This window comes from Roseiflexus sp. (genome assembly GCF_057785375.1).
Genome location: NZ_JBYNRX010000082.1, coordinates 1 through 57,671, shown reverse-complemented (window position 1 = coordinate 57,671; position 57,671 = coordinate 1). Strand labels below are relative to the sequence as shown.

The window sequence follows — 57,671 nt, the reverse complement described above, 5'->3', positions numbered from 1 at the left end:
TGGCAGGAGTCGAGTCGTCTGGAGTGGAATGGGTTCAGCCGCGAAGGAACGAAGCGGTATCGTGGTTTCGAGGCAGGCAATTCGGTCACGGCAGTCGGTCGGGTCGTCGATAGCGGCGAAGGGCGCGCGATCGAAGCGGAATTCATCTTTGGCGGCACGCGCAACCAGTATATCGCTTACCAGCGAGCGACAATGTCGATCGCGCCGGTTGTGGGGCTTATCGCCGGTGGAATAGGGATTGTGATCATTTTGGGCGGCATCTGGACGATCTTCCGAAACAGGTAAGAGCCTGTCCGAAACATTGCCACGTGACGTGCGGATGGGTGGGCGAAGGCAATGCCTTCGCCCACCCATCCGATGATTTTTTCTGAACAGGCTCTCATCCAGACGGCAGGGAGCGGACGGTGGCTGAGCCTGTCGAAGCCGGCTGAGCCTGTCGAAGCCACCGTCTGCCACGCCACATCCTTGATTGTCCAGGTTTTGGTTGATCGCCCCATAAAAAACCCGTAGAACGACAGTCGCTTGTTTCAGCGCCTGCCATACCAGCGATGCGCCACAAACCCTATCCCCATCGCCAGCACCGCCAGCCAGCCGAACCAGTCGCCAAAGCGGGTGGAGAGCGTTCGTTCGGAAACCACGAATGTCTCACCTGTCACCACGCCGCGCTGATTGATGCCGCTCTCGGCGGTGATTCGCCCATACGGATCGATCACCATCGCAACGCCGCTGGTGGCGCCCAGACCAAAGGCGACACGGTTCTCCACCGCCCGGAAGACCGTATCGGAAGCGTGCAACGGCGGAAACCAGCGGTTACCGGAGAAGTCGTCGTCCACCGGCATCAGCGCGATCTGCGCTCCGGCGCGCGCCAGTTCGCGTGTAATCCAGGGGAGATGGCGGTCCCAGCAGACGCCCAATCCGACTCTGCCGTAGGGCGTCTCGAATACCGGAAAGTCGCGTGGCCCCGGCACAAATCCGAACTCCTGCTCCTCACCCGTCACATTGATCTTGGCGCGCCGTCCTGCCTCCGCGCCGTCCGGTCCGAACATTACCGCGGCGTCGTACATGCCGTCTGCGGTGCGCCAGACCATATCGACGACCAGGTAGGCGTTCATTTCGCGTGCCAGATTGCCGACCTGCGCGGCGAAGGCGGGATCGTCGGCATCGGCGAACTCATTTTCGGGCCAGACGACGAAGGCGGGACGCCATTCGGCAACGCTGCGCGTCAGTGCGGCGTTCACATCGAAGATCGCCTGCGACATCTCCGGCGTATCGGCGTAGTACCCTTCCTGCTCGACGGGCAGACGGCTGAGCGCCTGAATCGCACGGTCCTGGTTCGCCAGATCGACCGTCGCTGCGATCCGAAAGTGGTGCGCTGAGCTTGCCGAAGTGCGGTTATCCGGCGCAGGCGGGATGATCAGCGCTCCCCAGATGATGATCGCCGCCACTGCTGCAAGCGCCGCAACTGCGGGCATATGCGCCTGGCGCCGTTTCCAGGCGGCGACAATCAGCAACGCGATGGCGCTGTTCACCAGCATGACCAGGAAACTGAGACCGGGAAAGCCGGTGACGGTGAGAACTTGCAGGGCTGGCAGAAAGCGCCACTGGCTCTTCGCCAGCAGTTCAATCCACCAGTCACCGGTTACGGGCGCAATGAATCGCAGGAACTCCAGCGCCGTCCAGACCACCGGCGCCCCCAGCGCCTTGAGCGACTCCGGCAATTGTTCCTGGAGCGCCGTTCCTGCATGAATCAGTCCGGCATAGAAGCATCCGACCGCGATGATCAGGACGATGCCCAACACCGGACCGAACATCGCCGGGTACCAGAGGTGCGCTATGGCGGACCAGATGATGCCAAAGGGAAGCGCTATCACAAAGTGGCGCGGGAGCGGTTGGGTATGGAGCGCGATCAGGAGCGGCGCCACGCCTATCTAGCCGAGCAGTCCCCAATCCAGGATCGTCGGCATCGAGGTGCCGATCAGTGCGCCAGACAGGAGCGACAGCGCAAGCGGGAACAGGGGGTTGACGTTGGCAACCGGAGCAACTGCCGTGGGAGCAGAGACCCTGTGTGTCATTAGAGCACCTCTTCGAGGAATAGTGCCGGCATCACACAGCCTGCTGCTCTTTCGACGCCGCCTTGCGCGACGAGGTTGCAGGAAGGTCTGCCCGGATCAGGCTTCGTTCGACGATCCGCTCGAAGGCGCGGCGGTCGGCGGCGCGAATGACCGCCTGCTCGTGAGCGCGCGCCAGCGCCACCGGGTATCCCTGCCCCTTGAGGCACTGATCGTACACCAGCGCATGCACCCGGTCGAGGAGTTCAGCATCTTCGGCGACCCAGCGCGGCATTTCGACCCGCGCGATTTCTCGCCCGACGCGCATGTAGAAGAAGTGAATCAGGTGCGCGCCGTAGGATTCGACATTGACCCGCGACATCGAGGCGAACAGTGGTCCACGTTGCCCTTCGTCCAGCATATCCGCCAGAATGTTGGCATCGCTCAACCCGTGGCAGACAAAGCACGATGGCGTGCGCCCGGCGGCGGCATCGCTACAGGCGTTGCACTTTGCGCCGCGCTGCTGTTCCAGGTTCACATCAGGGCAGAGCATCAGGCGGATCATCCCGGCCACTTCAGGCGACCGCGGACGGCTGATGTAGGAGGCGACCGGAATCTTGCGTGCGCGCATCTCGTCGAGGCAGGTCAGGTAGGGGCGCAGAAAATGCTCCAGCACCGCTTTCTCTGCGCCTGCAAGCGTCCAGCGCACGAGCGTGCCGTCCTGGAGCGCCAGCGCCGGGATGTCATTGGCGGTGAGAAACTCCTCTGCCAGGGAGACCAGTTCAGTTCCTTCGGCGACGTCGCGCCGCGCGCTGAGATAGTTGCCCTCGATGGGAATACGCCGCATGCCGTCGGTCAGATAGAGATCCTCTTCACGAAAGCAGAGCGTCGGGTGCGCCGCCAGTTTCGCCGCCGGACTCGCGCCATACCGCAGGTAGACGCGCCCAATGTTGAGCACATAACAGAGCGCCGCGCCGTGTCGGTCGATGTCGATGTGCGACCCATCCGTCGCAATCACCGCATAATCCGGCGGTCGCGGCGGAGCGTCGCGCACCGTATTGAGCGGCTCGACCGGGCGCGCCAGCAGCCAGACGCACCCGTCGCGGCTCAGGTCTACCGCCTGCGCCCACATCGCGTGGGCGGACGACTCGCGCGGTTCGGCAGGCTCACCGCTTCGCAGATAATGTTCGAGCGCCTGCGCACAGCGCTGCACATAATCCGGCGCTTCGCGGTTCAGGGCGCTGCTCATTTCGCGTGCCTGGCGGCTCAGTTCGGTCAGATCGAGCGACATAGACGTTCCCCTTTCCCAGAGACATGCCACGAGTATAGGACAGATGAGCGAAAATGTCGAATATCCAGGCAAGAGGGAAGAGGCAAGAGGCGAGAGGATTGCAGGAAGGCAGGTGGGCAGGCGGGGAGTGGAGAGCGGGCAGGTGAGGAGTGGGCAGCAGGCAGGCGGGGAGGGGGGAGTGGGCAGGTGTTTCTAACCTCTAACCTCTAACCCCTAACCTCTAACCCCTAACCCCTATGATATTATAATAAGAGAGGAATACGTGAGGATACCAATGAACCTCCCGCTCTCCCCATCCCATCCCGGTCGATTGCGCGCGTGGGTGCTCGCTGCGCGCCCGCAGACGCTCCCTGCCGCCGTCGCGCCGGTGATCGTCGGGTCGGCGGCGGCATTCGCCGCCGGGAGTTTCCGCTGGCTGCCGTTTCTTGCGGCGCTCGCCGGGGCGTTGCTCATCCAGATCGGGACGAACCTGGCGAACGATTACTTCGACTTTCGGAAAGGCGCCGACACCGCCGAACGCCTGGGTCCGGTGCGCGTCACGCAGGCGGGACTGCTGGCGCCGGAGACCGTGCGTACCGGCATGATCATCACGTTTGGCGCAGCGGCGCTGATCGGCGTCTATCTGATCATCGTCGGCGGCTGGCCCATCCTGGTGATCGGCATCCTCTCGATTGCCGCTGGCGTGCTCTACACCGGCGGACCATGGCCCCTGGGTTATAACGGATTGGGCGATCTGTTCACCTTTATCTTCTTCGGGATCGTGGCCGTAACGGCGACGGCGTATCTGCACGTCGGCGCAGTGCCGCTGCTGGCATGGGCGGCGTCCGTGCCGGTGGCGATGCTGGTCACCGCGATTATCGTGGTCAACAACCTGCGCGACATTGCTACTGACCGCGCAGCGGGGAAGCGCACGCTGGCGGTGATCATCGGTGCGCGGGCGGCGCGCGCTGAGTATGCGTTCCTCGTTATTGGCGCATTCCTGGCGCCGCCGCTCCTCTGGCTCGGTGGGCTGACCGGACCGTGGGTGATGCTGGCGTGGCTCTCCGCGCCGCTGGCGATTGCACCGATGCGCACCATGCTCACCGGTGAGGGGCGGACGCTCAACCTGGCGCTCAAAGGAACCGCCCGGCTGCACCTGGCATTTGGTCTCCTGCTGGCGCTGGGGATGGTCGTCTAGCAGGGTTGCCGTTGTGCTTGCTTATGGCGCACGCCAGAGGAGCAAATACCCCTCCGATCCGGTTGATCCGCCGGGAGCGGGTTGCAGTGCGTTGAACGTGATCAGGCTGCGCGGCCTCGCCGGATCCAGGCTCAGGGTCGCCACAGCCAGCGCCTTCCCGTTGCGCACGGCAAGTGCGTGCGCGGCGCTTTTCCCGCCCGACAGCATCGGACCGGCGTAGGGCGTCCAGATCAGGCGCTGCTGGAAATTGGCGCTGATCAGCGCCACATACCCCTCGCCGCCCTCGTATGGACCCACGGCGATCCCAGCAATTCGCTGCTGGTCGCGGTTCTTGATGCAGCAGGCTGCATCACCCGCCAGGAACACCTGTCCGCCCTCGTTGGCAGCGATTGCGCGAATGCTGATCGAATTTCCCTTGTTGTCGCTCGTGCGTCGCGTCAGCAATGCCTGCGCCAGGGTGAGCGACCCGTCCGCCGGGTTGAAGCGCCCAAACCACCCGATCTTGACACTGCCGGTGTTGGTCGAGTCGCTGTACAGGTCGTGCTGGACCAGGCGCGCACCCAGTGGAATTGAGAGGTCCTTCGGTCGCGCGAGAAGACCGACACGCCAACACCGCCGTTGATCGACCCGGCGACATACAGGTTGCCATCGGCGCCGAGCGCGAGGCGCTCCACCCGGCTATCGGCGCCAAATCCGGGCACGGCGGCAAAATCGTAACTGCGCCAGCGCAGCGTTCCGTCATAGGCATATGCTCGCACCCATGGCAGTTGCAGGTTGCTGCTGACCTGCGTGTAGCCGCCGACGATCACCTGCCCGCGCGCTGAGTCGACCGCCAGATCGCCGGCGACTGTGCCATCCACGGTCCAAGAGGCGACCGGTGCACCATGCACGTCGTACACGAAAACCGTCTTGCCCGCCAATGCGGCTGCGGTTCCGTCTGCGCCGGCGGCGCAGCGCGCAACATTGCCGGGATTTGCGCTCCAGACGGCGCTTGCGGCATCGGCGCTCAGGCGCACAATTCCGGCGTCGCCACAGACAATCAGGTGACCGGTGGTATTGATCTCCAGGTCGCGCACGACGCTGCCGAACCGCAGGACCGACAGCACGCCGCTGCCAGTGGCGCTCAGGCGCACCACGGCGCCAGTGGTGGCGCCCGGCAGCGTGATTACCGGTGCAGCTGGCGGCGCATAGCCAGGCAACGCGCCGGCAACGATCAGGGCGCCATCGGGGGCAATGCCGGCGCCGTTGAGTTCATCGGCGCCAGCGCCGCCAATGTAGGTCGCGGCGATTGCGGGGAGGTTCGACATTGGCGTTGCTGGCGCCACCACCAGCGGCAGATACACAGCGAACGAAGCATCCTGCGGCGCAGCCGGCTGCCCCCCAACAATCGCGCCGCTGCTCAGGAGGAGAAGTGCGCAGACAAGCGTCACACAGAGCACACGCACCCTGCCATGCCAGAGACCAAACAGCGTGTTCATCTGTTGTACAGTTCTCATACAATGCGCGGTCATGTGGACGATAATGGTTTCTGATGCCAATGCGAGGCGAGAGGCGAGAGGCAAGAGGCGAGAGGCAAGAGGCGAGAGGCGAGAGGCGAGAGGCGAGAAGCGAGAGGCAAGCGGGTTGCACCGGGCGATACTGGATTATTTTCTCAAAAACCATTATTTGAGTCCACTGCACAGCGGTCATTGGTACGATACTGCCGGTGTGCGCGGCGAGACGCCGGGGCGCTGCGGGCTGAAGCCCTCGCTGAGCACGCAGTTCGACTACGCTCACCGCAAGTGCAAGCCCCGCTGGGGCTGCTGATGCCAATGCGCAGTCATGCGTCCGAGACATGCGATGCGCTTGGTTCTCAGTTCTCAGTTCTCGGTTCTTAGTTCTCGGTTCTCAGTTCTCGGTTCTCGGTTCTCAGTTCTCGGTTCTTGGTTCTCAGTTCTCGGTTCTTGGTTCTCAGTTCTCCGAACCCGATGCAACGCCAGCAGATCGGACAGGATCGCAAAGCCGGTAGCGACCCCGCCTGCTCCTGGACCGATGATCGTCACATCGCCGAGCAGGTCGGTGGTGATTGCCAGCGCATTGGTTGCGCCATCGACACTGGACAGCGGATGCGCGATCATTAACCGCAGCGGACGCACCGCTGCCCGCACTGTCGGACCATCGCGCCAGACGCGCGCAATCAGTTTCCAGCGTTCACCCGCCGCCGCCGCCGCCGCGACCATCTCGCGGGTGATGCCGGTGATCCCTTCGCACTCGACATCCGCCGGGGTCAGTCGCGCATCCATCAGGACATTCGCCAGGATGGCGGCTTTGCCAGCGGCATCGTGTCCCTCCACATCGCCGGTTGGGTCGGTTTCGGCATACCCCAGGCGTTGCGCCTCCGCCAGTGCGCTGGCGTAATCCATCCCGCGTTCCATTCTGGTCAGAATGAAATTGGTGGTGCCATTCACGATCCCGCGCACTTCCTGGATGTCGCACCCGGCAAGATCGCTCCATCCCAGGCGCAACGCCGGCGTGCCCGACATCACGGTGGCCTCGAGTCCGAGCGTGACGCCGCGTTCTTCCGCGAGGCGACGAAGTTCAGCGAAGTAAAGCGCGATCGGTCCTTTGTTGGCAGTAATGATGTGCATGCCGCGCGCAATGGCTGCCCGGATATGCGTCGTCGCCGGTTCACCTGTCGTCATATCGGTCGGCGACGCTTCCACCAGCACATCGGCGTCTACCTGAGCGATCATCTGATCGGTATTCCAGGCGCGCGCACCCGGCAATTCACCGATTGCGTCCGATGCCGCAGCGCGTAGCAGCGTTGCAGCGTCGATCCCGTTCGGGTCGTACACACACCAGCGCCGGGTGCAGGCGGCGACGATCTGTACATCGACGCCGTAACGATCAACGAAACGCTGACGATACAACGACAGTATCTCGGTGAATCCGCGACCGACGCTCCCAAAACCTACCAGCGCCAGGCGGTATGCTGATGTGGCAGAAGTCATTGATAGCGTTCCTTCAGGTAATAATGCATTGCGTTATAAAGTCGAGAAAAATCAACCCCATTTATCGCTGATTGGGTGTATTATAACATATGAGGAAGTAGAGTCAGGAGCAGATATGAAGCTACAAACCGAATCCGACCGCTTTGTACGAGGCCACGGCTCTGTGACCGTCGTCACCCGCAAGGGGCGCAAGGTGCGGATCAGGCATATTCGCCCGACCGATGCCTCCTTGCTGGTCGATCTGTTTCATCACCTCTCGCCGGAGACGCGGCGTTTCCGCTTTTTCACCGCCCTGCCCGATCTGCCGGACGACATCCTGTGGCGCGAAGCGCGGCGTTACGCGGATTTCAACGAACGGAAACAGGCCGCGTTCATCGCCCTGGCGCGTGAGAACGGGCAGGAGCATGCGATTGGCGTCGTGCGCCTCGTGCTCGACAAGAATGACCCCGATACCGCCGAGTTCGCCATCGTGTTGCGCGACGACTATCAGCGCGAGGGGTTGGGGACGATCATGCTCGACCTGCTCATCCAACTGGCGCTGGTGCGCGGCATCAAGCGTCTGCGCGGGATCTCTCTGGCGGATAACGAAGGGGTGCATCGCCTGATCCAGAAGTGCGGCTTCCCGGTTGAGAGCCATACGTCCCATGGTGAAACGACCCAGGTGATTCATCTGGAATGATAGTTTGATCCCCTCTCCCAACCTTCCTGCCTTCGCATCCGCCACGTTCTTACGAGTGTATTGCCGCGCCCCTTTTCGCGTGCGCCCACAGGGGGCGCCCCTACGTCTGCTTCTTGCGTGCGCCCACAGGGGGGCGCCCCTACCTTGCCCGCAACCTTCCCACGTTCAACGTTCAACCTTCGACGTTCAACGCTCCCACCTTCCCACCTGTAACCCCTGGTTGCAATCTTTTTACCAGTTTGTTTGCGATTTCACGAAGGGTTGTGATATACTCAGCAATGTCATTGCGCCTGAGAGAGACAGTCCCCGCAAGGAGCGCAGTCCGATGTTGGCGAACTATGCGTTTATTGGCGTGTTTTTTATCGGTGCGGTCATCTTCCCGCTCGTCCCGCTGGTAGCCGCGTATTTCCTTGGTCCCAAACGCCCCACGCCGATCAAGCTCGACACGTATGAGTGCGGTCTGGAAGCGATTGGCGATATTCGGGTGCAGTTCAAGATCCAGTATTATCTGTACGCGCTGGCGTTTGTTATTTTCGATATTGAGGTGGTCTTCCTCTACCCCTGGGCGGTCGCGTATGGGCAGCTCGGCCTCTTTGCGCTGATCGCAATGACCGTGTTTCTGGTTATTCTGATCGGCGGCCTGGTGTACGAATGGAAGAAGGGTGCGCTCGAGTGGGTGTAGGTGAGGCGCGAGGTGCGAGGCGCAAGGTGCGAGGCGCGAGGTGTGAAGGTGGAAGGTAGAAGGTGGAAGGTGGCATTGCCCCTTCGTGCCTTTCGTGATCTTGGTGGAGAGCAGGGGCGAGCGGTGCGAGGCGCGAAGTGCGAGGTGCGAGGTGTGAGGGGTTGCCGATGGAGAGCCGTTGCAGTGCAACGTCTCCACCGGGTGCGAGGGAGAGGCAAACATGTCTGATGATCGTCATATCCAGCTCGAAGCGGAAAAGCAGGGCGTCTTTTTGACGACCATGCAGCGATTCTATAACTGGGGGCGGCGTTCGTCAGTTTGGCCCCTGTCGTTTGGCCTTGCGTGCTGTGCCATCGAGATGATGGCAACCGGTCTGGCGCGCTTCGACCTGGCGCGCTTCGGCGCCGAGATGTTTCGCGCATCGCCGCGCCAGGCGGACCTGATGATCGTCGCGGGGACGGTGACGAAGAAAATGGCGCCGCAGGTGGTGCGCCTCTACAATCAGATGCCCGAACCACGCTATGTTATTTCGATGGGTGCCTGCGCCACCTCTGGCGGGCCGTTCCGCGATGGGTACAATGTGTTGCGCGGGATCGATCTCCTGATCCCGGTTGATGTCTATATTCCGGGTTGCCCGCCGCGCCCCGAAGCTTTGCTCCACGCCTTGATGACGTTGCAGAAGCAGATCGATGCGCAACGCCTGAACCGGGTGCGCTGGTATGGGAAGCGTGAGGCGAAGGAATATCCGGTGCCGACATTCGGGAAGCATGGGCTGGAGATCGATGGCAAGCTGGTCGATCCGGTTGGCGGGTTGCCGCTCATCAGTCCGTATACGTCGCCAACCCAGGGAGAAATGCGCTCCGGTATGATCGAACACCCTGAACTGGTGCGCTATTTCCCGATCATGGACGAAACCGTCGAACTGGAATCGCCCCAGAAGGCGAAAGGCGTTGCACCGGAGATTGCGCATAATGACCTGAAACGCCCTGCTGTTGAGGTAGACCATGCCCAGGATGAGCAGCGCTGAACTCAAAGAGCGGCTGGCTCGTGATCTGCCAGGCGTCTTGATGCCGGCGCGTCCCCGCACGCAGACGAGCAACGGGAGCGAGGCATCTGCTGGCGATGGGAAAGCGGCGCGCCATAAGCGCGGCGAGCACGCGCCCGTCGATCTGCTGGCGACCGACGATGCCGTGGTGTATCCTGAGCGCCTTCCCGACGTGGCGCGCTACGTGCGCGACGTCCTTGGCTATGAGTTGCTCTCGAATATCACTGCAGTCGATTACCTTGCTGATGGTGTGATCGAGATCGTCTACCATTTCTATCATCTCGACGGCGGTCCCGAACTGGTGGTCAAAACCCGTGTGCCGCGCGATCATCCGGTCGTGCCATCGCTCACCGATGAGTGGCCCGGAGCAAACCTTCAGGAGCGCGAGGCGTTTGACCTGTTCGGCGTGGTCTTCCCCGGTCATCCGAATCTGACCCGCATTTATATGTGGGATGAGTTCGAGGGGTGGCCGATGCGGAAAGATTTTCCCAAACAGGGTGATAAGTATTTTGGCGATAGTGAAGAGTGATGTGAGCGATGCTTCAAACGCAGGAACTCCAGATCAATATCGGTCCGCAACATCCGTCAACCCACGGCGTCTTTCGCATGATCGTCACCGTCGATGGTGAGACGATCATCGATCTGAAGCCGGTCTTCGGCTATCTGCACCGCAATCACGAGCAACTGGCGGAGGTTTCGACCTACATTCAGTCGATGCCGTACACCGACCGTCTCGATTATTTCAATTCGATGGCGAACAACCACGCGCTGGCGCTGGCAGTCGAGAAACTGGCTGGCATCAGTGTGCCGCAGCGTGCCGAGTACATTCGCGTGCTGATGGTCGAATTGACCCGTATTCTGAACCATGCCTCAGCGGTCGGCTTTCTGCTGAACGATATGGGCGCATGGCAGACGCCGTTGATGTTCGGCATGCGGGAGCGGGAGAAGATCCTCGACCTGTTCGAGATGGCGAGCGGCGCCCGGATGATGTGCAACTATTTCCGCTTCGGCGGCGTTTGGCGCGACCTTCCGCCTGAGTTCATCCCGCAACTCAAGGAATTGATGCAGGGGTTGCCGGCGTTCTTCGATGAGTTCGAGCGTCTGTTGAAGGAAAATGAGATCTTGTTGTCGCGCACCGTGAATGTCGGCATTCTGCCGAAAGAAGTCGCCGTCTCGTATAGCGTCACCGGTCCGGTGCTGCGCGCGTCGGGCATTCCGTATGATGTGCGCCGGGCTGAACCGTACAGCGTGTACGACGAACTCGACTTTGATATTCCAATCGGGTCGGTGGGGGATGTGTATGACCGCTTCCTGATCCGTATCGAGGAGATGCGGCAGAGTTATCGGATTCTGCAGCAGGTGATCGAGCGCCTGCCTGATACGACTGGCGGGCATATCAATCCGTCGATGGCGAACATCGGCAAGCAGAAGGCGCTGCGCCCGCCGCCGGGTGATGCGTATGCGCGCATCGAGTCGCCGAAAGGGGAGCTGGGCTTCTACCTGGTGAGCAATGGCAGCGAGCGACCATATCGCTACAAGGTGCGCGCTCCGTCGTTCATCAACCTGACGCCGCTCGGCGATATGTGTCGGGGCCATAAGGTCGCCGATGTGGTGGTTATCCTTGGGAGCATCGATATCGTGATGGGTGAGGTGGACCGGTAAACCGTTGAAGGTTGAATGTGCACAGGTTGCAGGCAGGGTAGGGGCGCCCCCCAGTGGGCGCCTGGCAGAGGTGTTTATCCTCCTCTCTGCGCCCTCTGTGGCTCTGTGGTTTAAAGAAACGGTCGATGGAGCAGGTTCAGGTGAACGTTGACGGTAGAAGATAGACCGTCTTCATTTGAAACTCAACCTGGGATAATACAAAACAATCCAATGAATACGCACAAGAACCGATCAAGACGCACCACGTATGTGCAAAATGCGACCTTTCGAGCGCATGATTGAATGCAGAGTAAAGGTGCAGCCTTGATGACGACTGAAATACAGACTGAACCAACCGAAGTCCAAACGACGCGAGGCGGGGTCTATGTTATTGACCGCAGCCGCCCCAGACTGCGCGCCGGTCAGGGGTTGCTGACGGGCCTCGATGTCGTCTTTCGCCATTTTCGCGATGCGCTGACGCGCAAACTGGAAAAACCAAGTCAGCAGACGGGCGTGTTTACCGTTCAGTATCCGGAAGAACGCCTGAAACTGCCCGAGGCGTTCCGCAATTTCCCGATCCTTCTCTACGATGATGAGACCGGGCACGAATTGTGCACCTCGTGTTTCCAGTGCCAGCGTATCTGCCCGCCACAGGTCATCCATATGACGCAGGCCCGCGATCCGTCTACCGGCAAGCCGGTTCCGGCAGTCGCTGAGTTTCTGATCGAGTACGACGCCTGCATGAGTTGCGGTCTGTGTGCGGAAGTCTGCCCGTTCGACGCGATTAAAATGGATCACGAGTTCGAGTATTCGACCGATGTGCACGGCGGGTTGACGATTAACAAGGAAGCGTTGAACCGCCCGATCTCCTACTACGAGAAGATCGCGCCGTCGTTCTGGGCGGAGGTGAAGGACAGCGCAATGAAGAAGTTGCAGGGCAACATGAAGCGCCGTCCTGACCTGATCGGCGTTGCGCCGCAGATGGTCGAGAAGATCAGGGCGAAACGCGCCGATGCCGCCTCCGCGCCACCCGCAGCGGAAGCCCCTGCGCCGACGACGGGGGACGCGCCGACCGACAAAGCCGCGCGCCTGGCGGCGATTAGCGCCGCGAATGCTGCGAAAAAAGCCGCTGCCCAAAATGACGGAAGCGAAGAATAACAGGTGAGCACACTATGACCGACATCCTGCGATCATGGATTGGCAGCGCTCTCCCGGACTGGCTGATCGTTTTGATCGCCTATCTGCTGGTGACCACCATTGTGCTGTTCTATGCCGTCGGAAACTTCATTATGATGGTGTGGGCGGAACGACGTGTGGTTGCGCGCATGCAGGACCGCCTCGGTCCAAATCGGGTGGGACCGGCTGGTTTGCTCCAACCGATCGCTGATGCGGTCAAGATGTTTACCAAGGAAGACATCGTTCCGCGCAGCGCCGATCGATGGGTGCACTTGCTGGCGCCAATCGTCTCGCTCGCGCCGGTGGCGATGATGCTTGCCGTCATTCCGTGGGGGCGCGGCTGGGAGCCGATCGATCTGAATGTCGCACTGCTCTACATCGTCGCCGTGTCAGCCGTGTCGGGCGTCGGATTGATGATGGCGGGTTGGGGATCGAATAACAAATTCGCGCTCCTCGGTGCGATGCGCGCAGTGGCGCAACTGGTCTCCTACGAAATCCCGGCGGTCACAGCCCTGCTCACGGTCGTCATTCTGGCCGGCGGCATGTCGTTGCTGGAGTTGCCCTACATGCAGGCGGGCGTGCCGCTCATGGGCGCAACCATTCTCTGCGGCGATGCGGCAGGATGCTCGCCGTCGCTGTACACCACGGTGACGTCGTTCCCTGGCTCGCCGGGTGAACCGGTGCAGGCGCTCGACCTTGGTCTGGGGTGGTGGGTGTTTACGCCGGTGGGATTGCTTGGCTTTATCGTCTTTTTCATTGCGGCGCTTGCTGAAGGTGAGCGCACCCCGTTCGACATACCCGAGGCGGACTCGGAGATTGTTGCGGGCTACATGACCGAATACAGCGGCATGAAGTTTGCGACGTTCTATATCGCGCAGTACATCCTCAACTTTGCGTTGTCGGCGCTTGCTGCCACCGCGTTCCTCGGCGGATGGCAGGGACCAGGAGTCGCGGCGCTGGCGAATATGGGCGGTCCGTGGGTGCATGTCGCGGCGGCGCTGTCGGCATTCTACCTGCTTGCCAAAATCTGGGTTCTGTTCTTTGTGATGATCTGGCTGCGCGGCGCGTTTCCACGGCTGCGCGTCGATCAGTTGATGGATTTTGCCTGGAAACTGTTGCTGCCGCTGGCTTTGGTCAATATTGTGTCCGCATCGCTGATGGTCGGGCTGACGCAGTGGACGAGCGCACAGTGGGGCGGGTTGTTGAGCCTGGATGGGTTTGCGCCCTGGCAGCGCCAATTGATCGCCATTCTGGTGACGGCGATTATCAATATCGCCGCCGCCTACTGGATTCTCTCGATCAATCAGCGCCCGACGCAGGAAGAATGGATCGAGGAAGAATTGGTCGTCGCTTCCTGAGATGCAAGCGCATTATTTATCGTATTGGCGCGCCTTATGAATACGTTGATCACTATTCTGTTCGTGGTCTTTGCCGCGCTTATCCTGACGTCTGCAATCATGACCGTCACGGTGAGGAATATCGTGCATGCCGCACTCTGGCTGATTTCGTCCTTCTTCGGCGTCGGCGCGCTCTATCTGTTGATGGAGGCGGAGTTCCTCGGTGTTGCGCAGGTGCTGATCTACGTCGGCGCGGTGTCGATCCTGATCCTGTTCGCCATTATGCTGACGCGCGATCTCGAAGGAAGCCAGAATCGACAACTGACGCCGCGCTGGTGGATTGCGTTGATCGTGCCGGCAGCGCTGTTCGGTCTCCTGATTGTGCCGACGGTCATGACCCACGCATGGCAACTTCCGCCTCCGCCGCTCGCCGGTCAACCGCCTGCCATCTCCGGTCCACAACAGATCGGCACGGCATTTATGCGCGAGTATCTCCTGCCATTCGAAGTGGCAGCGATCCTGCTGCTGGTTGCGATGATCGGTGCGATTGTCGTCGCCTTCGAGGAGCGGGAGCGCCGCCGCCGGGTGCTGACCCTGGCGGAACAGGTGCGCCTGCGCCAGCAACAACAGCAACCGGCGCCGTCCCCCGAACCGGTAGCGACTGCCATCCAGGCGTCGGAGGCAACCGGCGGTGAGACGTGATGATGGCGGTATCTGGTCGTTCTTCTCTTCTGTGGTTCTGCATCGAGGCGTGTTATGCCGTCAATGACTGAGGCGGTTCCGCTTCCCTGGGTGCTCACCCTGGCTGGCGCTCTGTTCTGCGTCGGGTTGTTCGGCGCCCTCTCGCGGCGCAATACCGTCGGCATTCTGCTTGGCATCGAATTGATGCTCAATGCCGTCAATATCAATCTGGTCGCGTTCTGGCGCTATCTGGAGCCGAATGTCGTCGCCGGGCAGACGTTCGCGCTGTTCATTATTACTGTGGCAGCGGCAGAAGCCGCGATCGGTCTGGCGATGATCATTGCGATCTACCGCGCACGCCAGACGGTCAACGCCGATGAGGTCGATAGTTTGCGCGGCTGACGATTGCCGCCGAACGTTGCGTGGCGGTTGAAGGTTGTGCTGGGGCGTTCGTTCACTCGCTGGCTGAACCACCGAGATACAGAGAACACCGAGGGCGCTATTCGTTTATTCGCTAACGCATTCGTTGACGCACTCGTTCACAAACTGGTAAAACCACCGAGACACGGAGGATACCCAGGGCGCTATTCGCTTATTCGTTGACCCATTCGTTGACGCATTCGTGTATTCGTTGACGCATTCGTGTATTCTTTGACCCATTCGCTTATTCGCTGACACAAGGTCGCCGTATGGGATGGTTTTTGCAGAACGCCTGGCTGATCCCGCTGTTGCCGCTGATCGGGTTTGCAGTCATTACGCTGACGCCAATTCAGCGCAACAAGAACGCGAGCGCCTGGCTGGCGACGCTGTTGATGGTCGGCGCCACGATCATCGCCGTTGGTACAGCCGTCGAAGTCGCCGGCGGCGTGAAGATTGCAATGGACGGCACGGTTGCTGCGCACGCGGAAGAGTCGCACGCCGCTGAACCCGCCGCCGAAAAAGGCGCCGGGCATGGGTTCGAGTGGCGCGATCCGAATATCGTCCGCACAATCCGCTGGGCGCCGGCTGGCGGTGATGTTCCCTTTACGATGGGGTATATCATCGACCCGGCGGTGGCGGCGATGCTGGTGATGGTGACAGTCACCGCCACCTGCATTCACCTGTTTTCGGTCGGCTATATGGCGCATGACCCGCGTCAGGCGCGTTTCTTCTCGTTCATTTCGCTCTTCAGCGCCGCGATGCTGGCGATGGTGATGGCGAGCAACTTACTCCTGTTCTTCATGGCGTGGGAGATTATGGGTCTGTGCTCGTACCTGTTGATTGGCTTCTGGTACGATAAGAACTATGCCGACCCGAATCAGATCACTCCGCGTCAGGCGGCAATCAAGGCGTTCATTACCACCCGCATCGGCGATGTGCTCTTCATGATCGGTCTGGCATGGCTGTGGACCGAAGCCGGAACCCTCGAACTCGGCGCAGGACCGGGGCAGGTGTTCAACCCTGAACTGCTCGAGCGCCTGGCGACGACCACGACCGGCATCGGGATCAGCGCCGCTACCGGCATTGCGCTGCTGATCTTCAGCGGCACGATCGGCAAATCGGCGCAGTTCCCGCTTCACGTCTGGCTCCCCGACGCGATGGAAGGTCCGACGCCGGTTTCCGCGCTCATCCACGCCGCCACCATGGTGTCGGCGGGGGTATTCCTGACGGCGCGCACCTTCCCAATCTTTCAGGTCAGCGATGCCCTGCCGGTGGTGGCGACAATTGGCGCGTTTACGGCGCTGTTCGCTGCACTGATCGCCGTCGGGCAGTTCGATATCAAGCGCATTCTAGCGTATTCGACCCTTTCGCAACTGGGATTCATGGTTGCGGCGCTCGGCATTGGCGGGTGGGTGGCGGCGATGTTCCATCTGCTCACTCACGCCTTCTTCAAGGCGCTGCTGTTCCTTGGCTCCGGCTCGGTCATCCACGGCATGGAGGCGACGGTCGGGCATGACTCGAATACCGCTCAGGACATTCGTAACATGGGCGGGTTGCGCCGCTTTATGCCGGTGACGTTCCTGGCGTATATGGCAGGCTTCCTGGCGCTCGCCGGGTTCCCTGGCTTCGCCGGGTTCTGGAGCAAGGACGAAATCCTGGCGGATGCGTTCCGCGCTAATACGCTGGTGTGGGTTGTGCTCAGCCTGGCGTCGCTGCTGACGGCATTTTATATGACGCGCCAGATTATGGTGGTGTTCTTCGGCTCGTTCCGCGGGCATCATCCGCGACAGCAGCCGTATGCCTTCGTGTCGCACGATGACCATCACCACGAGGCGCACGACCCGCACGAAAGCCCGTGGACGATGACTGCACCGCTGGTCATTCTGGCGCTGTTCGCAGTGTTTGCCGGCGTCGTCAACCTGCCGTTCGACGGTTTCCACCATCTGGCGGATTTTTTCGGGCAGGAAGCCGGAAAACTGAACCTGCTGGTCATGGGGATTTCCAGCGCGATTGCGATTGGCGGCATTCTGCTGGGATGGCTGGTGTACCGTAACGCTTTCGTATCATCCGCCGAGGAAGCCGATCCGCTGGAGCGGATGATGCCTGGCGTCTTTACGGTGCTCAACCGCAAGTTCTACTTCGATGAACTGTATGCAGTGACGGTTGGCGTCGCGACTGCAGTGCTGGCGCGTCTCGGAACCTGGCTCGATGAGCAGGTGATCGACCGCGTGGTGATTGAGACGGGGCGCTTTACCCGCTTTCTGGGGCAGGTCAATTTCATCATCGACGATGCGCTGCTGAACGATGGCGCCGACTTGATGGCAACCGGCACGCAGACCGCCGGTGATCGCACCCGTCGCACGACCACCGGCAAGGTGCAGGATTACGTGGCGCTGGTGTTCGCGGGGGCAGTCGTACTCGGCGTCCTGTACCTGTACCTGGTGCGTTGAGCGTGGAACGGGATCCGTCCGCCCGGCGGCTGAAGCCGCGGGCTACGGGTGCGAAGCCCGCCTGCGCGGGCTAAACGTGGCGATACCGGGCGGCTAGAGGGGGTTCGGGGGTTGCCCCCGAAAGAAAAAATCGGCGGCGGAATGGTTGTGACAGGCGCCGGTGCATGGCGTCCCGCTGACCCAAGAGATCGTTCGTGCGGGCAGGCAGGATGCCTGCGCTTCCGGGAAAAGCATAAGCGGTTACGCGCAGAAGAATCACCCGTGGTGAACTTATGACCTACCTGGCATACGCATCGACACCCTGGCTCACGCTGCTCATCCTGTCGCCGCTGGTCGGGCTGGCGCTGGCAGGGCTGGCAGGCGTGCTGCGACTTGATGACCGGACGGTCAAGATTGGCGCCACTGCGTGGTCGACCATTCCCCTGGCGCTGGCGATCATTGTCTGGGTCGGGTTCAACCCGAATGCGACCGCCGACGGTCAGGGGGTGGTGCAGTTCGTCGAGAAGATTCCGTGGGTGCAGGCGATCCGGGTCGATTATTTCGTTGGTGTGGACGGCATCAGTATGCCGCTGGTCATTCTGACGGCGGTGATGGCGCCGGTGGCGATGCTGGCATCGTTCGGCATCACTGAGCGCGTGAAGCTGTACATCGCGCTCATGTTCCTGCTGGAAGCGGCGATGCTGGGGTACTTCCTGGCGCTCAATTTCTTTTTCTTCTTCATCTTCTGGGAATTCAGCCTGGTGCCGGCGTATTTCCTCATTCAGGGATGGGGGCGCCGCCATGCTGACGCCGCCGACCCGGAGCAACGCCGCCGTAATGCCGCGCTCAAGTTCTTCGTCTATACCATGGCCGGGTCAATCGGCATGCTGCTGCTCTTCCAGTTCTTCTACGTCGCCACGGCTGCGGCCGGCATCCCGACATTCGATCTGATCACGCTGGCGCGTCTGGGTCAGGGGCTGACCGTCGAACGCGCGGCGCTCGATCCGGTGAACCTGACATTGGGTGAGATCATCTTCAACTATGTCGAGCAACTGGGGATTGCCGCTGTGCTTGGGCGCTACCCGCTGCTCTACACATCCATCGCGTTCTGGGCGATCTTTGTCGCGTTCGCAATCAAACTCGGCATCTGGCCCCTCCATACCTGGCTGCCCGATGCCTATAGCGAAGCGCCGCCGGCGGCGTCTATTCTGCTGGCAGCCGTGATGTCGAAGATGGGCGCCTATGGAATGCTGCGCCTGCTGTTGCCATTTGTTCCCGATGCAGCGCAGTATTTTGGTCCGGCGATTGGCGCGCTGGCGCTGATCGGCGTGGTGGCGGGCGCCTTTGGCGCGCTCGGTCAGGTCGGCGGCGACCTCAAGCGCCTGATCGCCTATACCTCGGTCAATCACATGGGGTACGTCGGGCTGGCGATTGCTGCCGCAGCGACCGTTGGCGCAGCGGATGCCGCCACCCGTGCAACAGCGATCAACGGTGCACTGTTCCAGATGGTGGCGCATGGTCTTTCGACCGGTGCGCTCTTCCTGATGGCGGGTATGCTTGCCGAGCGCACCGGTTCCGATGAAATGGGATCGCTCGCCGGGTTGCGCACGACTATGCCGGTTTTTGCCGGGGCGATGGGCGTGGCGACCTTCGGCAATCTGGGGTTGCCTGGGCTTGCCGGGTTCGTCGGCGAATTCTTCATCTTCCGCGGTGTGTGGGCGTCGCTGCCGCTCTTCGCGCTGCTGGCGACAATTGGGCTGGTGGTGACGGCGCTGGCGTTGCTGCGGATGTACGGGCAGATCTTCCACGGTAAAGCCAACGAGCGCAGCGCCATGCCCGACATGCGCCTCGCCGGACGTGAGTTTCTGGCGGTTGCGCCGCTGCTGATTGCGCTCCTGATCCTGGGAGTGTATCCCGCGCCGATTATGGACCTGTCGAACCGGACAGCAACCGCACTGGTGGAAGTGTTCACCCGGGTTGTGGGAGGGGCATAAGCGTCCTATGAACCTGATCGATCTGCCGGCAAATGTGCCGTGGCTTAGCCTGATATGGCTCAGTCTGGCGATACCGACATTCATTATTGCGCTGCTGAAACCGGAGCAGAAGCAGGAAATCCGGATGGTTGGCGCGATCTTCTCGTTCATTTCGCTGGTGTTGACGCTGCTGGTGTATCTGGCGTATGACTACCGCAGCCCGGAGACGTTTCAGTTTCTCGAAGAAATTCCCTGGTTGCCGGAACTCGGCATCAACTACATCCTCGGCGTCGATGGCATCAGCCTGCCGATGCTGCTGCTCAATGGCCTCGTCATTTTCACCGGTGCGCTGATCAGCTGGAACATTGAGGATCGGACCCGCGAGTACTGGGCATTGCTGCTGTTGCTGGCGGCGGGGGTGTACGGCGTCTTCGTGTCGCTCGACCTCTTCCTGCTCTTTATTTTCTATGAACTGGCAGTGTTGCCGATGTACCTGTTGATCGGCATCTGGGGGAGCACGCGCAAAGAGTACGGCGCGATGAAACTGACGCTCTACCTGATGGGTGGATCGGCATTCATCATTCTGGGCATGGTCGCTGTGTATTTCAGCGGCACGCTGCGCACCTTCGACATGCGCCTGCTGGCGCAATCGGCGCTGTTCTCGCGTGATGTGCAGATCATCTTCTTTGTGCCGCTCTTCCTCGGGTTTGCGGTGCTGGCGGGTATGTTCCCGTTCCACACCTGGTCGCCAACCGGTCACGTGGCTGCGCCGACTGCGGTTTCGATGCTGCACGCGGGCGTGCTGATGAAACTGGGGGCGTATGGCTGCCTGCGTGTGGCGATGTGGATCTTTCCCGAAGGCGCCAATTACTGGCTGCTGCCGATTGCCATCGCTACGCTGATCAACGCGGTGTATGGCGCAACTATCGCCATGACGCAACGCGACTTCAAGTTCATGATTGGGTATTCGTCGGTCAGCCACATGGGGTTGACGCTCATGGGTCTGGCAGCGGCGAACACGATCGGCATGACCGGCGCGGTGCTCCAGATGTTCGCGCACGGCGTGATGACGGCGCTCTTCTTCGCGGTCGTTGGGCGAATGGTGTACGACCGGACGCACACCCGGCAGTTTCCCGAACTCGGCGGCCTGTTCACGGTGATGCCGTTTGCGGCGATTGTCTTCATTATTGCTGGGCTGTCGTCGATGGGTATGCCGGGGCTGGCAGGGTTCTGGGCGGAGTTCAACATTTTCATGGGCATGTGGCAACGTTTCCCGCTCATCGCAGTGCTGGCGGGCGTTTCGATCCCGATCACGGCGGGCTACATTCTGATCGCGGTGTACCGGGTGTTCTTCGGCGAAGTGAAAAACCCCGAGTTCCTCCGCCTGCCCGGGTTGACGGCGCAGGAGTATGCCGCCGGCGTTATTCTGGTGGTGGTGCTGATCATCAGCGGCCTCTACCCGGCGTACCTGACCGAGCCGATTGAAGCCAGCATGCAGCCGATTGCCGAGGCGCTAGCGCGCGCCGGAACGCTGGGGATGCGGTGACGGTTGAGGTAGGGGCGCGGCGCTGCCGCGCCCGCACGGACGGCGCGCGGTGCATAGGGAAGGTAGGGGCGCGGTGCTGCCGTGCCCTCCCCGGCTCGCCTGACAGGGTGCAGGGTTGATCGTTGCAGGTGGGAAGGCGAAGATCATATGTCGTTCCAAATCACCGATATTCCACGCATTCTGCCGGAGTTGATGCTTCTGCTCCTGGGGTTGCTGGTGCTCGGCTCCGATGTGCTGACACGCTGGGGACGCGGACCGCAGGCGCAACTCGAACGCGCCAGAGAAGCCGGTCAACTGACTGCCACTGGACTGGGGCTGGTCTTTATTGTTGGGCTGGTGCAGAGCCGCTTTCTCTTTACCGTGCCCGACCCAACTGGCGGGCCGCTGGATGTGCTGTTGACCCTGGGGCGCAATCTGCAGGCGGGCGGACCGGGCGGGTCGCCTCTATTGGGCGCCTTTGCGACTGATGAGTTCACGATGATCGCGCGCCTGACTTTTATTGGCGCGGCGTTCCTGACGACTCTGCTGGCGATGGGGTATCGGTTGACTGCCAACCCTGGCGAGTTCTACGGGTTGTTGATCTTCTCGACGCTGGGGATGTCGATCATGGCGGCGGCGACGGAATTCATTCTGGCGTACCTGGCGCTTGAGTTGTCGTCGATTTCGCTCTACGTGCTCGCCGGGTACTTCCGCGAGAGCGAACGTTCACCCGAAGCCGGGCTGAAATACTTCCTGTTCGGGTCGCTGTCATCGGCAATCCTCCTCTACGGCATCAGCCTGGTCTATGGGTTCGTCGCCAGTGAGAACCAGAAGGCGGGTGGTACGCCGATCGTCGCCACGCTCTTTGCGGAGGTCGGGCGCTTCGCCACCGGCGATGCCGCCAGCAGCCCGCTGCTAATCCTCGGTATGCTCTTCATCATTGCCGGTCTGGGGTACAAGATTTCGGTCGTGCCATTCCATACCTGGGCGCCGGATGTCTATCAGGGCGCGCCGCCGCCGGTGACCGCCTTCCTCTCGACGGCGTCGAAGGCAGCCGGTTTTCTGCTCCTCTACCGGTTGCTGACGACGGCGTTCCCGGGAGCGGTTGGCGCGTCGCGCCTGGAAGAGTTCAACGGTTGGAGCAGCATCCTGGCGATTCTGGCGCTGGTGACCGTGATTGTCGGGAACCTGGCGGCGCTGCCGCAGACGAATGCGCGCCGCCTGCTGGCGTACTCGTCGATCGGGCACGCCGGGTTTTTGCTGCTGGCTGTGCTGCTCTGGTCATCAACGTCGCCTGTGGACCGCACCTTTGGCACGGCTGCCCTGATCTACTACCTGATCGTCTACTCGCTCACGAACCTGGGCAGCTTCGGCGTGCTGGCGGTGCTGACCAATGCGCTGGGCAGCGACGATCTGAGTGCGATGCAGGGATTGTGGCGACGCAACATGCCGCTGACGCTGATGATGACGGTCCTCATCCTCTCACTGGCAGGCATTCCGCCGCTTGCCGGGTTCTGGGCGAAGTTCTTCGTTTTCATGGCTGGCTACCAGGCAGGCGCCGTGCCGCTGGTGACCATCGCAGTGATTATGACCGTCGTCAGCCTGTACTACTATCTGCGCTTCCTCAAAGCCATGTGGATGCTGCCGGCGCCCGAAACTACGCCGTTCAGGACGCCGCCGGTCGCCAACGCGGCAATTATTGTTTCGACCGTGCTGGTGGTATTGCTCGGTTTACTGCCTAATCTGATCTGGGGAACGCTCAGCAGCGCCGCAAGCGTCGCGGCGCGGTAGGGCGATATGACCGTTATCGATGAACAATCAACTGTCAGAAGATTCCGGTTCCTCTCTCCAACCTCGTGAAGCGGCGAGCCACACACCCGGCGGAACGCTGTTTGAGCGCCTGGTCGAACAGGCGCGCGCCATCGATCAGATGCAGCGCGGCGCGCCCCAGAACGATTTCGAGACGCTGGTAGATCGTCTGATCGAGCAGGCGCGCGCAGACGGCGCATTCGACAATCTTTCCGGCGCTGGCAGGCCGCTCTGCTACGATGATGATGCGCTTACCCCCGAAGATATGCGCGCCGGATTCCGCTTGCTGAAGAATGCCGGTTTCGCGCCGCTCTGGATCGAAGCGCGCCGCGATATTGACGCCGAGCGCGCACGCATCTCCGCCTGGCTTCACGACGCCAATCGCCGCTGGTCGCGCCTCCCCTCCGCTCTTCGCTCGCGTTTACGCGCCGAGTACCGCGAGATGCTCACGAATCTGCAACGCCAGATCACTTCATACAATCTTACTGCTCCTCCTGCCGCAGGGCAGATCGAAGGTCTGCGCATCGATGAGGAGATGCGTAAGTTAGGGGAGTAGAAATCACACAGCAGCGCGGGGTACGGGCGGGTCTCACACCCGCCCGTACCCCGTCTGGCTCTGGGATGACGCGCTACTCTTGCGGAGGCCCGTAACTTTGATGGTGTACAATACTACGTTATAGGACACTATTCGAGTCGTGCAAACGTATGACGGACCTGCCATTCCTGACGAATCTGCTGCTTGCCATCAACGATCTCCTGGCATCGGCTGTTCTGATCGTTTCATTCTCACTCCTGGTCTACCTGGTTCTGCAAAATCGCTACACCCCCATCGCGCGCGCACTGGCGGTGTTGCTCGGCGGTATCGTGGTCGTGTTTGGCGGCGATGTGCTGACTCAGCAGGCGCAACGTGAGGAGACGCTGCAATTTCTGCTGCGCGCGCAGTGGCTCGGCATCGTTAGCGTACCGGCCGGGTATATTCACCTGGCAGATGCGTTGCTCGACCTCACCGGGCAAAACCAACTGCGGCGGCGCTGGAGTGTTCCTGGGGCATATGCGCTCAGCGCCGCATTTCTGGCGCTGTCGTGGGGCACCGACCTGATCGTGCACAATGGTGTACAGACCCAACCGGTCGCGCAGTTCAACGCCGGTCCGCTCTTCTGGCTGTTTACCGTCTACTTCGTGCTGGCCTGTCTCATCGGGCTGGCCGCCTCGCTGGGAGTGCGCCAGGCGGCGCTGACGCCGACCCTGCGCCGGCGGATGACCTACCTGAGTCTGACATTCGTCGGTCCGGCGATTGCCGTCTACCCGTTCCTTAGTATTCCAGGACCGGAGTATTTTGTTCCATTTGCGCTGGTTCTGTTTCTGGTGGCCGTTGGCAATATCGCGGTCATGCTGATGACAACTGTGATGGTCTACAGCATTGCATTCCAGGGTCTGCCGCTGCCCGACCGCCTGATCAAGCAGGACTTCATCCGCTGGGTGCTGTACGGTCCCTTCGTTGGCATTAGCATCGCGCTCTTCCTGCGCGCAACGCCGGTGCTGGCGCGCTGGTTCGGGTTGCCGGAGCAGGCGTTGCTGACCGCAGGCGTGGTGATTATGACCGTGATCATGCCGCTGTTTGTCAACCGCCTGAAACCGTACCTCGACGCGCTGGTATATGCGCAGGATCACGCTGAGATCGATTACCTGCGCGCCCTGCCGCGTAACACCTTCACCCAGGCCGACCTGCGCAGCCTGCTGGAGAACACGCTTGTCGTCGTGTGCGGGGCGCTGCGATCAGAGACCGGGTTTGTCGCCGCGCCAGACGATGCTGGCGGTTACACCGTCAAAACGCTGGTCGGATCGCGCCAGGCGGTGCGGCGTTTTGTGAATGAGCATCCATTGATCGATCTGATGGGGCGGTTGTCGCAATTACCGCCGCGACCGGCAGGCGACACGCCGCCAGCCGAGGCGTTCCTGCGTGTCGAAGGGTTCTGGCTGCTGCCGCTCCGCGCTCCTGACGGGGCGTTGCTTGGGTGCCTGGGGGTCGTCTATCCGCACGATGCGCTGAACGCTGATGCGCGACGACTCATCGGAGCGCTGGCGCACCGAATGGAACTGGCGCTCGAGACAGTTCAGATGCAGCAGCGGCTGTTCGACACGTTGCGCGGGTTGGGACCGGATATGCAATCGCTTCAGCATTTGAGCACGCAACTTGAGCAGGCGACGCCGGCATCACTGCAGACGCTCGAATCGGATGTTGCGTCGTTACCCGAGTTCCCACAACTGGTCAAAGAAGCGCTGGCGCACTACTGGGGCGGACCGAAACTGTCGGAAAGTCCGCTCCTGGGGTTGCGGACGGTGCGGCGGGTGCTGGAGGAGCAGGGTGGCAGCCCGACGCGCGCGTTGCAGGCGGTGCTGCGCCAGGCGATTGAGAACCTGCGCCCCGACGCGCAACTCGACCCGTCGGCGCAGGAGTGGCTGCTCTACAATATCCTGGAGATGCGCTTCCTGCAGGGGCGGCGCATCCGTGAGACCGCCGACCGCCTGGCGATGAGCGAGTCCGACCTGTACCGCAAGCAGCGGATCGCCGTGGAGGAAGTGGCACGCCAGCTGGCGTTGATGGAAGAGGCGGCGAATCGGGTGGCGGTGGAGAGGTGACGTTTATTCTCTCCTATTCTACCGTGTACCACATGTATACCCGTGGGACGAATAAAACAAATATCTTCATCGAGGAACGTAACTACGATTACTTCCTGACGTTATACGAGAAATATATTCCCCAGGCAGCCTATACATACGCATATTGCCTGTTGAAGAACCATTTTCACCTCCTCATCAAAACCAAATCCCAAAAAGAGATCGAGACATGGGCGGCTTCCCACAATAAAACGAGGGTAACGCCATCACTCCGGTTTGCCCATGTGCTCAACGCATATGCCAAATCGATTAACAAGGCATATGGTCGTGTCGGAAGCCTCTTCCAGCATCCCTTTGGGCGCGTCATCGTGACCGACAAAGGGTAATTTCGCAACACGATGCTCTACATCCGCCTGAACCCGCGCAAACATGGGTTCGTCGACGACTTTCGCCGCTGGTCGTATTCGTCGTATCCGCTGCTCGTCTCCGACTCACCGACATTCCTGGCGCGCCTCCCGTCGCTCGACTCCTTTGGTGGGCGCCAGTTCTTTGAACAGGCGCACCACGAATATGAACATCATGCCTGCTGGCGGCACGTCGAACTCAAAGAGAACCTCGAGGTGGCCTGACGTTGGGCTGTCCTTCATCCCCCTCCCCGCTCGTGGTACAATACTCGCTACGGTTGACACAAACTATTCCGTTCACGCTTCCGTCTGCATTTCCAGATGTATTGGATAGAAAGGCGATTTCCGTGACCGATACCCTCTACGATGTGGTGGTTGTGGGTGGCGGACCCGGCGGCTATGTGGCTGCCATCCGCGCCGCGCAACTCGGCTTGAAAACCGCGCTCGTCGAGCGCCAGGCGCTGGGTGGCGTCTGTCTCAATGTCGGGTGCATCCCGACTAAGGCGTTGCTCCACACCGCCGATCTGCTCGAGGAACTGCGCGAGGCGAAACGCTTCGGCGTGGTCGTCGAAGGCGTGTCGCTCGACTGGGAAGCGACGCTGCGCCAGAAGGATACGGTGGTCAAAACGATGACCAGCGGCGTTGCTTTTTTGATGAAGAAGAATAAGGTCGATGTCATCAACGGCTTTGCTCGCCTCGCCGGGCGCGGGCAGGTCGCCATCAGCACGGCTGAAGGGCAGCATCGCACCGTCGCAGCAAAGAACATTATCATCGCTGTCGGCGCGCGTCCCCGCGAGATCCCGGCTATCGGCGCGGTGTTCGACAATGACCGGATTCTGTCGTCGACCGGTGGGTTGAGCATCCCCAGCGTGCCGAAATCGCTCCTGGTCGTCGGTGCGGGTGCGATTGGCGTTGAGTTTGCGTCGATGTATCGCTCATTCGGCGCAGAGGTGACGCTCGTCGAAATGCTGCCGCGCGTTGTGCCGCTCGAAGACGAAGAGGTGAGCGCAGAACTCGCGCGCGCGCTCAACCGCCGCGGCATCAAGGTCTTCGCCGGTTCCAAACTCAATAACCTGGAAAAGATCGATGGCGGCGTGATGGCGCGCCTGCTCGATGCGCAGGGCGCCGAGCACGCACTGACCTTCGAGCGCGTATTGGTGGGGGTTGGCATCGTGCCCAACACCGGCGACATCGGGCTGGAGGAGATTGGGGTGGCGCTGGACCAGCGCGGGTTTGTCAAGGTGGATGACCATATGCGCACCAATGTCGAAGGTGTTTATGCCATCGGCGACTGCGCCGTCACGACCCCTTGGCTGGCGCACAAGGCGTCTGCCGAGGGGATCGTCGCCGCCGAAACGATTGCCGGGCACCATACACAACCGCTCGACTACGGGAAAATCCCGTCATGCACCTACTGCAACCCGGAGATCGCCAGCGTCGGGTTAACTGAAGCGCAGGCGCGTGAGCAGGGGTACGACGTGAAGGTTGGCAAATTCGCGTTCACCGGCAACGGCAAGGCGACCATCCTTGGGCAGCGGCAGGGGTTCGTCAAGATCGTCGCCGACAAACAGTATGATGAGGTCCTCGGCGTCCATATGATCGGTCCGCGCGTCACCGAACTGATCGCCGAGGGCGGGCTGGCGCTCTCGCACGAGGCGACTGCCGAGTCGATCATGCGCACGGTTCACGCCCATCCGACCCTCTACGAAGCGATTGTCGAGGCGGCGCACGCTGCAGCGGAAGGCGCGGCAATTCATATGTAATGCCCGCGATGGACGACCTGTGCGCCTTTTTCAGCGAGGGCTTTCGCCCGCAGCGCCCCGGCAGTATGGTACGAATGACCGCACATTGGTAGAACCTGTGAGTAGAGATTGCGATAAAGCACGGATACGCACGGATTGAGACGGATTGGACTATGCACGCCGGAATTGCCTGTCCTGAACGGCTTTCGCACAATCTGTTCCAACGGTGCGATTCCGGCGTTTGGGTTTACGTCGCTCTGTCAGGAAGAGGATATACGCCATGCCGATCATGATCAACCTGACTTCCGCCGAACATGGCGGTACATCGCTCTCATGCGGCACGCACGGCGACTGCGGCATCAATTGCGATTGCGGGTGCCCGTATACCGGCATGGAAGAGAAGGGCAAAGTCGAGTTGATCGCCGATGTCGAACGCCGCTACCCGAATGAGTGGCTGGTCTTCGTCATTCCACCCGGCGAAGATGACTTCGCCCCCGAACGCGGCATGCTGGTGGCTCACAGCGCCGACGACGCCGAGGTGTTCGAGGCGATTACGCGCATCACGCACAATCAGGTGGTGCATGTCTATTTCAACGGAACGTTTGAAGCGTACCAGGAGTGGATGGGTGAGGGGGATGAAGGTGGTAGGGTTGAAGGTGTTGCATGTTGAACGTACCCGTCCCTTGAGGTTTTTGCCGCTGACCGTGTGCTGTCGTAGAACCTCGTCGGCGAAACGATCGTTACCCTGATGGCGCGCGTCCCGACCTCCAGGGTCTCAGGGCCAGGACGCGCGGCGGGTCAAGGGTTGCGAGTGGGTCTCTCTATGGCTCTGTGGTGAATTCACAAGTACGGAGAGCGAAAGGTGCGAATTGATTACAAATCTAGATTTCCCTTGTGCCCCTCCGTATACGCGCGGAGCACGGCGGCGGCGACATTGGCGGGTGCATGTGCGCCTTTGGGTAGGCGGAACGGCGCTTTGAGCCACAGCGGGGTATCCACTGCACCCACCCGCACATTCGTAACGCGCCGGTCACGCACCTCTTTCCCCAGCACTGTCACATAAGCGTCGAGCGCCGCCTTGGACGCCGCATAAGCGCCCAGTTTCGGCAACATAATCCGGTCAACGTAGGCGCCAATGAACACCAGATGCCCCCCTGCCGGAACCAGTGCCAGTGAGTGAGTTACTGCCAGGTGCGCGCCAGTGACATTCGCGCTCAGAATGCGATCCCATTCGGCGGCGGTCGTATCGGCCAGGGGTTTGCCGAGCATGTCGCCGGCTGCATAGACCCAGAGATCCACGGCGCTTTCCGACTGCTGCGCCGCCCACAGCGCCGCCGCCGCCACATCCGCATCGCGCGCCAGGTCGGCGCTGTATACTTCGGCTGCCGCGCCGCTCAGCACCGAAGCATCGCGCGCAATGCCCAGCACGCGCCAGCCATGCTCGCTCAGGGTATCTACCAGCGCGCGACCGATGCCCCCAGCCGCGCCCCAGATCAGTGCCGTTTGCATATGGTTCCTCCATCCTCTTTGCTGAATGTACGTTGAGATCGGGCATATGGATGGAGATAACGTCTATGCTCTTGTGATGGGCGACGACCGTCTGTACATAGGCGGCGCCTTCATGAATGCTGGCGGCAACATAGACGCTGACCGGATCGCCGCCCGTTTGATCGCCAGGGTGTGCCTGCCGCTGGTCATTCGCCAGCAAGGTTCTCACACGACCGGAATTTCCGTATGCCTGACACATGTGCGGCGCTGGCTGAGCCTGTCGAAGCCAGCGCCGCACGCCAGGATCGAGCGTTATGCCCAGGATCGTCGAATGTTGCTCAGTGCTCGGCGCTCAGTTCCTGGTTCTTGGTTCCTGTTTCTTATAACCCCTATCTCCTGATTCCTGACTCCTAACCCCTAACCCCCTAACCCCTACCCCTGCGCCCACGGATACGCCCAGCCATGTACAAAGGCGTGTTCCTTGAGCGCCTCCAACTCGGCATCGCTCAGGAGGATGCCGTCGGATGCCGCACAGTTCGCCTCGACGCGCGCGACACTGCGCATTCCCGGAATGACCGTCGAGACCGCCGGGTGACTCAGGCAGAACTTCAGCGCCAGCGCCGCCAGGGTTGGCCGATCCGGCGCCAGGAACTGTTTGAGCGCCTCCACGCGCGGCGCCGCCGTCGCCAGGCGTTCGGGGGTCAGCCATTCGGCGCGCCAGTCGCCCGGCGCAAACCGGTAATCCGGCGTCAATCCGCCGGTCAGCAACCCTTCCTCGAACGGAACCCGCACAATAATGCCGATATTGTGCGCCTGTGCGGCTGGCAACAACTGTTCCGCCGGTCGCTGCTCGAAGATGTTGTAGATCACCTGCACGGTGTCGAGCAACCCGGCTTCCATCGCTCCAACCGGACCATACGGGTCCCAGTCGTTGGACGAGACGCCGAATGCCCGCACTTTGCCCGACTCTTTCAGCCGGCTCAGCGCCTCGTACCATTCCGGTTGATCGGTGTACGGCGGCGTCCAGGCGTGAAGTTGCTGCACGTCGATATAATCGGTGTTGAGGTTGCGCAGGCTTTGCTCGGTGCATTCAACAATCCAGTCGGCGGGGAAGGTTTCATGCACCGGTTCGTGCGGTAGCACGGGCCAACGGTAGGTTTTGGGCGGGATTTTGGTGGCAATGACGATCTGATCGCGGACATCGCCGAGGGCGCGGGCGATCAACTGTTCGCTGTGCCCATCGCCATAGCCCAGCGCCGTATCGAAGAACGTCACTCCCAAGTCATAGGCGCGGCGCAGCGCGCGGATCGCCTCGTCGTCGTTCTGCGGACCCCAGCCGCCGCCGATGCCCCACGCACCAAACCCGATCTCGCTCACGGTAATGCCGGTTCTGCCCAGTGTGCGATAACGCATACCGATACTCCCTTTATTCATCGTTGCGTTTCTTCTCGCTCTCATTACTCTTTCCGCCTTCGCGCAAACGTTCCGCAAAGGCGCGCAACCGCGCCATCACTCGCCCATTGACGCTGTCCGGCGGATACTCGCCATCCGCGCCGCGCTCACCAGCCGGCACGCCGGTCAACAGCGCAATGCCCTCATCAATGTTGGCTGCCGTCCAGATGTGGAAACGCCTCTCGCGCACCGCGTCCACCACATCGCTGCGCAGCATCAGGTTCTGCACATTCGCCTGCGGTATGAGCACCCCCTGCTCTCCCGTCAGGCCGCGCACCCGGCAGATGTCGAAGAACCCCTCGATCTTCTGGTTCACCCCGCCGACCGCCTGGATCTCGCCGCGCTGATTGACCGAGCCGGTGACGGCGATGCTCTGGCGCAGCGGCAGTTCGGCAAGCGCCGAAAGCAGCGCAAACAGTTCCGCCGCCGAGGCGCTGTCTCCATCAATGCCTTCATAACTCTGCTCGAAGACCAGCCGCGCCGCGAGGGTCAGCGGACGCTCCTGCCCGTACCGTTCCGCCAGGTAGCCGCTGAGAATGAGCACCCCCTTGCTGTGGATCGGTCCTCCGAGTTTCACCTCGCGTTCGATGTCGAGAATGGCGCCGCGCCCCGGCCCGACGCTCACACTGATACGGCTTGGTCTGCCGAACGTATAGTCCCCCAGGCTCAACACCGACAGACCGTTGATCTGACCGATCTTTGCGCCTTCTGTATCGATCAGAATGATGCCGCGGTCGATCAACTCCTGAATGCGCGCCTGGATCATGTTCGAGCGGTACACTTTCTCTTCAAGCGCACGAATGACGTGTCGCCCCAGAATCGCGTCGCACTGCTCCTGCGCCGCCCAATAATTCGCCTCGCGCACTACATCGGTCAACGCGCCGAAGTGGGTCGAGAGGCGCTCCTGATCGTCGGCAAGGCGCAGCGAGTGCTCCAGCAGACGCGCCGCCGCCTCTTCGGTGACCGGCAGGAGTTTTTCGCGCTCGCAGAAGCGCCGAAACAGATGGAGCGACCCGCGCAGGTTCTCCTCATTCAGCGGCATGCTGATGTCGAAATCGGCTTTGACCTTGAACAGTGTCGAAAACTCGTCGTCATAGGCGGCGAGGAGATAGTACGGTGGCGGCGGTCCCACCAGCACAACCTTGAGTTCGAGCGGAATTGGTTGCGGACGGAGACTCTTGACCGTCGTCAGACCCAGCCGGTCAGCCAGTTCTTCGATCTGAATCTCGCGGGTGCGCAGGGCGCGTTTGAGTCCGTCCCAACTGAAATAATCGCGCAGCAGGTCTTCTGCCTCAATGACAAGGAACCCGCCATTCGCGCGGTGGAGACTGCCGGGCTTGATCATCAGGAAGTCGGTGTACAGTGCGCCGAAGTGCGTTTCTTTCTCGATCCGTCCGAACAAATTGGGGTAGGTTGGATTGTATTCCACGACCACCGGCGCCCCCTGCTGGCGGCTGTTATCGATCAGAACGTTCACCTGATACTTGCGAAACGGCAATTCTTTGAGCCAGGGGACCGACGCCAGATCGACCTGCGTCTCGCCGGCAGGCTGCTGCTGCCCGCCGGATCGGAAGGGGTCGGGGTTCTCCTGGATGTCCTTCTGCATTGCTTCGAGGAACGCAACGACATCGGGCAGGTCGGCGTACTGTTCCTGCAGGTCGTCGATCAGCCCGCCGACGATATACTCGACGACCTGGCGGTCGATTTCTTCCATACGCTGGCGCGCAATCCGTTCTGCGGCGCGCACCTGTTTCATGACATTCTTGAGTTCTTCCTGGAGCATGGCGCGGCGGTGCAATAACTCCTCGCGCTGTTCGGGCGTCATTGCCTGGAATGCGGCGTCACTGAGCGGTTCACCATTGGCAATCGGGATGATCATGATGCCGACCGGACCGGCCTGGAGGACGAATCCCTGTTGTGCGGCGCGTTCGCTGATCTGACTGAGGAGGGCTTCACGGCGGGAATTGAGGTCGTGCAGCACCTCATCGCGCCGCGCCGCATACTCATCACTCTCGAAGGCGCGCGGCAGTTCGGCGCGCAGATGGGCAATCATCAGATTCACATCCTGTTGCAAACGTCGCCCCCGTCCGGGAGGGAGGCGGAGCGCCTTCGGCTGATATGGGTCATCGAAATCATTGACATAACACCAATCCGAAGGGGTCGGGCGGCGCTGCGCCAGCTCTTCGATAAACGCCTGCACCGCCGTCATCTTGCCGATGCCGGGCGGACCGGCAGCGTAGATGTTGAACCCGCCGTTCACCATGTTGAGACCGAAACGCAGTGCAGCGACAGCGCGTTGCTGACCGATGATGCCGCTGTCTCCCGGCGGCGCTTCGGTCGAAGGAAAGGCAATCTGCGCGGGGTCGAAGGAGCGGCGCAACCGCTCAGGAGGAAGTTCTGTAGCCATGGAGCATCCTCATCGCTCGTGCTGACAGGCGTCAGCCACATGGGACATTGTACTACGATCCCTGGCGCGCAAGCGCGATCAGCGACAGAAACTCGAAGCCGACCTGCGCCGCCAGATGGACGGTGATCTGCCCGTGATCGAGGGCGGGGAGCACTTCCACCACATCGCCGCCGACCCAGCGCACACCGGTGCAGGCGCGCAGGTACGCCAGCCCCTGGAAACTGGTCGGTCCGCCGACTTCTGGCGTGCCGGTTCCCGGCGCGTATGCGGGGTCGAAGAAATCGATGTCGAACGACAGAAACGTCGGGCAATCGCCGACGCGCGCACGCACCAGATCGCCAATCTCCTGCGGCGAGCGACTGAGGAGTTCGGTGGTGGTCAGCATTGCAAACCCCATATCGCGCGCCATTTGCAGGTCTTCACGACCGTAGAGCGGTCCGCGCATGCCGAGTTGCACCGAGCGTTCGGGGAGGATCAACCCTTCTTCAACGGCGCGGCGGAACGGCGTGCCGTGGGTATACTTCTGTCCGCCGTAGTAACTATCCCACAGATCGCCGTGCGAGTCGAACTGCACAAGCGCGAGAGGACCATACACCGCCGCCAGCGCGCGGAGTTCCGGCAGCGCCACGCTGTGATCGCCGCCAAGGCACAGGGTCACAATCCTGGCTTCCGCCAGTGGGCGGAGCGTGGCGGCAATAGCGGCATGGCTTTCCTGAATGAAACCCGGGACGACCGGCGCATCACCATAATCGATGCACGACAGGCTGGTAAACACATGCACATCGAGTTCCGGGTTGTACGGTCGCAACAGCACCGAGGCGCTACGGATCGCTTCTGGTCCAAAACGCGCCCCGACTTTGAACGTCGCGCCGGTATCGAACGGCAACCCGACAATAGCAACATCCACATCTTCGGTCGTCTGAAGACAGGGCAGACGGGCAAAGGTGCGAACACCGGCAAAGCGCGGCGAGGCGAGGGAGTCGGCAGGTTGGTAGCGCGGCATGGTTCACTCCTCTAGCGTTGTGGTGATATTCCGTGTGTGGGAAGTATAGTGCCGTTTGAGGAGCGTGAGATCGAGTTTGTCGACCGGCGTTCATGGTCGTGAAATCTGCTGCGCCTGTCTGCGCAGGTGACGGTTCGGTCGCAGTCGTTGCAGGTTCGATGTCGAGCACCACTTTCTGGTTGACATACAGATGCTCCATTCCGATAATGCGTTTTGGCGAGTTGCGTTGTCCTTTACTGGAACGGCCTGCACCATGCACCTTCGTCAACAATCCTCGCGCAGGGTTCGCCTGGCGTTGGCGATCCTCGTGATCACCCCGCTCCTCTGCATCGGCGGAACCGCTACCGCCATCATTGCTTTGGAGCGCGTGCGTGATCGGGAAGTTGCCGCCGCCGAGGCGCGCTGGCGCATGCATGGTTTTCCCCACTACGTCATGACACTCGAAGAACTCAACTGCACCATCGAGATCGAAGTAGTCAACAGGCGCGTGGTGCGCGTGAAGCCGCTGGAGCGTTGTCAGCGCGACGGGCGCACCGTTGAGGACCTCTTCGCCCTTGCGCGACGCAACGGCGATACCGGCATGCGCTGCATTACCCTGGGGTGCGCCTGCGATGATCGATTGTCGGTGGAAAGCGTCTTCCACCCGCAGCTGGGGTACCCGATTTCTATCTATGTACGGATCGAGGCGCGCCCCAACTGGCAACACCCGGATGCCTGGCAGTATCTTATCACCCGCGGTCGTCCCCCTGCATGCACTATGATGGCAGGCGACAAACTGCTGCGCGTCATCAGTTTGCGATCACTCCCTTGAAGATTATAAATGTTTGAGGGGGGAACGAGTCTTCAAGTGTTCGGAGGGTTCAGGCATGAGAGGGGAGCACCTCCTTGACCCGCCGCGATACGGCGTTTCCTGACGAATCATGATGGTACTCCTATGGAGCGATCAAACAAAACCCGGACGCTCAAGGACGTAGAGCGGCTGACGTTGGCTGAGCCTGTCGAAGCCGGTTGAGCCTGTCGAAGCCAACGTCCGCCGCAAGACAGTCAACACGGGCAATGATTGTGCAACATCTGGTTGATTACTCTATGAGACATCCCATAGTTGACAAGTACACGCTAAGACGTTAGAATACCCGGAAACTCCTGTTTTCCCATAAGTATGTTATAAGAAGACCCCTCTCATGAAGTGAAGGAGGTAATCGTATGATTGCTCGATCCTGAGTTTTTTCCTTTCCTCTCCGCTTCGGATCATACTTTTCGCTCCTGAACCGATGCTCGACATCATCTGACACACTACGAGGAGGTACCTGTGTCCCAGTCACGCACCCTGAGTCGTCGCAGATTCCTGACCCTGTCAGCCATGACCGCTGCCAGCGCCGCGATTGCTGCATGTGGCGGCGGGCAACCCGCACAGGCGCCGACGAGCGCACCGGCGCCAACGGCGGCGCCAACCACGGCGCCGGCGCCAACGGTCGCTATTCCGCCCACCACGCCGCCCCAGGCGACAGCAGTACCCCAAGCCGTGAGCAAGTACAAAGAGGCGCCCGAACTCGCCAAACTGGTCGCCGAGGGCAAATTGCCGCCAGTCGATGAACGTCTGCCGAAAAATCCGTATGTCGTGCCACACAAATGGCTTACCGTCGGCAAATATGGCGGGACGCTCAACTTTACCAACTCATGGGGACCTGACGGGATGGCGACGATCGTGCAGGAGAGCCAGTATGGTCATTCGATTCTGCGCTGGCTTGATGATGGTTTGAAAATCGGTCCGGGCCTTGCCGAGAGTTGGGAAGCGAATGCCGACGCCAGCGAATGGACGTTCAAGTTCCGTGAAGGACTGAAGTGGTCGGACGGTCATCCCTGGACAGTCGATGACATCCTTTACTGGTGGGAGTACATGGTTGGCGGGAATGGCAAGGAGAAGGAGTTTCCCGCAGGGCTGAAACCGATTGAGCCGCCGCCGGACGAGGGACGCTCCGGCACGGGGACGCTGGCGACCCTGATCAAGGTCGATGACTATACCCTGACGATGAAGTTCGATGCGCCCGCGCCGTTGACGGCGGATCGCCTGGCCATGTGGGTGAATGCCGGCATTGGACCGCGCTGGATGGCGCCGCGCCATCACATGGAGCAGTTCAACCCCGTGCTCAACCCGGATAAGTACAAGGACTGGGACGAGCACACCAAGCGTATCCGTTTCGTCACCAACCCCGATTGCCCGACCATGACCGGCTGGAAGTGCGAGAGTTTCGAGGAGGGCGTGCGTGGCGTCTACACCCGTAACCCGTATTACTGGTGCGTTGACGCCGAAGGCAATCAACTCCCCTACATCAACCGCATTATCTCGACCACCTTCCAGAACAGCGAGGTCGAAAAACTGAACGTCATCCAGGGCAAGAGCGACTTCTCCCATCACTGGGTGCTCAGCCTCGATGATGTGCCGAACCTGCGCCAGAATGCCGATGCTGGCGGTTACGAGGTGCGTTTCTGGGAGAGCGGGTCGGGATCTGGCACATCGTTCTTCTTCAGCTACGACTACAACGATCCAAAGTGGCGTGAACTGATCCGCAACCCGAAGTTCCGCCAGGCGTTGTCGCTGGCGTTCAACCGCGCCGAATTGCAGAAGACGCAGTACTTCGGCACCGGTGAATTGACGACCGGCACCTTCAGCCCGAAGGCGATCGAGTACAACATTGATGAAAAAGGCAACCCGGATCGCGCCAATGCACGCTACCGCGAATGGCGCGACAGTTACGTGGCGTTCGATCAGGAACGGGCGAAGGCGCTCCTCGATGAAATCGGCGTCAAAGTCGGCGCTGGCGGCTTTCGAACCTTCCCTGATGGTTCGCCGCTCGACATCCAGGTGATCGTCGCATCCAACACCGGCAAGAACATCATCGCTCAGAATGAGCAGATGATCCGCGACTGGGGACAGATTGGCATCAAAGCGACACTCACGCCGGTGCCGCCGCAGGGTCGCCGTGACGACTGGTTTGCAGGCAAGTTGATGTCGAATGCTGACTGGGGCATTGGCGACGGACCAAACCATCTGGTCTACCCGCAGTGGCTTGTGCCGATTGAACCGGAACGCTGGGCGCCGCTCCACGGACAGGGATACCAGTTGCGCGGCACTGCCAGCGAGAAGGAAGGATTGGACAAAGAACCCTGGCAGCGCGCCCCTGCCCGGATCGTGCCGTCCGACAAGGACTTCGATCCGGTTATCGCCAAACTGCACGAGATCTACGATAAGACGAAGGTTGAGCCGGAATTCCTGAAACGCACGCAAATGGTTTGGGAGATGATGAAGATCCATGTCGAAAACGGGCCATTCGTGCAGGGTTCGGTGGCCAACTTCGACCGCGTGTTCGTCGTGAAAAAAGGGCTGATGAACGTGCCGAAGAAGGAAGACCTGGCGCTCGGCGGCTTTACCGATCCCTGGATCCACCCCACGCCGGCGGTCTATGACCCCGAAGCCTGGTATTGGGACGATCCATCGCAGCATACGAGTTGAGGTGCGGGATACCGGAGGGGCAGGTTGCAGACCTGCCCATATCCACCGGAGGGGTAGGTCGCAGACCTGCCCGTATCCAGAGGTTCAACCGACATGGCCACCTTCCTGGCTCGACGCATCGTCTACATGGTCATCACTATGATCCTGGCGTCATTCATTGGGTTCTTCCTGATCGAACTACCGCCTGGATCGATTGTGGATATCAAGATCGACCAGTTACGCGCGCAGGGGGGCAATGTGCCCCAGGATCAGATCGAGGCGCTCAAGCGGCGCTATGGCGTTGATGATCCGCTGCACATCAAGTACTGGAAGTGGGTGTCGCGCACCCTTCAGGGCGATTTTGGCACATCGTTCGAGACCGATACGCCGGTCGCCGGGATTATTGCCCAACGCCTGCCCATTACGTTTGCTCTGACATTCGGGACGGCGCTGTTCGCCTGGCTCATTTCGGTCCCGCTGGGAGTCTACCTGGCGACGAATCGCGGCAGCATACCGGATTACATCATTACGTTCGTGCAGTTTCTCGGCATTGCCATTCCCAACTTTGCACTGGCGCTCATTCTGATGGTCTTCGCGGCGCTGGTGCTGCGGCAGGACGTCGGTCTTGGGTTCTTTTCACCGCAGTATGTCGGCGCGCCCTGGAGTTTCGCTAAGTTTCTCAATTTGCTGAGCAATCTGTGGATCCCAGTGGTGGTGCTTGGCGCCTCCGCCACTGCCGGGTTGACGCGCGTTATGCGCGCCAACTTGCTGGACGTGCTGAATGCTCAGTATATTCAGACCGCCCGCGCGAAGGGGTTGCAGGAGCATGCCGTCGTCTGGAAACATGCAGTGCGCAACGCCGTCCATCCACTGATCATGAGCATCGGGTATCTGCTCCCGGCGATTGTCGTCGGTGATGCGCTGGCAGGCGTGATCCTCAATCTGCCGACGCTCGGCGCGCTCTACCTGCGCGCGTTGCAGGCTACCGATATGTATCTTGGCATTACGATCCTGATGATGCAGTGTATCATGTTGCTGCTCGGCAACCTGATTGCCGATCTGCTCCTGGCATGGGTCGATCCGCGGGTACGGTTGGAGTGATTGAGACGGATCTGCAATGGCAACGATCGCAAAAGACGCACCATCGCAACCCGAACGCGCACGAAAGTTTGATGATGTCGGGCAACTGTCGCAATTCCAGTTGATCTGGCGTCGGTATCGCAAAAATCATCTCTCGGTCATCGGTGCGATTGTACTGATCGTCATGTATTTGATGGCATTCTTTGCCGATTTTATTGCGCCGTATGACCCGAACGAAATCGATGCGAGTCATCAATATGCGCAGCCCTCGACGATTGTCTGGGCAAACGGCGGGCTGGCGCTTCAGGGCATGCGTCAGATCGTCGATTCGGTCAACTTCCAGATCATTTACGAACCCGATCCCGATGTCACGTATCCGATCCGTCTGTTGGTGCGCAGCAGTCCATACGTGATGTGGGGCTTCATTCCGCTCGACATCCATCTGTTCGGCGTCGAGGCCCCCCCTGAAGCCAATGCCAAGATCTTTCTCTGGGGCGCCGACCGCCAGGGCCGCGACCTGTTCTCGCGTGTGCTCAAGGGCGCTCAGATATCACTGACGATCGGCTTCTTTGGCGTGATGATCAGTATGGTCATCGGCTCGATCGTCGGGACGGCATCAGGGTACTTTGGCGGCTGGATCGACAATATCATCCAGCGCCTGATCGAGTTGATCCAGACCTTTCCGTTCATCTCGCTTTTCATTGCTATTGCTGCGGCGCTGCCGGTTACCATGCCGGTGGTGCAGCGCTATATGCTGATCACCATTATTCTGGCATTTATCACCTGGACAAGTTTTTCGCGCGAGGTGCGCGGCAAGGTGCTGAGTTACCGCAACGCCGATTACACGGCAGCGGCGATTGCCGCCGGCGCATCGCACTGGCGCGTCATTACCACCCATATGATTCCGAATGCGATGAGCCATATCATCGTCGTTGCATCGTTCGCAGTGCCGGGCGCAATTGCTGCCGAAACCGCGCTCAGTTTCCTCAACCTGGGCATGCTGCCGCCCGCCGTCAGTTGGGGTGTGCTGCTGCAAGATGCCCAGCAGATCAAATCGGTCACCCTCTATCCGTGGCTGCTGATCCCGCTGGGGGCTATCGTTCTGGCGTCGTTGTGTCTGTATCTGCTGGGTGACGGGCTGCGCGATGCGGTCGATCCGTATGCGTGAGCATATGGATTGTATGGTATCATTGCCGCTGGCTCATTCATCACAGAGAACAGGTACATCGAGGATCAGCATGCGAACCGTTCCCTTCCTGCGCGCAGCGGCTGTATTGATCGCGCTGACCGTGATCGCGTCCCTGGTGGCGCCTGCCGCCGCTGCACCGCCTCGCGCCCCCGCCGCTTTCGAGCGCGGTACGATCACCCGTCGCCCCTATGTGGTCATGATTGACAACCATCCGAACGCTTACCCGCAAACCGGCCTCGACCAGGCGGCGGTCGTGTTCGAGGCGCTTGCCGAGATGGGGATCACGCGCTTTATGGCGGTGTACGTCCCCGGTGTTTCGCCCGATATTCCGTCGATCGGTCCGGTGCGTAGCGCGCGGCTCTACTTCGTGCGCTGGGCGATGGGCATGCACGGGATGTACATCCACGCCGGCGGCGCTCCCGATGCGCTCAAACGCGCGAGGGAAGCGTCTGAGATCATCGATGTCGATGCGCTGGCACGTTCTGGCGGCGCCTACTTCACTCGCATTCGCGCACGGAAAGCGCCGCATAACCTCTATACCAGCACTGCGCGCCTCGAGCAGGCGGCGGCGCGCTTTGGCAACGCCGCGATCAACGATCCTGAACTGGGGTTCCTGATCAAAGCCGAAGCGCCGCCGGATCAGCGTCCGGCAGCGCAGGAACTTGACTATTTCTTCATCTACCGCCAGGACACCGCCGGCTGGACGTATGACCCTGCCGGCAACGTCTACCTGCGCCTGCGTCGCGGCAAACCGGCGATTGACGCTGCAACCCGCGAGCAGTTGCGTGCCCGCAATGTCGTCGTCATCGAAGTGCAGGAGCGCCCCATCCCCGGCGACCCCAAAGGGCGCATTCAGCAGGATGTGATCGGCAGTGGTCCGGGAGTCCTGTTCCAGGATGGCGTGGCGCTCGACATCACCTGGCGCAAGGACTCTGAAGCTGCACCACTGCGCTTTTACCTCGCCGATGGCAGCGAAGCCGCGATGAACCCCGGGCAGGTGTGGATTGCGGCGGTGCCGAAGTTGAGCAACCTGACGATTAAGTAGTCTCGATAGGAACTCATCAACCATGCACAGGCGCCGGAACTGTGGGGTCTCGCAGCTTCTGTCCGCTTATCTGCATCACATCAGCCGGAGCATCCAGATTTCCTGTCAGTCATCGAGCGCGCCCGGTTCCCGGGGTCCAAGCACGATTTGTCAGGCGACAACCGTACGCTCAGCCCGGCGCTGAACCATCGGGCTGAGCGTACGAAGGGCGCTGCCGCGCCATCGCCCCGGTGTGGACGCATGCCCAGAGCCAGCCCCGCGTCAGCGGGGCTTCGTTCGTTCAGCGCGGACGTTCACGTCCGCGCGTATGCCGCTGGTCGGGATTGGCGGCGAGGAGTGGCAGGGATAGCCCCGTCGTTTCCTGACAAAATCTGAACCGCCAGGAGGCTTTATCCGCCGCCGGATCGGACTTTCAAGAAGAAAAAATCGCTGTATGAAGCGAACGGTATTGCTTCGGCGCCTTCGCTCACACGGTTGCGAGTTGCTGAGAGAAGGATCCGTACGTGAATTGTCAGGCGTAGCCGGCGCTTCGTGCTCAAGCCCTCGCTCATGTCAGGTCAGCCCCGTAGGGGCTTTCACGCGCTTAATGAGGGCTTGAGACAGCAGCGCCTCATCACTTCACTTCGCCGCTGCCGGCATCGACGGCGGCGCTTCGCCGGTCTGCAGCAGCCGGATGGCATAGAAGAGCTGGTTGTCGGCGCAGGTCGTCGCTCCCGGCGGCGGCTGGCGGTCGCCAACGCACAGCGTCTGGGTCTCGGGGGCTTCGGCATAGGGAATGACGTACTGCGGCGTGATGCCGACTTTGTCGATCTCGGTGCGTGCCGGGGTGAGCCAGTGCGCAAACGTGATCCGTGCACTGCTGCCGTCGCTCAGATGGTAGATGTTCTGCACCGATCCCTTGCCGAAGGTCTTCTCGCCGATCAGGGTTACATTGGGGCGGCTGTCGCGCAAGGCGCCGGCGACGATCTCGCTCGCGCTGGCGGAACCGCCATTGACTAGCACGACGACAGGAACATCGAAGGCGCGTATGTCGCCGCCGACGGTGCGGATTTCGGCGATTTCGCCTTTGCTATTCTGCTCGTAGAGCGCCACGCCACTGTAGAACCGTCCGAGGACGGCGCGCGCCTGGTCGAGGAAGCCGCCGGGGTTGTTGCGCAGGTCGAGGACGATGCCGTTCGGCGCTTGCGGCAGCAACTCGCGCAGCGCCTGATCGAATTCGGGAACGGTGTTGGCTTTGAATTCGATGATGCGGATGTAGGCGATTCCGCCATCGACGAGTTGGGCTTCGACGCCTGGCACCACAATGTCGGCGCGCGTCAGCGTGACGTCGAACACCTGATCACCCGGTTGCCGCCGGATGGTCAGGCGCACCTGCGTGCCGGCTTGCCCGCGGATTTTCGCTGCCACTTTCACCGCTGCTTCATTGATGTCGAGACCTGCGATCATCGGCGCAACCGGTTCGCCATCGATCGCCACGATTTCGTCATCCTGCCTGAGACCGGCGGTATCGGCCGGCGCGCCTTTGATCGGTTTGTAGAGAAACGCCCGTCCGTCGGTGATCCGCAGGTATGTGCCGATACCGCCCATGCGTCCCTGCATATGCTCGTTCGTCTGCGACGCCAGCTCCGGTTCCTGGTAAACGGTGTACGGGTCGTCGAGCGACGCCAGCATGCCGGTGATTGCACCGCGGATCATGCGGGTGTGGTTGATCCGGTCGCGCTGGTAGAACTCGGCTTCGACCAGGTTCCATACTTCCCAGAAGACACGGAACTGTTGCCGCAGTGAGGGCGGCGTCTCCTGGTTGGCAACCAGGCCCGGTCCGATCACCGGAACCAGGCGCGTGATCGAGATGCTGTCGGCAAAGACGGTCGCGCTGACCCAACCGCCGGCGAACCCCGCCAGGAGGAGGAGCAGTGCCGCGGCAAAACGACGAGGGAACCGGAAACGCAAGGACATGGCAACCCTCCTGGGATGGATGACGGATTTCGGTGGAGGAGGGGCGGGTCTCAGACCTGCCCCCACGCCTTCGGGAGGGGCAGGAGGGGCAGGTCTCAGATCTGCTCCTGGGAACCTGCCTCGACGCCCGCCGGCAATTCCGTCATCCCAGCTCGTACATGATGATCGCGGTGGCCACGATGGGCGCCGTCTCGGCGCGTAGCGTGCGCGGACCAAGCGACACTCTCATGATACCATGTCGTTCGGCGTAAGAGCGCTCGTCGTCGGTCAGTCCGCCCTCCGGTCCGCTGAAGATGCCCAACGTTGCTGGCGGTGCGTCGCGGCGCAGGGTGTGCAGCGCTGCTGCAAGCGGTGTGGCGTTATCTCCTTCCCACAGGAGTAGTGCGGGGGAAGCGGGCGTGGACTGTGTGCATGCTTTGGCGAAGGTGAGCGTCGCTGCCAGGTGCGGCAATCTGCCGCGCCGCGACTGTTCGGCGGCTTCGCGGATAATTCGCCGCCAGCGCACCAGGCGACGTTCATCAGGCGGGGCGTCGATGCTGCGCGTGCAGAGGATTGGAACGAACGCCGCCGCGCCCAGTTCGACCCCCTTCTGCAATGCCCACTCAAACCGTTCTGCCCGGATAATCGGCAGGTAGATCGTCAGGGCAAGGCGTGGCTCACCGCCGGCCACTTCACGCGATTCGATGGCGCCGCTCACCGTGCCGCGCCGGTCAACCGTTTCCAGCGCGACGGTGTACTGCCATCCCTCGCCGTCCAGCAGCACAACGCGGTCGCCGCGCCCCAACCGCAACACGTTCGCCAGTTGATGCGCCAGGTCGGGATCGAACAGACGCACCCGCTCGGCGTCGAACGCTGATGGGGCGACGAAGAACCGGTAGGTGTTGCTGTGAACGGTATCGCGCGGACGACGAGGCATGAGTTATGGTTTACGGTGCACCAGCGCCACCCAGTCGCCCTCCAGTCGGCGCGAGACCGCTTCCAGTCCGGCAGCGGCATAGGCGGCTACCACATCAGGTTCACGATCGGCGATAATCCCCGAACTGATCAACAGACCGCCGGGGCGCAGCGCCGTCGCAAAATCTGGGGCGACCGCCACGAGCACCCTGGCGATAATGTTGGCGACAATAAGATCGAATGGCGGCGGCGTATCGCCCGGTAACAACACCGGCAGGAACACAGGCGACTCAGCATCGCTGCCGGTGTCGGGGCGCAACCAGTGCCCGAAGGAGGCGCCGCGCCCCAGGCTGCCTTCGGCAACGATGATCCTGTCTGCCACACCGTTCAGCGCCGCATTTGCTCGCGTCGCTTCGACTGCAATCGGGTCGGTGTCGAGCGCCAGCACCTGCGTGGCGCCCAGACGCGCCGCTGCAATCGAGAGAATCCCGGAACCGCACCCCAGATCGAGCACGCGCATTCCCGGCGTGATGCGCTGCTCCAGCTCAATCAGGCACAACTGCGTTGTCGGGTGCAGGCCGGTGCCAAATGCCATGCCAGGGTCGAGGCGCACGAGCAGATCGTCCAGCAGCGGCTGGTAGTCCAGCCAGGAAGGGACAATCACGATATGCGTCCCGATCCGCTGGATGGTATAGTACTGCTTCCAGGCATTCGCCCAGTCTTCCTCTTCGATCTGTCGAATCTGCAACGGACCGACCGGACGGATCATGCCCAGCAACCACAGTCCTTGTTCAATGCGCGCACGCGTCTCTTCGGCGGAGTCATCGAGCGCCAGGTAGGTGCGCACCGTCACCGGACGCGCCGGGTCATACTGGTACTCCGGGCCATCTTCGCCAGGAATGATCGGCGGTTCGATCGCCACGCCGCCGTTGTAGCCGTAACGCGCCAGCAACTCGCTGACCGGTTCGACAGCTTCGCTATCACACGAAACCGAGAGTTCCAGCCACGTCACGGGTTTGGTTTGTCCGCCGCTTTCCATCGTGTCCCCTGTGGGGTATCTTCGAGCGTGACGCCAAGTTCCGCTAGGCGGTTGCGCACCATATCGGCGAGCGCGAACTGTTTCGCCTTCCGCAATTCGCTGCGCATTTCGACCAGCAGATCGATGAACGGCGCCGCCTGCTGAATGACGGGGCGCTGCGCGGTCAACGTCAATCCGAGCACATCGATCAACTCGCGGAAGGTCGCCTGCGCCTCAGCAAAGGGCGCACCGCCGGCGCCGGCATCGCGCGCCGTGTTGATCGAGCGCACCAGTTCGAACAACGCTGCCAGCGCCCCGGCGGTGTTGAAGTCGTCGTCCATCGCGGCGATGAACCGCTCGCGTGCCGTTCGCGCCGCCGCGAGCAACACCTCGACCGCCGGCCCAGTTTCGATCGTCCCGCTCGGCGGTTCGAGCGCCGAGCGCAATCGCGCCAGTTTGCGCTCTTGGTCGGCGGCGATCTCCTCACCGAACGCCAGCGGGCTGCGGTACGAACTGGAGAGCACCGTCAACCGCAACACATCAGGATGATAACGCGCCAGAAACTCGCGGATGGTCACCACATTGCCGAGCGACTTGGACATCTTCTCCAGTTTGTATGTGCCATCCGCCAGCCGGGTCTGGATCTGGAGCATGCCGTTGTGCATCCAGTAGCGCGCAAACGGTTTGCCGGTCAGACTCTCGGTTTGGGCGATCTCATTCTCGTGGTGCGGGAAGATCAGGTCGGTCCCACCGCCGTGAATATCGATCTGCTCGCCGAGGTGCGCCAGGTTCATCGCCGAGCACTCGATATGCCAGCCGGGGCGCCCTGGACCCCAGGGGCTATCCCAGAACGGCTCACCCGGCTTTGCCGCCTTCCAGAGCGCAAAATCCGCCGGGTTCTCTTTGCGCTCATCGACGCCGATGCGATTACCTGCGATCATATCATCAAGGCTGCGCCGTGAAAGTTTGCCGTAGTCAGGAACGGTCGAGACGCGAAAGTAGACGTCGCCATCCACGACGTAGGCGTGGCCTGTCTCGATCAACCGGCTGATGAAACGCTGAATCTCCAGCATCGTCTCGGTTGCGCGCGGGTAGATATGCGCCCGCTTGACGTTCAGCGCCTCAAGGTCTTCCAGAAACTCGGCGATGTATGACTCGGCGAGTTCCTTCGGGTCACGCCCGAGTTCCCTGGCTCGATTGATGATCTTATCGTCCACATCGGTAAAATTGACGACATGCTGCACGGCGTAGCCGCGGTACTCCAGGTAGCGCCGCACCACATCGAAGACAATCGCCGACATCGCGTGCCCGATATGCGCCCGGTCGTAGACCGTTACACCGCAGACATATATCTTGACCACGCCGGGTTCGATGGTTGCGAACGGTTCGAGCGTGCGTGTGAGTGTGTTATAAATGCGAATGCTCATATGCGTTATATCCCATCACCGGCTACATAGCCATACTCATCGACCGCGCCATTTCCATTCGTATCGCCGAGCGCCGACCAGCACTGCGATGCGAGCGCATCATCCTCGACGTGATGTTCGAGGTGATGGTTGGTTGCAACTTCGAGTTCGGTCAGGCGTTCTTCGAGTTCCAGCACTTTCGCGCGCAGGCTGCGCAACATTTCCCCTTCGGGGTCGGGCAGATATTCAACACGGCGCGTTTCGCCGGTATGCGGATCGCGCTGCGCCACAATACGTGCTGGGACGCCGACGGCGGTGGCGTGAGGCGGAACGTCCTTCACTACCACGGCGCCGCCGCCGATCCGCGCCCCTTCGCCAATGGTAATGGCGCCGAGCACACTCGCGCCGACGCCAATCACCACGCCGTCGCGCACGGTTGGGTGGCGTTTGCCGCGTTGTTTCCCGGTGCCGCCGAGAGTCACCCCCTGATAGAGGGTCACCCAGTCGCCGATTTCGGTCGTTTCGCCGATCACCACGCCCATCCCGTGGTCGATGAAGAAACCGCGACCGATGACGGCGCCCGGATGGATTTCGATACCGGTGAGGAAGCGACTGATCTGCGAGATCAGGCGGGGAATGAACGGTACGCCGCGTCGCCAGAGGGCGTGCGCCAGGCGATGGAACAGAATGGCGTGCAACCCGGGGTAGAGCAACACCTCCGCCAGATTGCGCGCTGCCGGATCATTGAGGAAAATCGCGCGAATATCGTCGCGTATGATGCAGAGCAGGTTATCGTTGTTTCTGGACATGAAAAACCTCCCGTTCGACGGTCAATCGAAGCGCGTCATGCAGATCAGGGGCGTCATGCACCGTGCGATGACGCCCCTAAAGACAGATACAGGTCTGCGCGACGAACCCGACCGACAGGCGGCGGGAGGCCCGGAGGAAGGTATAGAAGCGCCCGCTAAGGGGGCGCAGATGGCTCAGGTCAGGATTCACTGGAGCCGGTCTCGCTCTTCTCACTCTTCGACGAGCTATCGCTGCCGATGCTCGCGCTGTCGCTCTTGCGGCTATCGGTAATATACCAGCCTGAGCCCTTGAAGACAATGCCCACCGGCTGGAAGACCCGGCGTACCGAACCTTCTTTGCCACAACGACATACCCGCAGCGGTTCGTCTTTGAACGACTGGAACTGCTCGAACTGCGCACCGCAAGCGTCACAGGCGTACACGTAGGTAGGCATAACCGTCAGGACCTCCTGGCATTGAGTGATGAATCATGGATATGTCATATGCTTCTTATTGTAGTCGATCTGTTGAGGATGATCAAATGGGGAAATGTAGGAGTTGTGTTAGAGATGATGTCAGGTTTTATGAATTCAGGTACGCAACGTATGCATCACCAACCCGCCGAACCCCGGCGGGTCACAGAACCGGATGATGACGTCGGGGGCGCCATGCCACGCGGCGCAGGCACGCACCGCCGTCGCCAGATTGGTCGCCAGTTCGTCGTCCGGTTCAACTCCTGGTTCGAGGTAGAGCGCCTTGACCTCGAAGATGCCATCGTTCCGATGCGCTTTCGGGTCGAGTCGTCCGACCAGCGCCCCGCGATGCAGGATGGGCAGTGTGAAATAGCCATACCGTCGTTTGGGCGCCGGGGTATAACACTCGATGCGATAGTCGAAGCCAAACAATTCCAGCGCCCGCCGTCGATCCCAGACCACCGGATCGAACGGCGAGAGCAGCGTGGTGACGGTTGAGCGGAGCGCGCCTTCGGCGGCAGCCCACGCCAGCGGCCGGTTGTCTGGATGAATGTACACTGGATCGCGCCACCCTTCGACGCGCGCCGTTATAAGCGCGCCTTCGGCAGCCAGTGCAGCGGCAATGCGCGCTGTTTCCGCCTTGCTGGTGCGAAAGTAGTCCGCCAGCCAGCGCGTCGGCGCCGCGCCGAGCGCCTGTGCTGCCGCCAGCGTCAGGGTGCGCTGCGCCGCTGCGACATCGGGTGCACGGTCATCGTTCCATTCCGGCAGCACCCGCTCGCGCAGGTCGTAGACGCGCTGAAAGTTTTCGCGCCGGTCGATCATCAGATCGCCAACAATGAAGAGCATTTCCAGCGCCATCTTTTCGACCTTCCAGTTCCACCAGCCGCCTGTCGCGCCATCGTTGCGAGTAAAGTCAGCCGAGCGAACCGTGCCGTTAGCGCGAATATGGTCAATCAGGGCTGTGGCAATTTCCTGGTTCTCTTGCAGCCACCGGCGCGCATAGGCGTTGCTGCGCGTTTTCCCTGCCAGCATCAACGAGCGGTAGACCGGGTAATCCTCGATGGGCAAAAAGCATGCCTCGTGCGACCAGTACTCGAAGATTGCCCGCTCCGCCAGCAGATCGGTCAACCAGTGCGGCGCATACGCGCCGAGGCGGCTCCACAATACCAGGTACGGACTGCGTGCAACCACGTGGATGGTATCGATCTGGAGCGCCTGCATCCGCCGGATGGTCGCCAGCACATCGTTTTTTGTCGCCGTGTGTTGCAGCGGACGGTCGAGCCCCTGAACGGTCAGCAGCAGCGTACGAATCGCGCTGGGAGTCAGTGTCAGCGGCATAGGAACCTTTCTTGAACGGACGTTCGCAACCCTCTGAGCATATGATACGTCGAACTTGTGTACCATGCAACACAAAGGAGCGAACCATGTCTTCGATGAGTCTGTTCAGCGGGATCGAGCACATTAACACCAACACGCGCCTTGACAACGAGAGTTTCACGGCGATGTTCGGCAGCATCACGGTCGATCTGACCCGCCAGCCCTTAGCGCCGGGGGATCACACAATCAGCGCCTTTGCCATGTTTGGCCAGGTAACGATTCGCGTCCCGGCAAACGTCGGGCTGCATATCGATGGCGGGGCGATGATGGGAGACACCCGATACGAGTGGCGCACGGCGGACAACCGGCCGCTGTCGTCCGCCGGGATCGGAGAGGTCGAGTTCGAGACCTCTCCGGTGCGAATGCGCATTAATGCTACAGCAATCCTTGGTTCGGTGCGGATTGTGCGCGTGGTGGGCGTTCAGATGCAGGAAACAAGTGCGGAAGCGTTGCCGGAGTCGTCCGACCTGACCAGTTCATACGAAGGTGAGACTCGACGGATTGCCAGCCTGTGACGTGTTTTGGGTTTACTGATCGGTTGTTTCGACCAGAGACTCATCGCTCAGGTCGAGCGGCGTCCGATCACCCAACTGGTTCATAAGCGTCTGGCAGGTTTCGCGGCGCATCCGGCGATACACTTCGCGAGCGATGCGGAGATCGAGCACAGCAGTGCGCCGCTGTCGTTCACATTCAGCGACTTCGTCGATGGCGCGTTCGAGCGTCTCGCACGACTGGACGATCTCTGCCAGGCGGTGTTCTGCGAAGGGCAGTGTTGCGGCTTCGAGGGACAGGACGGCGTGGAGGCGCCGCATATCCTCGAGGAGTTCAGCGGGTGTGCTGTCAGCTTCTGCGCCGCCGCGAGAAATGAGCCGGATGGTGGGCGTCTCGGCGGTGCCATAGTGTTGCACCAGCTGGCGCAGCGTCTGCTTATACAGGCGACGCGCCGTTATTTCGCACGTCCAGCGGCGGGCAAGCGCCGCACGCCAGGCGGTGATCGCTTCTTCGCTCATATGGTAACTGGTCGTCATCTGGCGGTGGGTGGCGCGATGTGCATTGAGCAACGCCTCGATTTCGGGCGCATCTTGATGATGACGTTCAAGGATTGCAATCAGTTTCGCCGAGTCGTCAATGGCGTCGTGGGGAGAGGGAAGTGGTGTCATACTGCATGCTCCTGTCCAGCACCTTGCCATATCATCATACCCCGTCCCTCTGGAATGGTCTATAGTACGTGCGTCCCGTTATGCCATGGGAGTCTTTCTCATTGTCCTGGCGTACTGGTACATTGTTGCGTCTGACAACCCCCCCTGCATTATACGCGAAAATGAGGATTCCTTACCAGTCGTGCTGCAACACGTCGAAATCGAGCGGATTACGGTTGACGTCTTGTTCCCACACCTCATAGTGCAGGTGATGACCGCTTGACATCCCGGTTGAGCCGACATAACCAATGAGTTGCCCGCGCACCACGGGCTGACCATCGACGACGACGTAGGAGTCGAGATGGGCATAGGCGGTTTTGTAGCGACTGTTTTCAACCGCAAGATAATTGCCGCCGGGCCAGGTATCCGGTCGCACGCGGGCGACGCCGTCGTGGGTGGCGTACACGGGCGCGCGCCAGGTTCCCTGCGGGTCGGCTTTGCCATCGCCATCGCCATCGATCGCCAGATCAACCCCGCCCCAGATATTGGCGGGCGCGTGCGAGCCGACGCCGTACCCCTGGGTGATCACGGTGCGCGGGTTGCGCAGCGGATTGCCAGATGGCCGTTCAGTCGCGGGTTGTGGAGCGAACGCAGCGCTGAAGCTCTGCCCGGCTGCACGCTGTGGAGAAAGCATCCCGCCGCGCCAGAGGCTCGGCTGCACTGGCGGCTGTTGCGTTTGCTGAACGAGGACGCCAAGCCCGATCAGCGCAAGAATCAGCAGAAAGAGTTGTTCCCGGCTCAGGGTCATGATCGTGCTCGCGATGCGCGCCATTCGGCAACCAGGCGGTTGACCGTACTGACGTAAGCGGGGACGTTGTTTTCAACGGCAGGGGCGTAGATCGGCACAATCTCCTCAACAGTGTGAACGCCGCGCCACTGCACGTACTCAACGGCAATCAGGCGGTACCAGTCCTCGATTCCTTCCTCCCAGCTTGCATAATTGCGAAACCTGCCATAGCACGTGCGATACCCGGCGCAGATGATATTGCCGACATTGTGGGTCGTGCCGCCGTCCGGTTTTCGTCCCGCCCATCCTGGCGCAGTTCCGGCGCCCGATTCGTGAATAAAGAACGCCAGGGCGTAGGCGGGGTCGATGCCGTACCGGACGCCAAGTTCCACCCAGGTAGCGCCGGTGCCGGCGGCTGGCGACCCCCACTCTGCGAGGATCCGGTCAATCTGCTGCGCTGAAATGCTTGGCGGACCGAGCACCGAGTGCTGACCGTCGGGCGTGGGGAGATCAGGCGCCAGTGCGCTCGTATACGCTTGCATGGCCGGTTCGCGCGCCGTACACCCGGGAGCGAAGCAAATGCGCGATGTGTCGGCGTCGTTCCAGAAGAAATACAGGATCACGGCGCTAACGGCGCAGACGGCAATCAGCCACCAGGGAAACTCCCGGGATCGAACCGGTCGTCGGAGCGGCGCCGGGCGGTACGCAGGCGTTGCAGCGACCAGTTCCGCCAGCAACATCTCACGCGCATCATCGTCGAAAGCGAAGGGATTGTCCGGCGTCAGCGGTTCTTCCGCCGGCGATACGGCAAACGACTGAGCGGCAGGCGGACGTTCCCGGCCACGCACGCTGCGTTCCATCAGTTGGCGCTCGCGGAGCGTGAGCGGGAGATCGTCGAAGGGATCGTGGAAACGAGCCAGCGGGTTAGGGCGACGATTCGCCGGATAATGAACGGGACGTTGCGCAGATCGCGTCTCACGGCGCGGTAAGCGGCGTTCTGCGTGCGTATCTGGTTCACTCTCGCTCATGGACGTACAGGCGTCATCAGCCGCGCTTGCTCTTCAGGCGTCGGCAGGCGGAATCCGCCATCGCGGTTCAGATAGACAATGCGCTCGCGCCGGACATCGAGCAACAGATCGGGCAAGGTATCGCCATCGACATCGCTGACGCCGATGATGACCGGCGTCAGATGTTCATCGGCGCCGAACAGGTATGGACCGGTGATCGAGCGCATCCGCGACGGATCGCCTCCTGGCAGTTCCAGCACTACCACCTGCCGGTCGAGATTCATCGCAATCAGATGCGTCGGTTGGCCGGACCCCTCTTCGTGACCGACGAACGCCTGCACGTGCATCGTGCGCGGATACCCATAGCGCATATCGTCGATCAGCACATTCATCCGCCCGATCAAGGCGCCGATCAGCACATACACTGCCAGCGCGCCCAACACCAACGCCACACCGTACAACAGCGCATGCGCCGTTCGCTGGATCTGCGGGTTGCGACTCCAGATGCGGCGACCGGTGCGAATGGTTCGGCTTGTGACTGCCATAACACGTCCTCCCATCTGTTGGAGTGACAACGAACGGCCAGCGCCTGTTTCTGACATAGTCGCAGGCGCAGGAAGATCGTCGTCTGGCAACTGAGGTAAGGACATTGTATTAGAACAAAAGTTCTATGTCAAGGGCATGTTTCCACGGTCTGACAGGCAGGATCAAGCGCCAGCGCCGGATGCAGGCGGGTCGACGCCAGCCATGCTTCCACGGCTGCGACCGGCAGGATGCCACGTTCCGTCACAATTCCCGAAAGCAATTCGAGCGGCGTCAGATCGAAATACCGATTGCGAATAGAGACATTCTGGGGCGCTTCCGCCCAAATTTCGCTCCGCGGACGGTCGAGTTGTTCCAGTTGGCGAAAGCCAGGGAGCAGAAACTTCTCGCTGCCGCAGAGCGCGTAGCAGGCGACCCCTTTGAAATGGGCTGTGAGGGCGACGCCATAGGTGCCGATCTTGTTGACCAGCCCGTAGGTGCTCAACATATCGGCGCCGACGAGCACCAGATGCGCCTGCACAATATGGGCTGGCAATTCGGCATCGATGACCAGGTGAGTGGGAATGCCATACTCTGCCAGAATTGCCGCCGTCTGTCGTCCTTCCAGAATCGGGCGCGACTCGCCGCAGACGACGCGGAACCGTCGGCCTGCGCGCTGGGCATGGCGCAGCGCGTGCTGCACCGTTGTGCTATACGACAGTGTCACAATCGTGATACCGTCCGAAATCAGCGCCAGTGCGCCTTCGGCGACATGCAGCGCGTGCTGACGCAACTGATGTTTGAACTCTTCGGTTGTTTCCGCCACTGCTCGCAGCAGGTCGTGCCGCGTCTGTTGATCTTCAATCGCCCAGAGCACACGATTGACCAGATTGACCAGCGGCGCCATGACCGGTTGCGACCGAATGAGCGACCAACCAAAATCGCACAGATTGCGGCGGAACTCCTGCGGCGACAGCATGCCGAAGGACTCTGCCCGACGCATCATCAGATCGGCGGCGCGCTCGGCGATCTGAGCTGCGCCCTGACGGTTATCAACGGCAATCTCTGCAATTGGCTCCACGATCCAAACCTCTCACAAGACTTACGACCGGGAATAGTGATTTGCATTATCGCACACGCCAGCGATCCGTGTGCAGTCTTTCGGAAACAGCGCAACAGAACCGCGTTACCGTGTTGCGGGGTCTGACGTCCGATCGCGCGATACGCTCAGGGGGCTGGCAGTTGATTTGCCGACTGCGAAGCGAGACATGCATTCACAAGCGCTTCAAGACGTTCGATGGCAAACGGTTTGGCGATATAGGGATTGCCGGTCTGCGCAAGGCGCGCCTGCGTCGATGCAGTAATGGTATCGCCGGTAATGAAAATGATGCGCTGCGCCAGATGCGGATCGCGCTGTTTGATGTGCTGATGCAACTCGAAGCCGGTCATGCCAGGCATTTTGATGTCGGTTAGAATAAGATCGAACGATTGCCGGGAAATAATCTCGAGCGCCGCTTCACCGCTGGAAACCGCAGTCGAACGATGACCGATCTCGGTCAACAACCGCGACAGCAGGGCGCTCACCGCCTCCTCATCGTCAACAACCAGAATCGCAGCGCTGCCGTTCGACTCTTCCGCTTCCGGCTCTTCTTCGACAGTAGCAGGCGACGAAGCGTCAGGTATGCCGAACGCTATCTCCTCGACATCAACCAGCGGCAGTTCGACGTACATGGTCGTACCGACGCCAACCTCGCTTTCCGCCCAGATGCGCCCACGATGCTCCTGAATGATGCCGAAACAGATCGACAGCCCCAACCCTGTTCCCTGTCCAATTGGCTTCGTTGTGAAGAATGGGTCGAAGATGCGACTCAGGTTGCGGGACGGAATACCGACACCCGTATCGCTGACGGCGATACGAATACACGACTCTGCGCGACCACCCTCGCCGACGCGCTGTTCGACCGAGGTGCGCAGGGTCAGCGTGCCTTTGCCGCCGTGCTCGGTCATGGCCTGGTGTGCATTATTGATCAGATTGAGGAACACCTGCTGCAACTGATGCGGATCGGCGACCGTCCGCGGTAAGTTGGGCGCGAAGTCGGTCACGATCGTGATGTTATCGACGCGCAGCTGGTAGGCGCGCAGGGTCAGTGTGCTTTGCAACACCTGATTGATATCGACGAGGGTGCGCTGCGGCTTATGTTCGCGGGCGAACATCAGCAGGTTCTGCACAATGCGCGCAGCGCGCTCCGCCTGTGTGTTGATGTGTTGCAGATCCTGCCGCACGCCTGACGGCAGACTCGCATCGCGCAGCATCAACTGGGTGTAGCCGCTGATACTGGTCAACGGATTGTTGACCTCATGGGCGACGCCGGCGACGAGTTGCCCGATGGCGGAAAGTTTTTCGGCTTTGATGAGTTGCTCTTCGAGGCGGCGGCGTTCGGTCAGATCGCGGGCAATGCAGTGGATCGCCTCGGAACGTTCGCCGTCGCGCATCAATCGTGCACTGACTTCGAGCACCACTGCTTCGTCATCGTGTCGCCTGAGTTGCAGCTCAAACGGCGGCACGGTTTGCCTCTGAAGCACATTATTCAGGAAGCGCTCAACCGACGCCCATGCATCGTCGAAGATAATGTCACGCAACGGGCGGCCAATCAGGTCATCGCAGGCATATCCCGTAATGGTAGGACCAACCTTGTTGATGCTGCGAATGTTGAACTGGTTATCAAGGGTGAAGATCAGATCATTGGCGTTGTCGAACAGGTCGCGATAGCGCGACTCGCTCTGTTTCACCTGCTGGTAGAGGTGCGCATTCTCGATGGCGATAGCGGCATAATCGGCGAGGGCCGAGAGCAGATATTGATCGTTTTCGCTGAACATGCGCTCCGACTGCTGATTATCAACGGCGAGGACGCCAATCACCTGATTGCCGACCATCAGCGGCACCTGCAGGATCGCGCGCACCAGGAAGCCGGTAATGACTTTCAACTGATTGCCCGCGCCCGCTTTGTCGAGGCGGATTGGCTTGCCGGTGCGGATCACCTGCCCGGCAAGGCTGTCGTCGATCGGCATGCGCAACTTCTGCGCGCGCTGCTCGCCAAGGTTCTTCGCAGCGCGCAGATAGAGTTCGTTGGCGTCTGAGTCGCGCAGCAACAGGAATCCTTCTTCGGCGCGGGTAATGTAGACGCCGGCTTCGACGATGCGCACCAGCAGTTCTTCGAGATCGAGCAGCGAACTGACCGACTTCCCGATCGAGTACAGAACCGTCAGTTCCTGCACGCGCTGGCGCAGATTGTGCGTCAACTGTTCTTTTTCGCGCTTGAGCCGGCGTTCGCGCAGCGCCTGATCAATCGCCGCCTGCGCTTCTGTTTCACTGAATGGCTTGATCAGGTAGTTGCGCGCTCCAAGCCGGAACGCCTCAACTGCAATTGCTTCCGATCCGTGCGCCGTCATCAGAATGACAGGGACATCGTATCCTTCCTGGGCGATGAGGCGCAACAGTTCGAGACCGCTGATATCGGGGAGTTGCAGGTCGAGCAAAATGAGATCGGGGATGCGTTGACGCAGGCGGCTGAGACCCTGCCGACCGGTGTTCGCGATGGTGGAAGTGTAGCCGAGCTCCGGCAATACGTACTCAGCAAGCATGGAGCAGATCTGCTTGCTGTCATCGATGATCAGAATTTCTTCCATTAGTAATCAACCATCGATCGCATATCACGGAGACGGCTAGATATCATCTACACTTTCTTCTATTATACCGCATGCACGGTCACGCGCCAACCAGCAGACATGGGTTTACTATTGATGCTCAAGACTAAGCAGTTTCTTATGCGGGTCTAACGTCTGGTTTACATGCCGGGTGCATACTGTACATCTGGAAACATAGATTAAGGGAGGTCGCTCTATGGAGCGTGGAACGAGATATGCGCTCATCTTCGGCATGGTCGTCACACTGGTGATAGGCGCACTCATTGGCGCATTAGCAGGCGGCGGCGTCGCCTGGTATGTGACGCAGCAACAGATCGAACGCATTGCTGCACAGCCATCGAGTCCGGCGCCGATCCCGGCGCTGATGCCGGCGCCAACTGCCATTCCCCAGCCAACCGTCGCCCCGGCGCCAACCGAGGCGCCAGCCGCGCCTGCCACATCCTCGCCGGTGGTTGAAGTCGTGCAACGGGTCTCACCAGCGGTTGTCACCGTGGTAAACACGCTGGCTTCTGGCTCGCAAGGGTCGCCGCTGCTCGGCGATCTGCCGTTTCCGCTGCCGGATCAACCCGGCGGATCGGTGCGCCGCGGCAGCGGTTCGGGGGTCATTATCAGTCAGGATGGGTACATTCTCACCAACAATCACGTCATTGAAGGGCATCGCTCGCTGTCGGTGATTTTCTACGATGGTTCGCGCCGCGATGCCCGCCTGGTCGGCGCCGATCCGCTGATGGACCTCGCAGTGGTCAAGGTCGATGGTCCTGTGCCGGGTGTGGCGGCGCTGGGCGACTCCGATGCGCTACAGCCTGGCGAAACGGTTATTGCGATTGGCAGTCCGCTTGGCGACTTTCGCAATACGGTGACGGTCGGCGTGGTGAGCGCGCTCAACCGTTCACTCGGCGCCAACGCACCCGAAGGACTGATCCAGACCGATGCAGCGATTAACAGCGGCAATAGCGGCGGTCCGCTGATCAACCTGCGCGGTGAGGTGGTCGGGATCAACACTCTGGTCGTGCGCGGGAGCGGTTTGGGATCGGCGCTGGCGGAAGGGCTTGGGTTTGCGGTGCCGAGTTCGATTGCCAAGCGGGTGAGTGAGCAGTTGATCGCCAATGGCAAGGTTGTCTATCCGTTCCTTGGGGTGCGCTTCGGAACCATCGATGCCATGCTGGCGCTCGATAACAATTTGCCGGTCAACGCCGGCGCGCTGATTGCCGCTGTCGAGCAGGGCGGCCCGGCTGCACGCGCCGGTTTGCGCAGCGGTGATATTGTCACAAAACTCAACGGCAAGCCAATCGGTCCTGGTCAATCGTTGCGCGCCTTGCTGCTGGAGTACAAACCGGGTGATGTGGTGACGCTCGATGTGTTGCGTGATGGTCAGCAACTGTCGCTCGACGTAACGCTGGGCGTGCGACCGGATTGATGCTCATACTCATGCGCGGTCATTCGTACAATACTGCCGGGCGCGTAGCGAGACGCCTGGGCGCTGCGGGCTAAAGCCCTTGCTGAGGACGCAGTTCGACTACGCTCACCGCATGTGCAAGCCCCATTGGGGCTGCTGATGCCGGGGCGCAGTCATGCATCTACGACCGTCAACGCGCGTTGTGAATGGTTGCGCCTTGCGAATCGGACGCTCAAACATCTTGTCTGACTGACCGCAAGTTAGGATGAGCAAAGAGTCGGCGCATTGCAACGTCTCTTGTAAAAGCGATCAAAACCTGGACCATCAAGGACGTGGAGCGGCGGACGTTTGCTGAGCCTGTCGAATCCCACGTCCGCCGCA

Annotated in this window: 52 protein-coding genes (1 of these 52 running past the window's edge); 29 read left to right on the top strand and 23 right to left on the bottom strand. The window is 61.0% G+C overall.

Annotation, left to right across the window (positions count from 1 at the left end):
• On the top strand, positions 1-285 hold the 3' portion of the coding sequence (locus AC3EA7_RS15535; RefSeq protein WP_488614980.1) for a hypothetical protein. Its footprint begins 378 nt before the window's first position; 285 of the gene's 663 nt are visible here — the last part of the coding sequence; the start codon falls outside the window, past its left edge; it ends in the stop codon at positions 283-285.
• 242 nt (positions 286-527) lie between these two features.
• On the opposite strand, the gene AC3EA7_RS15530 is transcribed toward AC3EA7_RS15535, so the two are convergent.
• The 3 genes from AC3EA7_RS15530 to AC3EA7_RS15520 are packed head-to-tail and all read right to left on the bottom strand — an operon-like array spanning position 528 to position 3,339.
• Positions 528-1,922: a nitrilase-related carbon-nitrogen hydrolase gene (locus AC3EA7_RS15530; protein WP_488614979.1), complete on the bottom strand. Its 1,395-nt coding sequence runs from the start codon at positions 1,920-1,922 to the stop codon at positions 528-530.
• A gap of 6 nt (positions 1,923-1,928) precedes the next feature.
• A complete protein-coding gene (locus AC3EA7_RS15525; RefSeq protein ID WP_488614978.1) occupies positions 1,929-2,072 on the bottom strand; it encodes a hypothetical protein in 144 nt (47 codons plus the stop codon).
• A gap of 31 nt (positions 2,073-2,103) precedes the next feature.
• Entirely contained in the window at positions 2,104-3,339 is a 1,236-nt protein-coding gene (locus tag AC3EA7_RS15520) for a DNA double-strand break repair nuclease NurA (protein WP_488614977.1), read from the bottom strand.
• A gap of 274 nt (positions 3,340-3,613) precedes the next feature.
• Between AC3EA7_RS15520 and AC3EA7_RS15515 the strand changes: the two genes are divergently transcribed.
• Positions 3,614-4,516 carry a 1,4-dihydroxy-2-naphthoate polyprenyltransferase gene (locus AC3EA7_RS15515; RefSeq protein ID WP_488614976.1) on the top strand — a complete coding sequence of 301 codons (903 nt, stop codon included), beginning with the start codon at positions 3,614-3,616 and terminating at the stop codon, positions 4,514-4,516.
• Positions 4,517-4,537: 21 nt separating this feature from the next.
• On the opposite strand, the gene AC3EA7_RS15510 is transcribed toward AC3EA7_RS15515, so the two are convergent.
• The 3 genes from AC3EA7_RS15510 to AC3EA7_RS15500 all read right to left on the bottom strand — a co-directional run bounded on the left by AC3EA7_RS15510 (position 4,538) and on the right by AC3EA7_RS15500 (position 7,506).
• The gene (locus AC3EA7_RS15510) at positions 4,538-4,960 is read right to left on the bottom strand and encodes a hypothetical protein (RefSeq protein ID WP_488614975.1); all 423 of its coding nucleotides are present in this window, start codon (positions 4,958-4,960) and stop codon (positions 4,538-4,540) included.
• Entirely contained in the window at positions 4,954-6,012 is a 1,059-nt protein-coding gene (locus tag AC3EA7_RS15505) for a hypothetical protein (RefSeq protein ID WP_488614974.1), read from the bottom strand. Before AC3EA7_RS15505 ends, AC3EA7_RS15510 begins: the two co-directional genes overlap by 7 nt.
• A gap of 363 nt (positions 6,013-6,375) precedes the next feature.
• Positions 6,376-7,506, bottom strand: coding sequence for a homoserine dehydrogenase (locus AC3EA7_RS15500; RefSeq protein ID WP_488614973.1), 1,131 nt, complete (start codon positions 7,504-7,506; stop codon positions 6,376-6,378).
• Between the two features lie 115 nt (positions 7,507-7,621).
• Between AC3EA7_RS15500 and AC3EA7_RS15495 the strand changes: the two genes are divergently transcribed.
• From AC3EA7_RS15495 to AC3EA7_RS15405, 19 genes are all read left to right on the top strand, one after another.
• Positions 7,622-8,185, top strand: a complete 564-nt coding sequence (locus tag AC3EA7_RS15495) for a GNAT family N-acetyltransferase (RefSeq protein ID WP_488614972.1) — start codon at positions 7,622-7,624, stop codon at positions 8,183-8,185.
• Positions 8,186-8,510: 325 nt separating this feature from the next.
• The gene (locus AC3EA7_RS15490) at positions 8,511-8,867 is read left to right on the top strand and encodes an NADH-quinone oxidoreductase subunit A (protein ID WP_488614971.1); all 357 of its coding nucleotides are present in this window, start codon (positions 8,511-8,513) and stop codon (positions 8,865-8,867) included.
• A 220-nt stretch (positions 8,868-9,087) separates the two neighbouring features.
• Positions 9,088-9,894, top strand: coding sequence for an NADH-quinone oxidoreductase subunit B (locus tag AC3EA7_RS15485; RefSeq protein ID WP_488614970.1), 807 nt, complete (start codon positions 9,088-9,090; stop codon positions 9,892-9,894).
• Positions 9,872-10,441, top strand: coding sequence for an NADH-quinone oxidoreductase subunit C (locus AC3EA7_RS15480; protein WP_488614969.1), 570 nt, complete (start codon positions 9,872-9,874; stop codon positions 10,439-10,441). The genes AC3EA7_RS15485 and AC3EA7_RS15480 overlap by 23 nt, the downstream gene beginning before the upstream one ends.
• Positions 10,442-10,449: 8 nt before the next feature.
• Positions 10,450-11,574: an NADH-quinone oxidoreductase subunit D gene (locus AC3EA7_RS15475; protein WP_488614968.1), complete on the top strand. Its 1,125-nt coding sequence runs from the start codon at positions 10,450-10,452 to the stop codon at positions 11,572-11,574.
• A gap of 306 nt (positions 11,575-11,880) precedes the next feature.
• Positions 11,881-12,711, top strand: coding sequence for a 4Fe-4S dicluster domain-containing protein (locus tag AC3EA7_RS15470; RefSeq protein ID WP_488614967.1), 831 nt, complete (start codon positions 11,881-11,883; stop codon positions 12,709-12,711).
• Positions 12,712-12,725: 14 nt separating this feature from the next.
• Positions 12,726-14,087: a complex I subunit 1/NuoH family protein gene (locus tag AC3EA7_RS15465; RefSeq protein WP_488614966.1), complete on the top strand. Its 1,362-nt coding sequence runs from the start codon at positions 12,726-12,728 to the stop codon at positions 14,085-14,087.
• A 36-nt stretch (positions 14,088-14,123) separates the two neighbouring features.
• Positions 14,124-14,768 carry an NADH-quinone oxidoreductase subunit J family protein gene (locus AC3EA7_RS15460; RefSeq protein WP_488614965.1) on the top strand — a complete coding sequence of 215 codons (645 nt, stop codon included), beginning with the start codon at positions 14,124-14,126 and terminating at the stop codon, positions 14,766-14,768.
• A gap of 54 nt (positions 14,769-14,822) precedes the next feature.
• Positions 14,823-15,149 (top strand): NADH-quinone oxidoreductase subunit NuoK, encoded by a 327-nt coding sequence (gene nuoK, locus AC3EA7_RS15455; RefSeq protein WP_488614964.1) that lies wholly within the window; start codon positions 14,823-14,825, stop codon positions 15,147-15,149.
• A 287-nt stretch (positions 15,150-15,436) separates the two neighbouring features.
• Positions 15,437-17,617 carry an NADH-quinone oxidoreductase subunit L gene (gene nuoL, locus AC3EA7_RS15450; protein WP_488614963.1) on the top strand — a complete coding sequence of 727 codons (2,181 nt, stop codon included), beginning with the start codon at positions 15,437-15,439 and terminating at the stop codon, positions 17,615-17,617.
• Positions 17,618-17,889: 272 nt separating this feature from the next.
• Positions 17,890-19,590: a complex I subunit 4 family protein gene (locus AC3EA7_RS15445; protein ID WP_488614962.1), complete on the top strand. Its 1,701-nt coding sequence runs from the start codon at positions 17,890-17,892 to the stop codon at positions 19,588-19,590.
• A 7-nt stretch (positions 19,591-19,597) separates the two neighbouring features.
• Positions 19,598-21,115 carry a complex I subunit 4 family protein gene (locus tag AC3EA7_RS15440; protein WP_488614961.1) on the top strand — a complete coding sequence of 506 codons (1,518 nt, stop codon included), beginning with the start codon at positions 19,598-19,600 and terminating at the stop codon, positions 21,113-21,115.
• Positions 21,116-21,262: 147 nt separating this feature from the next.
• Positions 21,263-22,885 carry an NADH-quinone oxidoreductase subunit N gene (locus tag AC3EA7_RS15435; RefSeq protein ID WP_488614960.1) on the top strand — a complete coding sequence of 541 codons (1,623 nt, stop codon included), beginning with the start codon at positions 21,263-21,265 and terminating at the stop codon, positions 22,883-22,885.
• A 19-nt stretch (positions 22,886-22,904) separates the two neighbouring features.
• A complete protein-coding gene (locus tag AC3EA7_RS15430) occupies positions 22,905-23,459 on the top strand; it encodes a DnaJ family domain-containing protein (protein ID WP_488614959.1) in 555 nt (184 codons plus the stop codon).
• A gap of 149 nt (positions 23,460-23,608) precedes the next feature.
• Complete coding sequence (locus AC3EA7_RS15425) at positions 23,609-25,543, top strand: histidine kinase N-terminal 7TM domain-containing protein (protein ID WP_488614958.1); 1,935 nt, start codon at positions 23,609-23,611, stop codon at positions 25,541-25,543.
• Positions 25,540-25,908 (top strand): transposase, encoded by a 369-nt coding sequence (locus AC3EA7_RS15420; protein ID WP_488614957.1) that lies wholly within the window; start codon positions 25,540-25,542, stop codon positions 25,906-25,908. Before AC3EA7_RS15425 ends, AC3EA7_RS15420 begins: the two co-directional genes overlap by 4 nt.
• A gap of 12 nt (positions 25,909-25,920) precedes the next feature.
• Complete coding sequence (locus AC3EA7_RS15415; protein ID WP_488614956.1) at positions 25,921-26,151, top strand: hypothetical protein; 231 nt, start codon at positions 25,921-25,923, stop codon at positions 26,149-26,151.
• Between the two features lie 122 nt (positions 26,152-26,273).
• Entirely contained in the window at positions 26,274-27,689 is a 1,416-nt protein-coding gene (gene lpdA, locus AC3EA7_RS15410; protein WP_488614955.1) for a dihydrolipoyl dehydrogenase, read from the top strand.
• Between the two features lie 259 nt (positions 27,690-27,948).
• Positions 27,949-28,338, top strand: coding sequence for a hypothetical protein (locus AC3EA7_RS15405; protein WP_488614954.1), 390 nt, complete (start codon positions 27,949-27,951; stop codon positions 28,336-28,338).
• Between the two features lie 203 nt (positions 28,339-28,541).
• Here AC3EA7_RS15405 and AC3EA7_RS15400 read toward each other — a convergent pair whose 3' ends face one another.
• Positions 28,542-29,177: an SDR family NAD(P)-dependent oxidoreductase gene (locus AC3EA7_RS15400; RefSeq protein ID WP_488614953.1), complete on the bottom strand. Its 636-nt coding sequence runs from the start codon at positions 29,175-29,177 to the stop codon at positions 28,542-28,544.
• A gap of 46 nt (positions 29,178-29,223) precedes the next feature.
• On the opposite strand from AC3EA7_RS15400, the gene AC3EA7_RS15395 reads away from it, so the two are divergent.
• Positions 29,224-29,556, top strand: coding sequence for a hypothetical protein (locus AC3EA7_RS15395; RefSeq protein WP_488614952.1), 333 nt, complete (start codon positions 29,224-29,226; stop codon positions 29,554-29,556).
• Between the two features lie 32 nt (positions 29,557-29,588).
• Here AC3EA7_RS15395 and AC3EA7_RS15390 read toward each other — a convergent pair whose 3' ends face one another.
• Genes AC3EA7_RS15390 through speB form a run of 3 tightly spaced genes read right to left on the bottom strand, consistent with a single transcriptional unit; the run spans position 29,589 to position 34,018 of the window.
• Complete coding sequence (locus AC3EA7_RS15390; RefSeq protein ID WP_488614951.1) at positions 29,589-30,569, bottom strand: aldo/keto reductase; 981 nt, start codon at positions 30,567-30,569, stop codon at positions 29,589-29,591.
• Between the two features lie 13 nt (positions 30,570-30,582).
• The gene (locus AC3EA7_RS15385) at positions 30,583-33,015 is read right to left on the bottom strand and encodes a Lon protease family protein (RefSeq protein WP_488614950.1); all 2,433 of its coding nucleotides are present in this window, start codon (positions 33,013-33,015) and stop codon (positions 30,583-30,585) included.
• 52 nt (positions 33,016-33,067) lie between these two features.
• The gene (speB, locus tag AC3EA7_RS15380; protein ID WP_488614949.1) at positions 33,068-34,018 is read right to left on the bottom strand and encodes an agmatinase; all 951 of its coding nucleotides are present in this window, start codon (positions 34,016-34,018) and stop codon (positions 33,068-33,070) included.
• 253 nt (positions 34,019-34,271) lie between these two features.
• Between speB and AC3EA7_RS15375 the strand changes: the two genes are divergently transcribed.
• From AC3EA7_RS15375 to AC3EA7_RS15355, 5 genes are all read left to right on the top strand, one after another.
• A complete protein-coding gene (locus AC3EA7_RS15375; protein WP_488614948.1) occupies positions 34,272-34,829 on the top strand; it encodes a hypothetical protein in 558 nt (185 codons plus the stop codon).
• A gap of 498 nt (positions 34,830-35,327) precedes the next feature.
• A complete protein-coding gene (locus tag AC3EA7_RS15370; protein ID WP_488614947.1) occupies positions 35,328-37,529 on the top strand; it encodes an ABC transporter substrate-binding protein in 2,202 nt (733 codons plus the stop codon).
• A 93-nt stretch (positions 37,530-37,622) separates the two neighbouring features.
• Positions 37,623-38,609, top strand: a complete 987-nt coding sequence (locus AC3EA7_RS15365) for an ABC transporter permease (protein ID WP_488614946.1) — start codon at positions 37,623-37,625, stop codon at positions 38,607-38,609.
• A gap of 16 nt (positions 38,610-38,625) precedes the next feature.
• Positions 38,626-39,756, top strand: a complete 1,131-nt coding sequence (locus AC3EA7_RS15360) for an ABC transporter permease (protein WP_488614945.1) — start codon at positions 38,626-38,628, stop codon at positions 39,754-39,756.
• Between the two features lie 70 nt (positions 39,757-39,826).
• Entirely contained in the window at positions 39,827-40,822 is a 996-nt protein-coding gene (locus AC3EA7_RS15355; protein WP_488614944.1) for a DUF3048 domain-containing protein, read from the top strand.
• A gap of 618 nt (positions 40,823-41,440) precedes the next feature.
• Here AC3EA7_RS15355 and AC3EA7_RS15350 read toward each other — a convergent pair.
• The 7 genes from AC3EA7_RS15350 to AC3EA7_RS15320 form a co-directional block, all read right to left on the bottom strand.
• A complete protein-coding gene (locus AC3EA7_RS15350) occupies positions 41,441-42,778 on the bottom strand; it encodes a S41 family peptidase (protein ID WP_488614943.1) in 1,338 nt (445 codons plus the stop codon).
• Between the two features lie 142 nt (positions 42,779-42,920).
• Positions 42,921-43,694, bottom strand: a complete 774-nt coding sequence (locus tag AC3EA7_RS15345; protein ID WP_488614942.1) for a 16S rRNA (uracil(1498)-N(3))-methyltransferase — start codon at positions 43,692-43,694, stop codon at positions 42,921-42,923.
• Between the two features lie 3 nt (positions 43,695-43,697).
• The gene (locus AC3EA7_RS15340) at positions 43,698-44,711 is read right to left on the bottom strand and encodes a 50S ribosomal protein L11 methyltransferase (RefSeq protein ID WP_488614941.1); all 1,014 of its coding nucleotides are present in this window, start codon (positions 44,709-44,711) and stop codon (positions 43,698-43,700) included.
• The gene (gene cysS, locus AC3EA7_RS15335; RefSeq protein ID WP_488614940.1) at positions 44,681-46,117 is read right to left on the bottom strand and encodes a cysteine--tRNA ligase; all 1,437 of its coding nucleotides are present in this window, start codon (positions 46,115-46,117) and stop codon (positions 44,681-44,683) included. The genes AC3EA7_RS15340 and cysS overlap by 31 nt, the downstream gene beginning before the upstream one ends.
• Positions 46,118-46,122: 5 nt before the next feature.
• Complete coding sequence (gene epsC / locus AC3EA7_RS15330) at positions 46,123-46,905, bottom strand: serine O-acetyltransferase EpsC (RefSeq protein ID WP_488614939.1); 783 nt, start codon at positions 46,903-46,905, stop codon at positions 46,123-46,125.
• A gap of 179 nt (positions 46,906-47,084) precedes the next feature.
• Positions 47,085-47,339, bottom strand: a complete 255-nt coding sequence (locus AC3EA7_RS15325) for an FmdB family zinc ribbon protein (protein ID WP_299756856.1) — start codon at positions 47,337-47,339, stop codon at positions 47,085-47,087.
• A 135-nt stretch (positions 47,340-47,474) separates the two neighbouring features.
• On the bottom strand, positions 47,475-48,695 hold the full coding sequence (locus AC3EA7_RS15320; RefSeq protein WP_488614938.1) for a winged helix-turn-helix domain-containing protein: 1,221 nt from the start codon (positions 48,693-48,695) through the stop codon (positions 47,475-47,477).
• Between the two features lie 86 nt (positions 48,696-48,781).
• Between AC3EA7_RS15320 and AC3EA7_RS15315 the strand changes: the two genes are divergently transcribed.
• Positions 48,782-49,249 carry a LiaF domain-containing protein gene (locus AC3EA7_RS15315; RefSeq protein WP_488614937.1) on the top strand — a complete coding sequence of 156 codons (468 nt, stop codon included), beginning with the start codon at positions 48,782-48,784 and terminating at the stop codon, positions 49,247-49,249.
• A 12-nt stretch (positions 49,250-49,261) separates the two neighbouring features.
• Here AC3EA7_RS15315 and AC3EA7_RS15310 read toward each other — a convergent pair whose 3' ends face one another.
• The 6 genes from AC3EA7_RS15310 to AC3EA7_RS15285 form a co-directional block, all read right to left on the bottom strand.
• Positions 49,262-49,894 carry a hypothetical protein gene (locus AC3EA7_RS15310; protein ID WP_488614936.1) on the bottom strand — a complete coding sequence of 211 codons (633 nt, stop codon included), beginning with the start codon at positions 49,892-49,894 and terminating at the stop codon, positions 49,262-49,264.
• Between the two features lie 172 nt (positions 49,895-50,066).
• Complete coding sequence (locus tag AC3EA7_RS15305; RefSeq protein WP_488614935.1) at positions 50,067-50,705, bottom strand: M23 family metallopeptidase; 639 nt, start codon at positions 50,703-50,705, stop codon at positions 50,067-50,069.
• A complete protein-coding gene (locus tag AC3EA7_RS15300; RefSeq protein WP_488614934.1) occupies positions 50,678-51,688 on the bottom strand; it encodes a glucosaminidase domain-containing protein in 1,011 nt (336 codons plus the stop codon). The genes AC3EA7_RS15305 and AC3EA7_RS15300 overlap by 28 nt, the downstream gene beginning before the upstream one ends.
• Positions 51,685-52,212, bottom strand: a complete 528-nt coding sequence (locus tag AC3EA7_RS15295) for a hypothetical protein (protein WP_488614933.1) — start codon at positions 52,210-52,212, stop codon at positions 51,685-51,687. Before AC3EA7_RS15295 ends, AC3EA7_RS15300 begins: the two co-directional genes overlap by 4 nt.
• 128 nt (positions 52,213-52,340) lie before the next feature.
• On the bottom strand, positions 52,341-53,270 hold the full coding sequence (locus AC3EA7_RS15290) for an eIF2B alpha/beta/delta subunit family protein (RefSeq protein WP_488614932.1): 930 nt from the start codon (positions 53,268-53,270) through the stop codon (positions 52,341-52,343).
• A 146-nt stretch (positions 53,271-53,416) separates the two neighbouring features.
• Entirely contained in the window at positions 53,417-55,876 is a 2,460-nt protein-coding gene (locus AC3EA7_RS15285; RefSeq protein ID WP_488614931.1) for a hybrid sensor histidine kinase/response regulator, read from the bottom strand.
• Positions 55,877-56,090: 214 nt separating this feature from the next.
• Here AC3EA7_RS15285 and AC3EA7_RS15280 point away from each other — a divergent pair, with 214 nt between their 5' ends.
• On the top strand, positions 56,091-57,311 hold the full coding sequence (locus AC3EA7_RS15280) for a S1C family serine protease (RefSeq protein WP_488614930.1): 1,221 nt from the start codon (positions 56,091-56,093) through the stop codon (positions 57,309-57,311).
• The last annotated feature ends 360 nt before the right edge of the window (positions 57,312-57,671 follow it).

Coding starts and splice junctions, on each gene's coding strand:
- AC3EA7_RS15350 (WP_488614943.1), bottom strand. CDS start 42,778: ATGTCCTTGCGTTTCCGGTTCCCTCGTCGTTTTGCCGCGGCACTGCTC.
- AC3EA7_RS15515 (WP_488614976.1), top strand. CDS start 3,614: ATGAACCTCCCGCTCTCCCCATCCCATCCCGGTCGATTGCGCGCGTGG.
- speB (WP_488614949.1), bottom strand. CDS start 34,018: ATGCCGCGCTACCAACCTGCCGACTCCCTCGCCTCGCCGCGCTTTGCC.
- AC3EA7_RS15500 (WP_488614973.1), bottom strand. CDS start 7,506: ATGACTTCTGCCACATCAGCATACCGCCTGGCGCTGGTAGGTTTTGGG.
- AC3EA7_RS15460 (WP_488614965.1), top strand. CDS start 14,124: ATGAATACGTTGATCACTATTCTGTTCGTGGTCTTTGCCGCGCTTATC.
- AC3EA7_RS15395 (WP_488614952.1), top strand. CDS start 29,224: ATGGATGGAGATAACGTCTATGCTCTTGTGATGGGCGACGACCGTCTG.
- AC3EA7_RS15390 (WP_488614951.1), bottom strand. CDS start 30,569: ATGCGTTATCGCACACTGGGCAGAACCGGCATTACCGTGAGCGAGATC.
- AC3EA7_RS15400 (WP_488614953.1), bottom strand. CDS start 29,177: ATGCAAACGGCACTGATCTGGGGCGCGGCTGGGGGCATCGGTCGCGCG.
- nuoL (WP_488614963.1), top strand. CDS start 15,437: ATGGGATGGTTTTTGCAGAACGCCTGGCTGATCCCGCTGTTGCCGCTG.
- AC3EA7_RS15440 (WP_488614961.1), top strand. CDS start 19,598: ATGAACCTGATCGATCTGCCGGCAAATGTGCCGTGGCTTAGCCTGATA.
- AC3EA7_RS15300 (WP_488614934.1), bottom strand. CDS start 51,688: ATGAGCGAGAGTGAACCAGATACGCACGCAGAACGCCGCTTACCGCGC.
- AC3EA7_RS15285 (WP_488614931.1), bottom strand. CDS start 55,876: ATGGAAGAAATTCTGATCATCGATGACAGCAAGCAGATCTGCTCCATG.
- AC3EA7_RS15485 (WP_488614970.1), top strand. CDS start 9,088: ATGTCTGATGATCGTCATATCCAGCTCGAAGCGGAAAAGCAGGGCGTC.
- AC3EA7_RS15345 (WP_488614942.1), bottom strand. CDS start 43,694: ATGCCTCGTCGTCCGCGCGATACCGTTCACAGCAACACCTACCGGTTC.
- AC3EA7_RS15355 (WP_488614944.1), top strand. CDS start 39,827: ATGCGAACCGTTCCCTTCCTGCGCGCAGCGGCTGTATTGATCGCGCTG.
- AC3EA7_RS15505 (WP_488614974.1), bottom strand. CDS start 6,012: ATGAGAACTGTACAACAGATGAACACGCTGTTTGGTCTCTGGCATGGC.
- AC3EA7_RS15325 (WP_299756856.1), bottom strand. CDS start 47,339: ATGCCTACCTACGTGTACGCCTGTGACGCTTGCGGTGCGCAGTTCGAG.
- AC3EA7_RS15360 (WP_488614945.1), top strand. CDS start 38,626: ATGGCAACGATCGCAAAAGACGCACCATCGCAACCCGAACGCGCACGA.
- AC3EA7_RS15320 (WP_488614938.1), bottom strand. CDS start 48,695: ATGCCGCTGACACTGACTCCCAGCGCGATTCGTACGCTGCTGCTGACC.
- AC3EA7_RS15365 (WP_488614946.1), top strand. CDS start 37,623: ATGGCCACCTTCCTGGCTCGACGCATCGTCTACATGGTCATCACTATG.
- AC3EA7_RS15315 (WP_488614937.1), top strand. CDS start 48,782: ATGTCTTCGATGAGTCTGTTCAGCGGGATCGAGCACATTAACACCAAC.
- AC3EA7_RS15475 (WP_488614968.1), top strand. CDS start 10,450: ATGCTTCAAACGCAGGAACTCCAGATCAATATCGGTCCGCAACATCCG.
- AC3EA7_RS15340 (WP_488614941.1), bottom strand. CDS start 44,711: ATGGAAAGCGGCGGACAAACCAAACCCGTGACGTGGCTGGAACTCTCG.
- AC3EA7_RS15435 (WP_488614960.1), top strand. CDS start 21,263: ATGTCGTTCCAAATCACCGATATTCCACGCATTCTGCCGGAGTTGATG.
- epsC (WP_488614939.1), bottom strand. CDS start 46,905: ATGTCCAGAAACAACGATAACCTGCTCTGCATCATACGCGACGATATT.
- AC3EA7_RS15465 (WP_488614966.1), top strand. CDS start 12,726: ATGACCGACATCCTGCGATCATGGATTGGCAGCGCTCTCCCGGACTGG.
- AC3EA7_RS15490 (WP_488614971.1), top strand. CDS start 8,511: ATGTTGGCGAACTATGCGTTTATTGGCGTGTTTTTTATCGGTGCGGTC.
- cysS (WP_488614940.1), bottom strand. CDS start 46,117: ATGAGCATTCGCATTTATAACACACTCACACGCACGCTCGAACCGTTC.
- AC3EA7_RS15480 (WP_488614969.1), top strand. CDS start 9,872: ATGCCCAGGATGAGCAGCGCTGAACTCAAAGAGCGGCTGGCTCGTGAT.
- AC3EA7_RS15405 (WP_488614954.1), top strand. CDS start 27,949: ATGCCGATCATGATCAACCTGACTTCCGCCGAACATGGCGGTACATCG.
- AC3EA7_RS15470 (WP_488614967.1), top strand. CDS start 11,881: ATGACGACTGAAATACAGACTGAACCAACCGAAGTCCAAACGACGCGA.
- AC3EA7_RS15375 (WP_488614948.1), top strand. CDS start 34,272: ATGCACCTTCGTCAACAATCCTCGCGCAGGGTTCGCCTGGCGTTGGCG.
- AC3EA7_RS15525 (WP_488614978.1), bottom strand. CDS start 2,072: ATGACACACAGGGTCTCTGCTCCCACGGCAGTTGCTCCGGTTGCCAAC.
- AC3EA7_RS15520 (WP_488614977.1), bottom strand. CDS start 3,339: ATGTCGCTCGATCTGACCGAACTGAGCCGCCAGGCACGCGAAATGAGC.
- AC3EA7_RS15425 (WP_488614958.1), top strand. CDS start 23,609: ATGACGGACCTGCCATTCCTGACGAATCTGCTGCTTGCCATCAACGAT.
- AC3EA7_RS15310 (WP_488614936.1), bottom strand. CDS start 49,894: ATGACACCACTTCCCTCTCCCCACGACGCCATTGACGACTCGGCGAAA.
- AC3EA7_RS15495 (WP_488614972.1), top strand. CDS start 7,622: ATGAAGCTACAAACCGAATCCGACCGCTTTGTACGAGGCCACGGCTCT.
- AC3EA7_RS15415 (WP_488614956.1), top strand. CDS start 25,921: ATGCTCTACATCCGCCTGAACCCGCGCAAACATGGGTTCGTCGACGAC.
- AC3EA7_RS15295 (WP_488614933.1), bottom strand. CDS start 52,212: ATGGCAGTCACAAGCCGAACCATTCGCACCGGTCGCCGCATCTGGAGT.
- AC3EA7_RS15385 (WP_488614950.1), bottom strand. CDS start 33,015: ATGGCTACAGAACTTCCTCCTGAGCGGTTGCGCCGCTCCTTCGACCCC.
- nuoK (WP_488614964.1), top strand. CDS start 14,823: ATGCCGTCAATGACTGAGGCGGTTCCGCTTCCCTGGGTGCTCACCCTG.
- AC3EA7_RS15280 (WP_488614930.1), top strand. CDS start 56,091: ATGGAGCGTGGAACGAGATATGCGCTCATCTTCGGCATGGTCGTCACA.
- AC3EA7_RS15305 (WP_488614935.1), bottom strand. CDS start 50,705: ATGGCGCGCATCGCGAGCACGATCATGACCCTGAGCCGGGAACAACTC.
- AC3EA7_RS15430 (WP_488614959.1), top strand. CDS start 22,905: ATGAACAATCAACTGTCAGAAGATTCCGGTTCCTCTCTCCAACCTCGT.
- AC3EA7_RS15445 (WP_488614962.1), top strand. CDS start 17,890: ATGACCTACCTGGCATACGCATCGACACCCTGGCTCACGCTGCTCATC.